Below are 57,671 nucleotides of genomic sequence, written 5' to 3'. Positions count from 1 at the left end.
TCGATCAGCGGAGGGCAGCATGACGCTCGACGAAATCGTAGCGAAGCTGCGTGCGGGCCGCGGCGTCGCGCACAAGGCCGATATCGCGCCGATGCTGGCCGCACTGGATGCAGACAACGCGGTGATGGCGGCGGGCGACGACTGTGCCGCCATACCCGATGGCGACGGGTATCTGCTTTTCGCCGCCGAAGGCATGGTAACCGACCTGATCGAGGCGATGCCGTGGTTCGCGGGCTACTGCTCGGTGCTCGTGAACGTCAGCGACGTGTGCGCGATGGGGGGGCGGCCGATTGCCGTCGTCGATGTGATCTGGAGCGATGGCGTCGAACCCGCCGCGCCGGTGCTCGAAGGTATGGCGGCGGCGGCGCGGCAACTGGGCGTGCCGATCGTGGGCGGCCATAGCAATGCGCGCAGCGAGCGCACGCAACTCGCCGTGGCAATACTGGGTCGAGCGAAAAATCTGCTCTCGAGCTTTGCGGCCCGGGCTGGCGAGAAGCTGCTCATGGCCGTGGACCTGCGCGGCGCATTCGTGGAGCCGTATCCATACTGGAACGCCGCGACCGAGGCGCCCGCGCAACGTCTGCGCGGCGACCTGGCGGTGCTCGCGGAACTTGCCGAAAGCGGGCTCTGCGCGGCTGCAAAAGACATCAGCATGGCGGGCATCGCAGGAACCGCGATGATGCTCGCCGAGTGCTCGCGCGTGGGCGTGCGCATCGATCTCGATCGATTACCCAGGCCCGCGGACGTGCCGCTCGCGCGCTGGCTGGAGATTTTCCCGAGCTTTGGCTATTTGCTGAGCGTGCGGGACGAGCACGTCGATGCGGTCATTGCGCGTTTTCAGGCGCGGAACATCGCGTGTGCGCAGATCGGCGAGATTCACGGCGAGCCCTCCATCGACCTGCAACTCGGCGACGAAACGCGCAGCGTCTGGCGTCTCGATGCGCAACCGTTCATCGTGCCTGCCGACCGGCGCGCGACGCGCGCGTTCGAGCAGTTGGCAGTTTGATCATCTATCCGAGTGTCCCTCGCGGAGAGGAACCATGCCTGTTACCCATTTCGTGGTGCGCTGGCCCGACGGCCACGAAGAGCGCTGTTATTCCCCCTCGACCATCGTGCGCGAGCATCTGCGCCCCGGCGTTTACCCGCTCGAACTTTTTCTCGTCAAGGCGCACGACGCGCTGGACGCGGCCTCCGAGCGCGTGCGCGAAAAATTCGGCTACGCGTGTTCGTCGGCGCAAGACCAGTGGGCAGCGATCGAACTTGCCGCACAGCCATACCGTTCGCAACCGGCGGCCCACGTGACCGTCGTGAGCGTCGACTGAACCTATCAAGGAGATTTGCATGTCCACCCAGACTCTCGCGGCCAACCTGCCGGTTCCCGAGGAGCATTTCAGCGTGGCGGTCGTCGGCGGAGGCCAGGCCGGGCTGTCGATGAGCTACTACCTCAAGCAACGCGGAATCGATCACGTCGTGCTCGAAAAACGCACCGTCACGCATACGTGGCGAGAGCAGCGCTGGGACGCGTTCTCGCTCGTCACGCCGAACTGGCAATGCGCGCTGCCGGGCTATCCGTATCGCGGCGACGAACCGCACGGCTTCATGAAGAAAGACGAAATCATCGCGTGGCTCGACGGATTCATACGCCATGTCGATGCCCCCGTGCGCGAAGGCGTTGCCGTCACGCGCGTGTCGAAGCGGCCCAACGGCGGCTTTCTCGTGCTGACCAGCCAGGGGTCATTGAGCGCCGATCAGGTCGTGATCGCCTCGGGCGGCTATCACACGCCGATCGTGCCGCGCATGGCCGAGCGGCTTCCCGCTTCGATCGTGCAGATGCAATCGTCGGAGTATCGCAATCCGGCGGCGTTGCCCGAGGGCGCGGTGCTCGTCGTCGGTTCGGGACAGTCGGGCGCACAGATCGCCGAAGACCTGCATCTCGCCGGGCGCAAGGTCGTGCTCGCCGTCGGTGAAGCGCCGCGCTGCGCGCGCTTCTATCGCGGCCGCGACGTGGTCGACTGGCTCGCCGATATGAAGTACTACGACATGCCGGTCGAAGCACATCCGCTGCGCGAAGGCGTACGTGACAACACGAATCACTACGTCACGGGCCGCGACGGCGGGCGCGATATCGACCTGCGCAAGTTCGCGAGCGAGGGCATGGAACTGTACGGCGTGCTCGAGGATTTTGCCGATGGCGCGTTGCGCTTCAAGGGGAATCTGCGCGCCAATCTCGATAGCGCCGACGAAACGTATAACCGCATCAACGCTTCGATCGATCGCTTCATCGCGCAGAACGGCATCGATGCGCCGCCGGGCGAGCCGTATCGTCCGGTCTGGACACCGCAGCAGGAGCGCACGTCGCTCGATCTCGCCGCGAGCGGCATCGGCAGCATCGTCTGGTGCATCGGGTTTCAACCAGACTTCAGCTGGATCGATCTGCCTGTCTTCAACGGGCGCGGCTATCCGGGCCACGCGCGCGGCGTAACGGCGCAGAAAGGGCTCTATTTTCTGGGCCTGCCGTGGCTGCACACGTGGGGCTCGGGGCGCTTCTCGGGCATCGCGCGCGACGCCGCCTGGCTGGCCGACCAGATTTCAGCGCCTGCGAGGCTCGATGCGCGCGCGGCGTGACAGCGAGCGCGTGTCCGCGCAAACCCGCACGCATTACATCGCGGGCATGCCGGAGCTGGCTTTCGCGGGACTGTCCGAGCAGTGGCTCTTGCGCACATGCGGGCAGCTGCACTGGAATGCGCTTGCAGCACAGGCGCAGCTGAACACGCCTGACTTCTACGACGACGAAGGCCGCAAATCGTATGCGGCCTTCACGGCGATTCGCGTGCGCGAAGCGCGGCTCGAAGACGTGAGCGAGAACCAGCGCTTCGCGATCGAAGCGGACGTGAGGCGGATCGCGGGCGCGCGCCACTTCGGCCAGTTTCGCGTCTTCACCACTGAGAGCGTGGTTGCGAACGTCGAGATGATGTCCACGTTCGTACGGCGTGAGCAGGCCGGCGACAACCGCTCGGTGTGCAAGGCGATGTTCGCCGGTGCGCCCGCGCCTGCGACGCCCGCCGCTGCGCAGGAGCTGATCGCGCAAGCGAAGCGGCTGCGCGCGGGCGACTGGACGCAGCATGGCCGTCTCGATCGCGCGGCGCATGCGGTCGAGCATGGGGTCGACTATCTGCCTTGTCCCTCGCTCGATTTCAACGGCGCGCACCTGCTGTATTTCGCGAGCTTCCAGTCGATGGTCGAGCGCGCCGAGTGGCATTGGCGGTCCGCGCAGCATTCCGCGCCGCCTACGCTGATCGGGCGCGACATGGTGTTCTATGGCAACGCGAATGTCGGCGATCGGCTCACGCTGTCGTTTGGCGCGCGCCATGCGGGCCACGACGGGCTCTCGCACTGGTGCACCATTTCGCGCGCGGCGGACGGTGTGCGCATCGCCGACGTCGTCACGCATAAACGGTGGTCGCATGAATGAACGGACTATGGCGCCGCGCAAGGCGCTCTATACACAGACCGACCTCGCCGACGTGCCGTGGCTCGATGCGCGTCCGGGCGAATATCCGTTCCAGCGCGGCATTCACGCGACGATGTACACGCAGCGCCCATGGACCATTCGCCAGTATACGGGCTACGCCGACGCCGCCGCTTCGAATCTCGCGTACCGGGACGCGCTCGAACGCGGCGCGAAGGGGTTGTCGGTCGCGTTCGATTTGCCCACGCATCGCGGCTACGATTCCGACCACGATCATGCGGCCGCCGATGTGGGCATGGCGGGCGTCGCGATCGACTCTGTCGAGGACATGAAGCGGCTCTTCGACGGTGTGGCGCTCGACGAAGTCTCCGTGTCGATGACGATGAGCGGTGCGGTGTTGCCCGTGCTCGCCGCTTTCATCGTTGCGGCCGAGGAGTCGGGCTTCGACGCGGCGCAACTGCGCGGCACGATCCAGAACGACATCCTCAAGGAGTTCATGGCGCGCAACGCGTATATCTTCGCGCCTGATCCTTCGTTACGGATCGCGACCGACGTAGTGCATTACCTGCTCGCGCATTTGCCTCGTTTCAACGCGATGTCGGTTTCCGGTTATCACCTGCACGAAGCCGGTGCGGATGGCGCACTCGAACTCGCGCTCACGCTTGCCAACGCGCGCGAATACGTCCGGCGGCTAGTCGAACAAGGGGCCGATGCAGATCGCGTATGCGCGCAGCTGAGCTTCTTTTTCGCTGTGGGACGCGACTTTTACGGCGAGATCGCCAAGCTGCGCGCCGCACGGGTGATGTGGGCCGAGTTCGCGCAGGCGCTCGGCGTTCGCTCGGCGCGCGCGATGCAGTTGCGAATGCATTGCCAGACGGCGGGGTCAAGCCTGCATGCGCAGCGTGCGCAAAACAACGTCGTGCGCACGACAGTGGAGGCCATGGCAGCGGTGTTCGGCGGCACGCAGTCGCTGCACACGAACGCGTGGGACGAAGCGCTTTCGCTGCCGGGCGCCGCGGCCGCTACGCTCGCGCGCGACACACAACTGATCCTGCAGCACGAGATGGGCCTCTGCGACGTGGTGGACCCGTGGGGCGGGTCGTATCTGATCGAAGCACTCACGGCGCGCATGGTGGAAGGCGTGAAAGCGCTGCTCGCCGAAATCGATCATCAAGGCGGCGTAATTGCCGCCATCGAATCGGGTTGGGTACAGGCGCGTTTGCATCGCGGCGCGGCGCGCACTCAGGCGCAGATGGACTCGGGTGAGCGCGTGGTAGTGGGTGTGAATCATTACCGCGAGGCACATTCCACCGAGAGCGAGCGGCTCGAAGTCGACGGACGCATGGTGCGTGCGATGCAGGTCGAGCGCTTGCGGCATATAAAATCGACCCGCAATGCGCCACGCGTGGATACCGCACTCGATGCGCTTGCACAATGCGCCCGCGCGGGTAAGGGCAATTTGCTCGCCGCGACGATTGATGCGATTCGCGCGCGAGCCACAGTTGGAGAATGCACCGCGGCGCTCGAGCGTGTGTGGCCGCGCTGGCACGCCGCGCTCACAAGCGAGGCGTCCGCCTGGTCGGAGGCGGGCGAGGGCGACGCCGCATGGAGGGCGGCGCAGGACGCTGTTTCTCACTGGTGCGCAGCATATGGACGCAAACCGCGGATGGCGCTCGTGAAGCTAGGTCAGGACGGCCACGATCGCGGCGCACGTGTTGTAGCGGCTGCGCTTGGCGACGCAGGTTTCGAAGTCAGCCTGGGACCGCTCTTCGCAACGCCGCACGAGGCGGCTGCCTGGGCGTACTCGCGCGAGCCCGATATCGTCGGGGTTTCGACGCTCGCGGGCGCGCACGCGACGCTGGTGCCCGCGCTACTCGGCGCGTTGCGCGAGCGCGGCTGCGGCGCGCCGGTGGTGCTCGGCGGCATCGTGCCAACAGCGCATCACGAATCGCTGTTCACCTGCGGTGTGCTCAAGATATTCGGGCCGGACACGCCGCTCGGCCAGATTGCGCAAGATGTTGTTGGCATCCTGAATGAGGTGGAATGGTCTCTACGAGATTGCTGTACGTCATGAGGCGTTGTTCAAGCTCCCTTGCCTTGTGAGGGGGTAAAGTTTTACCTGTCTTCGTCGATATCTCGACCGCGGGTGTCTGCCTGATCCCATACAATTCAGCGGGTCTGCAGAGACCGAGTCCGTGAAGTGCCCGGGCCTTTTGCTTACACTTCGCTTTCCCCTCGGGCTTTCTCGACGATCATGATTCGATTTCCCACCTCTCTTTTTACCAGGCCGGCGCTGTTCATCTACGCCGGAATTGGAATCACGCTCGCGACCACGGGGGTCACGGTCGCCTCGCTCTATGAAATGAGGCTCGACGCGATGGCGCAGGCACGCGTTGCGGCCCAGAATCTCGTGATTTCACTGCAAAAGGAGATCGAGCGTAATCTGGACATCTACCAGCTCGCCATGCGCGACGTTGCGACAAGTGCCGAGACTCCCAGCATCATACGGCTCCCCCCGGAGGTCCGGCAGCTCGTCGCGTTCAGTTCGGCCGCCAATGCGGCGGAACTGGGTGCCCTCTTTGCGACGGATGCAACAGGCAAGCTGATACTCGACTCGCGCTCGATTCCGCCGCGCAAGCTCAGCGTCAGCGGTCGCGACTATTTCCAGATTCAGCGGCTGCAGTCAAATGCGGGCCTCTACATCAGTGCCCCTTTTCTGCCGTACGCTGAGGAACCCGAAATACCGCAGATCGCGCTAAGCCGGCGGCTCGAGGACAAGGACGGCCAATTCGCCGGCATAGTCGCTGGCACGCTGCGGCTCAGCTATTTCCGGCACCTTTTCGAAGACTCCATACTCGGTCGACACGACACGATTACGTTACTGCGCATGGACGGAACCGTTCTCATGCGCCAACCGTTTCACGTGGGCGACATCGGAAAGTCGCTCGCGGGCGGTCATTCGTTCGAGCCGCTCGTGCGATCCGGTCAAGGCACCTATATCGATATCGCCGTGCTCGACCACGTCGAGCGCCTGTATACGTTCCGGCGTATCGGCAGCTATCCGCTCGTCGTCGTCGTGGGCTTTGCGACGGACGACATTTTTGCAGGTTGGCGCAAGCGAGCGATCACGATCGGGATTGTCAGCGTCATTCTTGATGCGCTCCTCATCCTGTTGCTACTGATGTTCAGCCGACAGTTGCGCAAGAGGTTGGCCATGGAGCGCCGCTTGCAGCGACTTGCGTGGTTCGATTCGCTGACGGGCCTGCCCAACCGCGTGCAGCTTCAAAGAGAAGCGCTCCGGATGCTGACGGAGGCCAAACGGACCGGGACGACGCTCGCAGTACTATTCATCGATCTCGACCGTTTCAAGCGTGTGAACGACACCCAGGGTCACTCCGCCGGCGATGAGGTCCTGCGCGAAATCGCACGGCGCCTCCAGGATCAGATCCATACGGGTGACGTGATTGGCCGCCTTGGGGGCGACGAGTTTCTCGCTGTTCTGCGGGAATGCGATGTACTGAAAGCCAAACACGTCGCCGGGCGCATTCTGCAGGCCGTATTCCAACCCATCCTCATCAACTCGAAGCAAGACACCCGCATCACGATCAGCGCCAGCATCGGCATCGCACTTTCGCCGCTCGACGGGGAAGAGACCGACATTCTGCTACGCAACGCAGATCTGGCGATGTACCGGGCGAAGAGCGCCGGGCGCAACCAGATGCAGTTCTACGCTCCCGAGTATGAGCGTCAGGCGAAAGAACAACTCGAACTGGAGATCGCGCTGCAGCGGGCATTGCGCGCGAACGCCCTGAGTGTTGCCTATCAGCCCAAGGTCGACGCCACAGGCGTGCTGTGTGGCGTCGAGGCGCTCGTGCGCTGGGACGACGACCGGCAGGGCAGCATTGCGCCGGACCGTTTCATTGCCATTGCTGAGGAAAGCGGTCTGATCGCGGAGATGGATGCATGGGTGATGGGTGAGGCCTGCAGGCAACTTGCGCAGTGGCGTGCCGAAGGCCTCGACGTGCCGAACGTATCGGTGAATGTTTGCGCTGCCGACTTCAAGCGTCCGGACTACCCAGACTTCGTTATTGCTACGCTCCAGTTCCATGGCCTCGCTGCTGCGGACCTGACGCTCGAAATGACCGAACGGGTCCTGTTCGATGAATCGGTTGCCGACATCCGCAAATCGCTCGATGCCATCCATGCTTTAGGCGTCGCACTGTCGATTGACGATTTCGGCACGGGTTACTCGTCCCTGAGCTATCTTCACCGGTTCGCCGTCAAGGAACTGAAAATCGACAAGAGCTTCGTGCAAGGCATCGGAAGGGATGCAATGGCGGAGTCGTTGACGCAAACGCTGGTCCGCCTCGGCAAGATCCTGAAACTTACGGTGACCGCCGAAGGCGTGGAAACGCATGCCCAACGCGACTTTCTGCGCACGCACGGCTGCCATCTATATCAAGGGTTTCTGTTTTCGCCGCCACTAGCCCCCCATGACTTCGCGCGCTGGGTGCGGGCGCTGCCTGCAGCATGTCCGACGTCATTCTCCCCGTCACGCCCGTCACCCCAGGCGAACCCAGCGAAAGGCGTCCGGTTCGCGACAAATTGCGCCGAAAAAGCCGTTGATCCATAAGGGATTGCTACGGGTTTACACTCCATGTAATCGCAATACGATTATTTGTATTCCATTGCAATTTTGGCAACCCTATCCTTCGCAACATGATCTGGCCGGCTGCAGCAGCCGTCGGTGCAACCTGACGAGGAATGGGACATGGAAGTTGAGGTCGGATTAATCGCAGCACTTCAAGCGGAACTGGGCGCCGATGCGGTGCTGACGGCCGAAACCGACATGGCGGGCTTCGTCGAGGATTTTAGAGGACGTTACAAGAGCCGCGCGCTGTGCGTCGCGCATCCTTCGTCGACAGAGCAGGTCGCCTTCATCGTCAAACAGTGCGCCGCGCACGGCGTGCCCGTCCTGCCGCAAGGCGGCAACACGAGTCTGTGCGGTGGCGCGGTGCCGCGCAGCGCGGGTCCGGCGCCGGTGATCGTCAGCCTTGCGCGCATGCGGCGCGTCCGTGCGCTCGATGCCGCCAATCGCTCGATGGAAGTCGAAGCCGGTTGCATTCTGAAGACTGTGCAGGACGAAGCAGCGTCGGTTAATTGCCTGTATCCCGTGAGCCTGGGCGCGGAAGGTTCCTGCCAGATCGGCGGCACACTCTCGACCAACGCGGGCGGCACGAGCGTGCTGCGCTACGGCAATACGCGCGAGAACGTGCTCGGCCTGGAAGTCGTGCTCGCCGACGGCAGCATCTGGAACGGGCTGCGCGGCCTGCGCAAGGACAATACCGGCATCGATCTGAAACAGGTATTCATTGGCGCGGAAGGCACGCTCGGCATCGTCACTGCGGCGACGCTCAAGCTGCATCCGTTGCCCACGCACCATGCGCTCGCGTGGTTCGCGCCGGTCAGCCCCGAGGCGGCGCTGCGCGTGTTCGACATATTCCAGGCGAACTGCGGATCGCGTCTTTCCGCTTATGAATTGATGAACGCGCGGCAATTGCAGCTCGTGGTCGAGCGCGTGCCGGACCGGCGCAACCCGCTGGCGGACGCGCACGCGTGGCATGTGCTCGTCGAATTGTCGGACACGCGCGATGGCGCGGAGATGGAAGCCGTCCTGCAACGCACGCTCGAGGAAGCCGCCGAAGCGGATCTGATCGAAGACGCCATCATCGCCATGAGCGACACGCAGCGCGCGAATCTCTGGGAAGTGCGCCACAGCGTGACCGAGGCGAACAAGGGCGCGGGCGTGGGCTTGACGACCGATTGCTCGGTGCCGATCTCGGCCGTGCCGGCGTTCATCGACGGCGCCACGCGCGCCGTGCGCGCGATCGTGCCGGATCTGGACGTGGTGATCGTCGGGCACATGGGCGACGGCAATATTCACTTTATCCCGATGTTTTCCTTCTCCGCGTGGCAAGCGCTGGCCGACGCGCCGTCGATGGGCAGCGCGCTGCGCCGCGCCGTCAACGACGTGGCGCATCGGCTCGGCGGTTCGTTCAGCGCGGAGCACGGCATCGGCGAAACGGGTCTCGCGGAAATGGCGCACTACAAGTCGCCGGTCGAGCTGGCCGCGATGCGCGCCATCAAGCAGGCGCTGGACCCGAACAATCTCATGAATCCGGGGCGTCTCATTCCCTGAGCGCGGCGGCCGCGATCGGAACGCAGGCCAGCTCGCCATCGGTCGATCGCTGCGTTGAACGATTAATACGTAGTACAAAACTTTGGAGTTCACGATGAAGTCGAAGAAATCCGGGCACTGCACGATCGAAAATCCGGCCCGCCGAAGCGCGATGAAACTGGCGGCCGCCGGTGCGGCGTCGGTGGCGTTTCCGTTTGTCTGGACTCCGGCGCGGGCGGCGAACAAACGCATCGTTATTCGCGACGACGGCGGCATCTATACGAAGGCGTACAGCGCCGTCTATTACCAGCCGTTCACAAAGGCCACCGGCATCGAGGTGATCGGCGTGCAGGCGAACGCGGAACCGACCGCGCAGATCAAGAGCATGGTGGACGCCGGCAGCTACACATGGGACATGGCGAAGATCAGCCAGCCGGCCGTGCTGATGCTCACGTCGGGCGGCAGGGAGTATCTGGAGCGCCACGGCCTCGAAGCCGATCCGGCCGTATCGAAAGTCCCCAGTCAATATATGTCGCCGTTCGCGGTGGGCACGAACGTGTATTCGACGGTGCTCGCCTATCGCACCGACGCGTTCAAGGGCCGCAAGGCGCCGTCGTCGTGGGCCGATCTCTGGAATGTGAGCGAGTTTCCGGGCCGCCGCGCGATGCGCAAATATCCGTTCGACACCATTGAGGAAGCGCTGATGGCGTCGGGCGTGCAGCCTGTCCAGGTCTATCCGTGCAATCTCGACCGCGCCTTCGCGAGCCTCGACAAGATCTCGAAGCACGTCGATGTCTGGTGGACGACGGGCGCGCAGGTCGAGCAGATGCTCGGCTCCGGCGAAGTCGCGATGGTCGCGACCTGGGCGTCGCGCGCGCAATCGGCGATGGCCAACGGCGCGCCGGTTTCCATCGTCTGGAACCAGAACATCTGGGGCTGCGACAGCTGGTCGATCTTGAAGGGCACGCCGAACGCAAATGCTTGCCGCGAATTCATCAAGTTCGCGACCGATCCGAAGCGCCAGGCGCAACTGGTCGATTACTTCCCGGCGGGTCTCACGCTACCCGAGGCGTTCGATTATGTGAAGCCGCAAGCCGCGAAGAACTGCCCGACGTTTCCGGACAACATGAAGAGCGGTGTCCATATCGACGCGAAATACTGGCTGCAAAACCAGAGTACGGCGCTGGAACGATTCAACAGCTGGATTCTCTCCTGAACTTTCGGCACTTCCCGGATTTCGACGCCAATGTCAGCTACCAATCTCACTGTCAAAGGGCTCAGCAAGCGCTACGGCGATTTCGTCGCGCTCGCCCCGACGGATCTCGACGTCGCCCAGGGCGAATTCCTGACCCTGCTCGGGCCGAGCGGCTCGGGCAAGACCACCTTGCTCAGCCTGATCGCGGGGCTGTCGCATCCCGATAGCGGCAGCATTCACATCAACGGGACCGACGTGACCTACGGCGCGCCGTACGAACGCGACATCGGCATGGTGTTTCAGAACTATGCGCTGTTCCCGCACATGACGGTGGCCGAGAACATCGCGTTCCCGTTGCAGATGCGCAAGGTCGACGCTGCCGCCACACGCAGGCGCGTCACCGAAGCGCTCGAGATGGTGCATCTTCCGCACGTGGCAGGCCGCTATCCGCGCGAGCTCTCCGGCGGCCAGCAGCAGCGCATCGCGCTGGCGCGCTGCATGGTGTATCGCCCGTCGATCATCCTGATGGACGAGCCGCTGGGCGCGCTCGACAAGAAGCTGCGCGATCACATGCAGCTCGAAATCAAGCGCATTCACCGCGACCTCGGCACCACGATTGTCTACGTGACGCACGATCAGGAAGAGGCGATGACGATGTCGGACCGCATCTGCCTGATGAACGCCGGCTCGATCGCGCAACTGGGCACGCCCGCCGATCTGTATTTCCGGCCGAAGAGCGTATTCGTGGCCGACTTCCTCGGCGAATCGAATCTGCTCGACGCCACGGTGTCGTCGCGCGACGACGAACGCGTGGGCATCGCCATCGGCGGGCGTCACTGCGGTCACGCGATGGCGTACGACGGCAGCCTGCGCCCCGGCAGCAAGGCACGGATCATGATCCGTCCGCAGAACCTGCATGTGGAAAGCGGCAACATCGGCGCGGACCAGGCAAATCAGCCCGAGTCGATGCAGGCGCGGCTCACCGACATCATGGTGACCGGCGGCATGACGAAGCTCTATTTGCAGGCCATCGAGCCCGTGAACGGCGGCACGGAAGTGATCGCCGCGTTCCCGACCAACCGCCTCGGCGAGCAGTACGAAGTCGGCCAGGCGCTGCGCCTGCGCTGGTCGGCGTCCGATGCCGTCGCGATCGCGGAGTAAGTCATGAATCCTTCCGCGCTCACTGTTCCCGCCGAAGCGGACCGCACCGGCCTGCAACGGCAGCGCTGGCGCCGCGCGTTGCGTATCGCCGCGATGGCCGCGCCGATCGTCGTGCTGCTGGCGGTGTTTCTGATCTATCCGGTCGGGCAACTGCTGCTGCTGAGCGTTCGCGACGACAGCGGCTTCTCGCTCGCCGAATACCGGCGGCTGTTCGCGTCGCCCGTCTATGTCGAAGTGCTGTGGGTGACGATGAAAATCTCGCTGCTCACGACGTTCTTTTCAGTGCTGACCGCGTATCCCGTTGCGCTGTTCATTTCGACGCTCACGCGCGACCGCAAGAGCAAGGTGCTGTACTGGGTGCTGCTGTCGTTCTGGACCAGCTTTCTCGTGCGTACGTTCGCATGGGTGGTGCTGCTCGGGCGCAACGGCGTCATCAACTGGACGCTGATGCATCTCGGCATCATCGACCAGCCGCTCAGCCTGCTTTACAACCTGCCCGCCGTGATCGTCGGTATGGTACATGCGCTGATGCCGCTCGCGATCCTCACGATGCTTTCGGTGATGGAGAACATCGACGGCCGCCTGCCGACCGCCGCGGCGACGCTCGGCGCGCGTCCGGGCACGGTGTTCTGGAAGGTTTATTTCCCGCTTTCGCTGCCTGGCGTGGCGTCGTCGGCGCTGATGGTGTTCGTCACCGCAATCGGCTTCTTCATCACACCGACGCTGCTCGGCGGCCGCCGCCAGACCATGATCACGCAGCTCATCATCGATCAGGTGATGCAGGCGCTGAACTGGCGTTTCGCGGGCGCGATCTCGGTGCTGCTGCTCGTGGTGGTGCTGGCGGTGTTCGTCGTCTACGACCGCATGGTCGGCCTCTCGACGATGGCGGGCGGCAGTTCCGCGTCGGGCGCGCCGCACAACGGCCGCAACTGGAGCCGCAAGGCGGGCGACGTGGTGCTGACCGCGCTCGGCAATCTGACCGACGCCGTGCTTCGCCTCGTACCCGCGCCGCGCCGCCGCGCAAGCGCCGGCAAGCGACGTTCGCTGCGCGCGGCCGTCTGGCTGATCCTGATCTTCCTGAGCGCACCCGCGTTCCTCATGATCCCGCTGTCGTTCGACTCGCTCTCGGGTCTCGCGTGGCCGCCGCACGGCTTCTCGTTGCAGTGGTATCAGCAGGTCGCAGATTCGCCGCTCTGGATGCAGGCCGTCGCGCGCTCGCTCGTGGTCGGCGTCGGCACCGGCGTGCTGTCGATGGCGATCGGGACGCCGGCTGCGTTCCTGCTCGTGCGCGGCGGTCTCAAGTGGAACGCGGCGATGCTGGCCTTCGTGCTCGCGCCGATCGTCGTGCCGCGCATGATTCTCGCAGTCGGGGTGTTCTACTTCTTCGCCCACATCGGCCTCGTCGGCTCGTCGTTCGGGCTGATGCTCGCGCATACGGTCGTGGCCGTGCCCTACGTCGTCATCACGATGATGGCGGTGCTGCGCAACTACGACGTGCGTCTCGATCTCGCTGCGCAGAGCATGGGCGCGCGCCGCTTCACGACGCTGCGCCGCGTGACGTTCCCGATTCTCGGCGCGGGGCTGATGTCGTCGTTCCTGTTCGCGTTTGCCACCTCGTTCGACGAACTGACGATCGCGCTGTTCGCCTCGGGCGGTCTGAACACGACGCTGCCCAAGCAGTTCTGGGACGAAACGACCATGCAGATCTCGCCCGTGATCGCCGCGGTCTCGACGTGCCTGTTCGTCTTCATTTCGGTGCTGATCGCGGTCGCGGACCGCCTGCGCCGCCGCAGTCTGGCTTCCTGACTGGTTTTACCTGAGAGATTTATTGAATGATCACTTCGCAAAATCTGCGCGGCATCCTGCCCGCGATCCCGACGCCCGTCCACGCGGATGACACGATCGACGTCGCCGCTGCGCGCAACTTGCTGCGCTACCTGCTCAAGCAGGGCATCGACGGCCTGGTGCCGCTTGGCGGCACGGGCGAATACGGCGCGCTCTCGCGTGCGGAGCGCGTCCGCATGGCGGAACTGTCGGTCAAGGAAATCAACGGCGACGTGCCGGTGATCGCGGGCGTGCTCGACCCGGGCTATCACGACGCGTTGCAGGCCGGCAAGGACTTCGCCGCCGCGGGCGTGGACGGGTTGCTGGTGCTGACGCCGTACTACACGAACCCGACGCAGCAGGGCATTCGCGACTACTTCCTGCGCTATGCGGACGAGTCGCCGGTGCCGATCCTGATCTACGAAATTCCGTACCGCACGCGCATTGCGATCGCGCCGGAAGTGCTGCACGAACTGTCGCGCCACGAACGCATCATCGGCATGAAGGCGTGCAACACGGACATGTGGCATTTCCTGCGCACAGTGGCGGGCGTGGACGAATCGTTCTCCGTGCTGAGCGGCGAGGACACGCTGTTCCCAATGCACCTCGCGGCAGGCGCGCGCGGCGGCATCGTGGTGACCGCGACGCTGTTGCCGACCGCCTGGCGCAAGATCCAGGAGCACGTAGCGAACGGCCGCATCGAGGAAGCGCTCGAACTGCATCGCTCGCTGATTCCGCTCATGAACCTCGCGTTCGCCGAGACGAACCCGGGGCCCATGAAGGCGGTGATGGATCTGATCGGCGTCGACGCACCGCATATGCTCGCGCCGCTCGTGAAGCCCGACGCCGCGCTGGCGGCGAAACTGCGTTCGGAACTCGCGAAGCAGCTCGCCGTGTTCGAGCCGGGCATCGCCGCCTGAGCGGCGTTGTTGGCGTCAGCGGCGGAACGTGGACAGCCGCGACTTCGAAATCGAAGTCGCGGCGACCTGAATGTGCTTGGCGAGTTCGGCTTCCGCGCGCTCGACCGACCAGCGCGAAGTGGGCACGGCGATGTTGATGGCGGCGACCGCGGTGCCTCCGTGATCGGTGATCGGCGCGGCCACTGAGATGTCGCCCAGCACGGTTTCGTTCTCGACGATGGCGTAGCCGCGCCGCGAAGCAAGCCGGATGCGTTCGAGCAGTTTCTCGGGATTGATTTCGGTGTAGGGCGTCATCGGTTCGAGACGCGTCTGGGCGAGGATGCGTTTGACTTGCGGCTCGGGCAAGCGCGACAGGATCGCGATGCCGGACGCGGTGAACATGGCCGGCAGGCGAGCGCCCACGACGATATCGACATTGACGAGGTGACGGCCCGGAAAGCGCGCGACGAACACGATTTCGCTACCGTCGAGTTCCTGGAGATTGGTGGTCTCGCCGACTTGCCGGCTGATTTCGAGCAGATACGGCGAGGCCTTGTCGACCAGCTCATTGGCGCGGATGTAGTTGTACGAAAACTGCAGGACCTTCGAGGTGAGGCCGTAATTGCGCGTTTCGGGCACGCGATAGAGATAGCCGAGTTCCTCCAGCGTATGCACGACGCGCTGCGTGGCGCTGCGATCGAGATCGGCCACGCGCGCGATGTCGCCGAGCGTGAGATGGCGGCTCGGCCCGTCGAAGGCATGCAGTACGCGAAACGTCTTTTCGGTCGAGCCGATGAACAGCGACGAGCGCTCGGTTTTTCGCGAGGCTTCGGCTTTGCGCGGGGACTCAGGGGTGGCTTTCGGCATGGACAGTCGAGAATGACGCGTCGTTTTTCAATTGACATAATTGTAATGCAATTATTTTGCACGCGTATTTTGCGGGGACCGACATGCTTGCTTGCGTTGACGATTACCGACGCGCCGCTCGGGCGCGCCTTGCCCGGATCGCGTGGGACTACCTCGAAGGCGCTGCCGAGGACGGCGATTCCATGCGCGCGGCGCGCAGCAGTTATGGGCGATGGCAGTTCCTGCCGCGCGTACTTGCGGACGTGTCGGACTGCTCGCTGTCCGCTTCGATATGGGACCGCGAATCTGCCGCGCCGATGATCGTCGGACCGACCGGACTCAACGGTCTGTTCTGGCCGAAGGCCGACGAGGTGCTTGCGGCGGCCGCGGCTGAGGCGCGTTTGCCGTTCGTCGTGTCCACGGCGGCGACGTCGTTGCTGGAGGACGTGCGCGCCGCTGCTCCAGACGCGGATTTGTGGCTTCAGTTGTACGTGCAGCGCGATCGCGCGATCGCCGAAGACATGATGCGGCGTGCGAGCGAGGCGATGTTCAGCACGCTGGTGCTGACGGTCGATACGCCCGTCCACGGCAATCGCGACCACGATGTGCGTAATGGCTTTCGCTTGCCGCTGAGGCCGTCGGCGAAGTTGTTGCTGGATTGCGTGCGGCATCCGGGCTGGTCGTGCCAGATGCTGAGGCACGGCGTGCCGCAACTGCGCAACATCGCGAAGAGCGTGGGCGAAGCCGCGAACCTGGACCGGCAGGCGGCGTTGCTGAGTCGTCAGATGGACCTGGCATTGCAATGGTCCGATCTTGCGTGGATACGGCGCCATTGGCGCGGACGTGTGGTCGTCAAAGGCATTCTGAATGCCGATGACGCGATTCTGGCCCGCGACGCCGGCGCGGATGGCATCGTGCTGTCGAACCACGGCGGCAGGCAGCTTGCGAGCGCGCCCGCACCGCTCGACGTGCTGCCGGAGATTCACCGCCTGGTGGGCCGCGATTTGCGCATTTTCGTCGATGGCGGCGCGCGGCGCGGTTCGGACGTCGTCAAGGCGGTCTCGCTCGGCGCGACTGCGGTGCTGCTCGGACGCGCGCCGCTCTACGGGTTGGCCGCGCGAGGTAAGGGCGGTGTCGCGCATGTGCTCGCCCTGATGAAAGCGGAGATGAACACGACGATGATGCTGCTTGGACGAACCCGCGTCGACAATTTGAATCGCGAGTGCGTGCAGCCTTCCGGCGCGTCATTGGCGGAAATGGATTAAGCAAATAGCCGAAGTCTTTAACGTCGTCAGCGCGCCGATCGCGCTGCGTCGAAATCGACGAACACCTGATCCAGATAGCGAGTTACACATGAAGATTGCATTTATCGGCGCAGGAAATATGGCGAGCGCACTTATCGGCGGATTGATCGGCCGTGGCGCCGCTCCGGGCGATATTACGGCGGTCGACCCCGGCGCGCAGGCGCGCGCGAAATGCAGCGCGACATTCGGCATAGAGGCGCGCGAAAGCGTCGACGCGGGGCTGCCGGAAAGCGAGGTGATCGTTCTTGCCGTCAAGCCTCAGCAGATGAAGTCGACCTGTGCGTCGATCTCGCCGCTGCTGCGCGGACAACTCGTCATCAGCGTCGCTGCGGGCGTTCGGGTGCAGGAACTGTCGAACTGGCTGGGCGGGCACGCGCGCGTGGTGCGTGCCATGCCCAACACGCCCGCGTTGATCGGTTTGGGCGCTACGGGTCTTTTCGCATCTCCGGAAGTCGGCGGCGACGATCGCGAAAACGCATCGACGATTCTGGGTGCTGTGGGCATTGTTAGCTGGCTCGATGCTGAAGACGATCTGGACTCGGTGACGGCGATTTCGGGTAGCGGTCCCGCTTACGTTTTCTACTTCATCGAAGCGATGCAGGCAGCCGCCGAGGAGTTCGGATTCTCGTCGGCGCAGGCGCGCACGCTGACGCTCGCGACATTCAAGGGCGCTGTGCAACTCGCGTCCGAATCGGCCGACCCGGTGAGCGTGCTGCGCGAATGCGTGACCTCGAAGGGCGGCACGACGGCCGCCGCGCTGGCCACATTCGCGCAGGCCGATGTCGCCGCGAGTATCAAGCGCGGCGCGCTCGCGGCGAAAGTTCGCTCGAAGCAGCTCGGCGACGAATTGGCGTCTGCATGAAGACGCGATTCGTCGCCAGATTCGAAAGGTTTCTGTGTGGAGTCCTGCAAAGAGCCTTCAATGACTGCCGTGGTGATTCACTGCACTGCTAAAGCCCAGCCATCCGATGCCGATACGCAGAGCCCAGCGGTTTCGCGGCCGCGGCGGGGGCACGAGCGGGAAAGCGGACACTCGCTGGCGGCATGCCTGAGCCTGGGAGCAGGATGCGTTCAGTGACGTTCTGCGTTCGCGGAACCGCCCTCCGCGGGCAGAAGGAACAAGCGTTCATCCCATACGACAGGCTGGGTTTCGGATATGACGATCTTCGCAGCGTCCGGATGCGCGGGATTCACCAGGGCATTGGATTCGGCGCGCGCAACGACCGAAGGCACGATCAGGATCGCAGAGCGGCATTCCTCCAGCCAGCGGTTGCCGAACCCACGTGCGATCTCAGGGGACGGTCCGTCCCATCCTCCCGGGAGCGTGGCCGTTGTCTGCCTTTCGACCCGTACACCATCGGGAACCTGTGCCTCGACCCAGACGTGCGTCTTTGGCACCTTGCCGATTCTTGCGTGAACCAGGACCTCCAGCATGGCGCCCGCGAAGGTGAGCGCGCCGTAGATGACAGGACGGCCGGGGCTGTTGAACCGGCCGCCGACCAGCATGGCGCCGGTGCCGCTCCAGACCGGATGGCGTCTGTCGGCTATGCGGAAAATCCTCATCAGGCCGGCAGTCCGTAGAAGAGCTTCCAGAGCAGCTCCTCAACACGGCGCGCGCCCAGCTCGGTCAGCGCGACCTCGAGCGGCGCGCGCCCCTCCAGCAGGGGATGTGGCGTCGCCAGGAAGGTTCGCGCATCCGCCGGGTCGTCCCAGACGTACGCCGCGCTCGCATAGACCCGCGCGAGTCGCTCGGTTTTTTCCGATTCGTCAGGTGTAAGCCTGTCGCGCCGGCGTTTGTAGGTCGCCTCGGGGACGATGCGTGCCTGCAGCGCACGCCTTGACTCCGCGGTCAGGGCGATCTGCTCGACGCCGTGTCGTAAGGCGGATTTGGGCAGGCCTTCCGCAACCTGGGCCTCGAGTTCGGCAATCGAATGCGGAACCGGGCTGAGACCCATGACTGCAGCGATTTTCTCGGGGGAAACGAGTTGCATGGTACGTACCCGCCGTTGGTCAATTGAGCCAACATTATAGATCAATTGATCCTGTTCGGCGTGGGATTTTCGCGAGCCACCCCGGCGCCGGGAAGCACAATGCCGTGGCGTTCGCGCGCAGCTTCGCGTGTCGTGTCAATTTCCCGCTGCGCGCGAACGGCATCCCAACCCAATACTTGCGCAGCAATGGCAGAAGTTTCCAGCAACACGGCGTTCGTCAGATGTCCCGAGATGGCAATGGCCGTACGGCGGAAAATCAGGTCGGTGAGGCGCGTCACCATCTCGTGTTCGCACAGGTATTGAATCTCGCGCACGGTGTAGCCCGGCTCGCTCGTGAGCGCATGATCCGCGGGGCCGTCCGGGGCTTGCGCGCAGAACGCGGCAACCGCGGCCGCCGCCGTGCCGTACCGGGCGAGAAGCGTTTCGGCCCGCGCAGCCGGAATAGCGTTGCGTTGCGCTATCTCGCCGATCCATGCGGTCCTGGCCTTCGCATCGCGTGGATAGTCACGACCGCCGCCGATCGGCTCGTGACGCGTGCTGAAGTTGCGCGGACGCCCGAGGCGTCTGAGCGCATCGTCGGCGACGGATTCCGCCAATCCGCGAAAGGTCGTCCATTTGCCGCCTACGAGCGACAGCACGGGGATTTGCGTACCGGGCAGACGATCGACATGTATCACGTGATCGCGGCTCACGTCGCCCGGATTCGTGGCGTCGGACCAGGGAAGGGGGCGCACGCCGCTGTACCGGAAGACAATATCGGACGCCTTGATATCGGCACCAGGAAAGACTTCACGCAATACGCCCAGCATGTAGGCCACCTCATCGTCCTCACAGCGCACGGCGTCCGGATCGTCGACCCGGATATCGGTGGAGCCGATCAGCAACTTGTCCATGAACGGATAGACGAGCGAGATGCGCCCGTCCTTCGAGCCGTAATACACCATGCGGCCACGCAGTTGCGCGTGCAGTGCGGGATGACCGACGATCAAATGCGATCCCTTTGTTGCGCCGATGTACTTCCGCTCGATCCCGAGTGCGCCATTTACGCGGTCGATCCAGGCGCCGCCCGCATTGACGACGATATCCGGCTCCGCGGCAATGCGTTCTTGCGTTACGAGATCGCGCAGCCATACGACACCGTTCTCCGAGCGTTCGACGCTCGCGTAATTGATTGCGCAGGAGCGTTCGCAGGCAGCGAGGCCGTCGTCGACGAGTTCGAAATTCAGCCGCTCGGCCTGGGTCACCCGGGCGTCGTAATACGTGGCCGTTGCCTTGATTGCCGGATCGAGCAGCGGCAAGCTCCGCAGCGATTTGCTCCGGAATGCGAAACGATGCCGTGGCATCGTGCGGTCATGGCGGCCGAGAAAGTCATACATCGCGAGGCCAAGCTTCGAAATGACCGCGCCGCGATCGCTAAGCTTTGCCTTCATGCCGAAGAAGCGGCGCGCGGACGCGATCGTTCCGCCAAAGTACGAATGAATCGGCAATACGGTCTCGAGCGGCTGCACATAATGCGGCGCGTTTTTCAGCAACAGGTTGCGCTCCAGCGTGGATTCGGCCACAAGGCGAAATTCGCCGGTTTCGAGGTACTTGACGCCGCCATGGATCAGGCGCGACGGGGCGCTGCTCGCACCGGAAGCGAAATCCCCCTTGTCGATCAGCAGACAGTCGACGCCTTGCAGGCAGAGGTCGCGAAAGAGGCCCGCGCCGTTGATGCCGCCGCCGATAATCAACACGCTGACCTTTGGGTGCTGCTTCAGCCGGTCGAGAAAGAAGTCACGGTTTCGTTCCGTCATCGATGTTCTCCGCCTTCAGTGCGCGCTGGCCGCATGGTCGAGCGCGGGCCACAGCGGTGTCATGGCTGCGGCGAGCTGTGACCAGAGCGCATACGTCTCGTCGAGTTGTGCATGTCGTTCGGTGTCCGGGGTATAGGTGCGCGCGACCCGGCACGCACGCGCGCACGCATCGGCAAGAGAGGCGAATACACCCACGCTGACTCCGGCGCAGAGCGCCGCGCCAAGCGCACTGGCCTCCTGGCTCTCCGGAATATCGATCGCAATGCCGAGGACATCGGCGAATCGCTGCGCGAGCAGGGGACTCGACGATCCTCCGCCGGTCAGCCCGGCCCTGCGCGCAGGAAAAGCACTCGTCAATGCTTCGATATGCCAACGGTGGTTGAACACCATCCCTTCGATCACGGCACGCGCCAGATGCGCGCGGCGATGCCACGAGCGTATGCCGAAGAACGACGCACTCGCCGGCTGCCCGAACGGCGAACCGAACAGGAAGGGATGAAACATGACCGAACTCGGCCCCGCGAAGGCCGCTTGCACTTCGTCGCCGATCAGGTCGAACAATGAGCAGCCGAGCCGCGCGGCTTCCTGCGTTTCGTGCTGAAAGAGTTCGCGCAAGGCCCAGTCGACGTTGCTGGACGACGCGGGCGAAATGGACATGTTCATCCATTGAGCCGCGCGCGTGCCGTTGCGGCACGACCAGCGCGGATCGAGTTGCGGACGATCGGACAGGATCTCGTTGATGCTGAACGTGCCCGCCGTAATCGAAAGCACGCCCGGCTCGGTGTTGCCCATGCCCAGGGCGCTCGACGTCACATCGTGCAGTCCGCAGGCAACAGGCGTGCCTTGCTTCAGACCCGTCTGCGCAGCCGCATGCGCCGTGATGCAGCCGGCCGTTGCCGCCGGCGCAATGATTCCCGGCAGCGCATGACCGATCGACGTCAGGCCGTAGAGCGCCAGGACGTCGTCGCTATACGTCTGCGTGTTGACACAGGTGAACGACGAACTCGCTTCCGTCGGATCGGTGGCCGGTATGCCGGTCAGGCAGAAACGAAGCCAGTCCTTGCAAAAAAGGACATGCCCGATCTTTGCGTAGCGCTGCGGCTCGTTGATCTGAATCCACTTGAGCAGGCTCACGGCAGCGAAGGGATAGGGCTGCTGTCCCGTGAGCGTCAGCGCCTTTTCAAGGACGCCTGCTTTACGCCAGCGATCGGTTACGTCGAAGGCGCGGCTGTCGAGCGACAGAATGCCCGCGCCAAGCGGCGCGCCATCGTGATCGAGGAGATAAAGCCCGTCGCCGTGTCCGGTTACGCCGACTGCGGCAATCGCGTCCGCGGGAATCTTGCCCAACGCATCGCGAATGGCGCCGCAGGCCGCGGCCCAGGTCTGCTGCATATCTCGCTCGACGTGTCGTGCGTGCGGTTGGCGCTGCTCCACGCGTCGGCTCCCCACCGCGACGGTGCGCCCCGATGCGTCAAAAATCACGGCCTTTGTGGCAGTCGAACCGCTGTCGACGCCGAGCAGATAGCTCTCCATCGTGTCTCCATACTATTTTTTGCACTGCAACAAGCCGCTTCGAACCCCGCTTCGAACCCATTGGGTCAACAAGGCCTATCCAGGGTTACAGCGGATGGTCATCGCCGAACGGGATGCTTATCTTGACGTCATTGAAAAAAATTTCAACACAAGAAAAAAATATCACTTTTCTTGTGGGCGTGGAGGCAACATGACGAAAATCGCCGGAAAGCGTGATGCCGAGGACAGCCTTGCGATCCGCGCGGCGTGGCTGCACTACGCAGCCGGGCAGACCCAGGCCGACGTCGCGTCGCGTCTGGGCGTGAGCAGCGTCAAGGCGCATCGGCTGATCACGCGCGCCAATCAGAGCGGCGCGATCAAGTTCACGATCGACGGCGATGTCGCCGAGTGCGTCGTGCTCGAAGCCGAACTGGCGCAGCGCTATGGCCTGAGCTATTGCGAAGTGGTGCCGGATCTGCACGAAGGCGACTTGCCGTTGCGTGCGCTTGGCGTTGCGGGCGCGTATTTCCTGCAACGCGAGATCGCGGTGCGGCAGGACGGTGTGATCGGCATCGGACACGGGCGCACGCTCGCCGCCGTGGTGGCGAACATTCCGCGCATGGACGCGGGCACGGTGCGTTTCGTCTCGCTGCTGGGCGGCGTGACGCGCAAGTACACCGCGAATCCCTATGACGTCATCCACAAGCTCGCCGATCAGACAGGCGCCGTGTCGTACGTGCTGCCGCTGCCGTTTTTCGCCAATACCGCCGAAGATCGTGAAGTGCTGCTTTCGCAGCGCGGCGTGCGCGAGGTGTTCGATCTCGCGGCGCATGCCGATCTGATGGTCGTCGGCATCGGATCCGTGGATGAGGACGCGCAGCTCGTCGCGTCGCAGATGATCGAGCCGGCGGAAATCGAAGAAGTGCGCAGCCAGGGCGGCAAGGGCGAATTGCTGGGGCATTTTTTCAGCGACGCCGGCGAGTCCGTCGAGACGTCGTTGGCGGCGCGCACGGTGGCCCCTGCGCTGGCCGATCTGACGAGCCGGCGCATCGTGGCCATTGCCGGAGGCGCTTCGAAGATCGCGGCAATCCGCGCCGTGCTCAAGAGCGGTCTCCTAAGCGGCTTGATCACCGACGAGGCTACGGCGCTCGCGCTCAAGCAGGATCCTGGCGTGACGGAGGCATCGTGACGGGCAACGCGGCGCGAGATCTCCTGATCGGCATCGATGCCGGCACTTCGGTCATCAAGGCCGTGGCTTTCAATTTGTCAGGACAACAGATTGCTGTGGCCTCGTTGCCTAACCGTTACTGCACGCGCGCCGATGGCGCCGCGACCCAGTCGCTCGATCAGACCTGGGCGGATTGCGCGCAGACTTTGCGCGATCTCGGCGCGAAAGTCGAAGGCCTGGCACGACGCGCGCTCGCGCTGGCGGTCACAGGCCAGGGCGACGGGACGTGGCTCGTGGGCGCGGGCAACAAGCCCGCGAGCGATGCCTGGCTGTGGCTCGACGCGCGTGCCGCGAATACGGTGCGTGCGCTGCAGGAAGCGCCAGCGAGCCGCGCGCGCTTCGAGGCAACGGGCACGGGCCTCGCCGCATGCAACCAGAGCGCGCAGATCGCCCACATGGCTGCGACGGCGCCGGACGTCCTGGCGCGCGCCGAAGTCGCGCTGCATTGCAAGGACTGGCTGTATCTCAATCTGACCGGCGTGCGCGCGACCGACCCGTCGGAGGCCAGCTTCACCTACGGCAACTTCCGCACGCGCCGCTACGACGACGCGGTCATCGAAGCGCTCGGCCTGAGCGCGTGGCGCGGCCTGTTGCCCGACATCATCGACGGGACCGAGGTTACACATGCTCTGACTGCCGAGGCCGCGGCAGCGACGGGCCTGCTGGCCGGTACGCCCGTGTGTCTCGGTTTCGTCGATATCGTGCTGACGGCGCTGGGCGCAGGCATTCACACCGAAGGCGCGGCGGGCGCGAGTTGCTCGATCGTCGGCTCGACGGGCATGCACATGCGGGCCATGCGCAACGAAAACGTGCATCTCAACGCGCAAGGCACGGGCTATGTCATCGCGTTGCCGTTGCCGGGCATGTCGGCGCAGGTGCAGTCGAACATGGCGGCGACGCTGAACGTCGACTGGGTGCTCAATCTCGCCTGCGATCTGCTCACGCAGTTCGGTACGAGCCTGTCGCACAGCGACCGGATTCAATGCATCGACGGATGGCTGCAAACGGGCCGGCCGGGTTCGCTACTGTACCACCCGTATATCTCGGACGCGGGAGAGCGCGGGCCGTTCGTCGAGCCCGACGCACGCGCCGACTTCATCGGCTTGACGAGCGAAAGCCGTTATCCGGATCTGTTCCGCGCCGTGGTCGAAGGGCTCGGGATGGCCGCGCGCGACTGCTATACGTCGATGGGCATTCCAATGCCGGACGAGCTGCGCCTGACCGGCGGCGCGACCCGTTCGCGCGCGCTGCGCGGCGTGCTCGGCGCCGTGGTCGGCGCGCCGACGCGGATTTCCACACGCGAGGAAGCGGGGGCGGCCGGTGCGGCCATGATGGCCGCGGTCGCGCTCGGCGTGTATCCGGACATGAATGCGTGCATCGGCGAATGGGTGACGCCGCTGCTCGGGCAACCGGAACCGCCCGACCCGGAACTGACACAGTTGTATGCGCAACTTTTTCCGGCGTATCGCAGGGCGCGCGAGGCGCTGGTGCCGACGTGGGCTGAAACGGCCCGACTGCTGAAATCGCGTCACCGGCCGGACGCGCTTTGCGCGAGCCTCAACTAACGTCGAACAGGGAACGCTGAGATGAGCGGGAAGGACATGGTGGACCTGTGTGTCATCGGCGGCGGCATCAACGGCGCCGGTATCGCGCGCGATGCGGCGGGACGCGGGCTGTCGGTGGTGTTGTGCGAGAAGGACGATCTGGCGCAGGGCACGTCGTCGCGCTCCGGCAAGCTGGTTCATGGCGGGCTGCGTTATCTGGAGTACTACGAATTCCGGCTCGTGCGTGAGGCGCTGATCGAGCGAGAAGTGCTGCTCAACGCCGCGCCGCACATCATCTGGCCGCTGCGTTTCGTGCTGCCGCACAGTCCCGGCGATCGTCCCGCGTGGCTCGTGCGCACGGGTCTCTTTCTGTACGACCATCTCGGCGGCCGCAAGAAGCTGCCGGGCACGCGCTCGCTCGACTTGTGGCGCAATCCCGAAGGCGCGCCGATCAGGGACGAGTACCGCAAGGGCTTCGAGTATTCCGATTGCTGGGTCGACGACGCGCGCCTCGTGGCGCTCAACGCCATGGATGCCGCGCGGCGCGGCGCCGAAGTGCTCACACGCACCGCGTTCGTGGCGGCGCGGCGCGAAGGCGGTGCGTGGCGCGTCGAACTGCGCGATGCGCGCAACGGCGCGACGCGCGTGGTGCATGCCCGGGCGCTGGTCAACGCGGCCGGACCGTGGGTGTCGGAGGTGATCGGGCGCGCGGGCGCGACATCGGCGCGCAAGGTGCGGCTCGTCAAGGGCAGTCACCTTGTTACGCCGAAGTTCTGGGAAGGTCCGCATTCGTACCTCGTTCAGAACCACGACAAGCGCGTGATTTTCATCAACGCATACGAAGGCGACAAGGCACTGATCGGCACGACCGACGTTCCCTGGGACGGCGCGCCGGAAACCGTGGCGATCACGAATGACGAAATCGACTATCTGCTCTCCGCGGTGAATCGCTATTTCAAGCATCCGTTGCGCAAGCAGGACATCGTGGAGACGTTCTCGGGCGTGCGCCCGCTGTACGACGACGGCAAGGGCAACCCGTCGGCAGTGACGCGCGACTACGTGTTCGACCTCGACGAGAGTGGCGGCGCGCCGCTATTGAACGTCTTCGGCGGCAAGATCACGACCTTTCGCAAGCTCGCCGAGCACGCGCTGCAAAAGCTGCAACCGGCTTTCCCGAAGATGGGCGCCAACTGGACCGCATCCGCGACGCTGCCGGGTGGCGACATCGAAGGCGCCGACGTGCCGCGTTTCATGGCGAGCCTGCAAAAGCAGTATGAATGGCTGCCGCGCAATCTGTTGCGTTACTACACGCAGACGCACGGCACGCTAACGTCGACGGTGCTCGACGGCGCGACTTCGCTCGCTGGTCTGGGCCAGCAATTCGGGCCGAACTTCTACGAGGCGGAGGCACGTTATTTGATGGCTAACGAATGGGCTGAGTCGGCGGACGACATGCTCACGCGGCGTACCAAGCATGGCTTGCACATGAGCGCCGTACAAAAGGCCGCTTTCGAAGCGTGGCTGAACGGCCTCGTCAGAAAGTCCGCATAGGCGGGACGGGCCGCGCCGCAACCCATACGACACGAGACGAACATGGCATTCACGCTTGCACTCAACACGAATCCGCTGGTGAACCGCTTTGCCGAGCCGGCCGATCTCATCGATGCCATTGCACACGACATGAAAATTCGTGACGTGCAACTGACGCACGAGTTCATCAATCCGTCGTGGCCGGCGGCGACCACGCGCAGGCTCACGCGCGAGATGCGCGCGGCAATGGCGCGGACCGGCGTGCGCATCACGTCGGGCATGACCGGGCCCTATGGGCGGCTGAATCACTTCGGGCATCCGGATGCCGATGTTCGCCGCTATTACGTCGACTGGTTCAAGACCTTCGCGGATATCACTGCCGATCTGGGCGGCGATTCCATCGGCACGCAGTTCGCCATCTTCACTTATAAGGACTTCGACGACCTTGCACGTCGCGACGCGCTGATTCGAACCGCGATCGATTGCTGGGCCGAGGTCGCCCGGCATGCGAAGGCGGCGGGGCTGAAATACGTGTTCTGGGAGCCCATGTCGATCGGGCGCGAGTTCGGCGAGACCATTGCCGCCTGCATGGCGCTGCAGGACAAGCTGAGCGCCGCGAACATGGCAATTCCCATGTGGATGATGGCCGATATCGACCACGGCGACGTGACGAGCCCGAATCCGGACGACTTCGATCCCTATGCGTGGGCGCGCGCCGTGCCACGGGTGTCGCCGATCATTCACATCAAGCAGTCGCTGATGGACAAAGGCGGTCATCGTCCTTTCACCGCCGAGTTCAACGCGCGTGGCCGCATTCAGCCCGAGCCGCTGATCCAGGCGCTGCACGAAGGCGGCGGACGCGACAACGAGATCTGCCTGGAGCTGTCGTTCAAGGAGCGCGAGCCGACCGACCGGCAAGTCGTCGAACAGATCGCCGAATCCGTGGCGTTCTGGGCGCCGTATTTCGATACCGGTGTTGCCGATCTGAATATCTGAGGAGATCAGACGATGCACGGCACGAGGACACAGAAGCTGATCAACGACGGCGACGCCGCCGTCGACGAGATGCTGGAAGGCATCATGGCCGCCCACGGCGATCTGCTCACGCGCAACGACAGCGCGCCGCGCGCAATCATCGCGCGCAACGGGCCGCGTGCCGGCAAGGTGGCTCTCGTGATCGGTGGCGGGTCGGGGCACGAGCCCACGTTTCTGGGCTTCGTCGGCAAGGGGCTGGCCGATGCGGCCGTGATCGGCAACGTCTTCGCTTCGCCGCCGCCGCAACCGGCCGTCGATGCCGCGCTCGCCGTACATGGCGGCGCGGGCGTGCTGTTCATGTACGGCAACTACGCCGGCGACGTGATGAACTTCGATATGGCGACCGAGCTGCTCGAACTCGAAGGCATCGAGGCGCGCACGGTGCTGACGACCGACGATATCGCCTCGGCGCCGCGCGAGAAGCGCGCAACGCGGCGCGGCGTGGCGGGCAACGTATTCATCTTCAAGGCGGCTGGCGCCGCCGCCGATCTGATGATGCCGCTCGACGAAGTGGAGCGCATAGCGCGTCATGCCAACGCGCGCACCCGCACGCTGGGAGTCGCTCTCGCGCCGTGCTCGCTGCCGCAAACGCGCCGTCCCAACTTCGAGATCGCGCCGGGCGAGATGGAAATCGGCATGGGCATTCACGGCGAGCCGGGAATGCGCCGCGAGACGCTGCGCAGCGCCGACGCCATTACCGACGAAATCATGGACGCGATTTTCGCCGAGATGGATGCAGCAAAAGGCGATCGCGTCGCCGTGCTCGTGAACTCGCTCGGTTCCACGCCGCTGATGGAACTGTACATCCTCAACCGCCGTGTTTCGCAGCGGCTGAGGGAAGCGGGGCTCGTGGTGCATCGCACGCTGGTCGGACCGCTTTGCACATCGCTCGAAATGGCGGGTGCGTCGATCACCGTGATGCATCTGGACGATGAACTCGAGCGCCTCATCGATCACCCGTGCGAATGCGCGATGTTTCAGCAGAGGGCCGCATGACGGCAGCGCTGACGACCGCCGACGTGGCATGCCTGTTCCGCGAACTCGCAAACGCTGTCGCGCAGGCGCGAGACGAGCTTTGCCGGCTCGATGGCGTAATCGGCGACGCCGATCACGGTATCGCGATGGAGCAGGGCTTCGCTGCCGCTTCGCAAGCGATCGAGGCGCTGCCTGCGCAAGCCACGCTCGCAGACCAGTTGAATGCGGCCGCAAAGGGTTTCCTGAACGCGGTTGGCGCGTCGTCAGGGCCGCTTTATGCCACCGCATTCATGCGCGCGGCCAAGGTTGCCGGTGCGCGCCACGAACTGCTGTTGAATGAGGCCCCGGGGCTGATCGTGGCGATGGCTGAAGGCATCCGCTCGCGTGGACGGGCCGAAATCGGCGAGAAGACGATGGTCGATGCCTGGGCGCCCGCCGCCGCAGCCATTGAACAAGGCATGGCGGACGGCTTGCCGGTGCGCGAGATCATGACGCGCGCGGGCGAGGCTGCAACAGCGGGCGCCGAGTCCACGATCGCGATGGTCGCAACCAAGGGGCGATCGTCGCGGCTCGGAGAACGAAGCATTGGACACGTCGATCCGGGTGCGGCGTCGGCCGCGATGGTGCTCAACGTGATCGCAGAAAACTGGAGGAGACATGATACAGATTGAATGGGCAGACGACCTGCAACGCTTTCGTTCCGACGCAAGTGAGGTGAGCCAATGAGTGCGGTTGCTCCATCGATGAGGGGTCACGCCCGGCGCAGCGTTCGCATGGCGATCGAGATCGTGCTGCTGGTGATCTTGCTGGTTGCGATGGCGATGAGCACGAAGCTCGTCAAGATCGGCTCCGACGCAGACTCGCAGACCCGCGAATTCGAGCCTGCCGCCTACGGGAAGAAGCAATTCCCGAAGACACAGGCGGCGATCGAAAAGCGTGCAGTCGATGCCGCCACGCTGGCCGCGGCCATCGCGAAGGACCCGGACGCGGCGGGCAAGCAGTACGGCGTGGCGGGCGGCGGCGTCGGTCCCGAGATGTCGGTGAAGTTCACTGGCGTCGCCGGCAAGGAAGACTCGGGCGTGTATGAAGTGAAAGTGCCCGGCTTGCCCGATTCGCTCGTCGTCCGCGTGCAAACGGGGCCGGCGATCAACGGCACCGATCTGCGCGATGACACTGGCGATATCAGCTTCGGTCAGTTCACTAACCAGATCGACTATCAGAACGCCGGCTACGCGATCAATGCGGAAATGAAGAAAGAGGTCTTGTCGAAAATCGATACGACCAAACTGACTGGCAAGACCATCTCGGTCGTCGGCGTGTTCCAGCTGGTCAATCCGGACGGCTGGCTCGTCACTCCTGTGAAGCTGGACGTCAAATGAGCACCGCACCTGCAATCACGGCACCGGCTGCGGCGCAGGACGCCGTCCTGCTGTCCGCGCGCAACATCGTGAAGTCGTACGGCGGTGTGCATGCCCTGAAGGGCGTGAACTTCGAGATCCATCGCGGCAAGGTCACGACGCTGTTTGGCGAAAACGGCGCGGGCAAGTCGACGTTGATGAAGATCCTCTCCGGCGTGGAAAAGCCGACGTCCGGCGAGATCGAACTCGACGGCGAGCCGGTCGCCTTTACCTCGTCGAGCGACGCGCGCGATCACGGCATTTCGATCATTCACCAGGAGTTGAGCCTCGCGCCCAATCTGAGCGTGCGCGACAACATCTTCATGGGCCGGGAGTTGCGTACGCCGACCGGCGTGGATTTTGCCGAAGAGGCGCGCCAGACGCGGGCACTGATGGCCGATCTCGAAGAAGAGATCGACCCGGCGACGCTGATCCACGATCTGCGCCTCGGCCAGCAGCAGGTGGTCGAGATCGCGCGTGCGCTCTCGGTCGATTCGCGCATCCTCATCATGGACGAGCCTACTTCCGCGCTGAGCGCTTCCGAGGTCGAGGTGCTCTTCAAGGTGATTCGCGACCTGACGAGCCGCGGCGTTTCGATCGTGTACATCTCGCATCACCTCGAAGAGGCGCTGCAGGTCACGGACTACGCCGTGGTGCTGCGCGACGGCAGGATCACGGCGACGGCGCAGAGGAAGGACATCGACCTCGGCTGGATCGTGCGCAACATGGTCGGCGAGAATTTCGATCTCGGCTCGCCGCCGACGGGTTACGCGTTCGGCGAAATCGCGCTCGACATCGACGACCTCAGCGTTGCCGACGAATCCGGCACGGGCGCGGGCGCCTCGGCGGTCGATCATCTGTCGCTCAAGGTGCGTGCGGGCGAGATCGTCTGCATCTACGGATTGATGGGCGCAGGCCGCACGGAACTGCTCGAAGCGGTAGCCGGCCGCACGCATCTGCCCGTCACGGGCGGCAGGGTGCTGCTCGAAGGCGAGGACATGGCGTCGCTGAGTATCGCCGAACGCATCGCAAAGGGCCTCGTGCTGGTGCCGGAGGACCGTCAGCGCGACGGTCTCGTGCCAACCATGAGCGTGGGTTCGAACATGTCGCTCGCGAGTATCCGCTCCTTCGTGAAGGGCCTGCTGATGTCGCCTGCCGCCGAGCGCGATCTAGTCGGCGAATCGATCCGCAACGTGCACGTCAAGACCGCGGGAGCGGGAGCGTCGATCCGCTCGCTCTCCGGCGGCAATCAGCAAAAGGTTGTGATCGGGAAGATGCTCGCAACCGGGCCGAAAGTCATTCTGCTCGACGAACCCAGCCGGGGCATCGACATCGGCGCGAAAGCGGAGGTGTTCCGCCTGCTCGCGGAGAACGCGAAGAAAGGTTTAGCCGTCGTGTATTCGACTTCGGAAGTCGGCGAGTGTCTGAGCGTCGCGCATCGCATCATCGTGATGCGGCGCGGCAAGATATCCGCCGAATTCGGCCCGGATGCCAACAAGGACGACATCATGGCCGCCTCGGGCGAAGCCGTTGTCGTCTGATCGCAGGAACGCCAGGAGAGTTTCAACATGAGCCAAGCCGCCAAAACACAGAGAGCCCATCGCTTCGGCGGAGAAGGGTTCGACCTCGGCAAGATCCTGCTCGAAGGACGTGCGTTTTTCGCGCTGATCGCCATCGTCATCATCTTTTCCTTTCTTTCCCCCAATTATTTCGCACTGGAAAATTTCCTGACAATGGCCTCACACGTGGCCATTTACGGAATCCTTGCAATTGGCATGCTGCTCGTGATCGTCAATGGAGGGATCGACTTGTCGGTCGGCTCCACGCTCGGGCTCTCCGGTGTCGTCGCGGGTTTCTTCATGCAGGGCGTGACCCTGAACATGTTCGGGGTCGTGCTGTATCCGTCGGTGTGGGTGGTCGTGGTGCTGTGCTGTGCGCTCGGCGCTTTCATCGGCCTTGTCAACGGGATTCTCATTGCGCGCTTCAGGGTGCCTGCCTTCGTCGCCACACTCGGCGTGATGTACGTCGTGCGCGGATTCGCCCTGCTGATGACCAATGGCCTGACCTATAACAACCTGGGTGGACAAGCCGACCTGGGCAATACGGGTTTTGACTGGCTGGGCTTCGACCGGCTTTTCAACGTGCCGGTAGGCGTGCTGATTCTCGCTGTGATCGCGGCGCTGTGCAGCATTACGCTCAATCGCTCGGCATTCGGCCGCTGGCTTTACGCCTCGGGCGGCAATGCTCGCGCGGCGGAACTCTCCGGTGTGCCGGTAAAACATGTGCAAATCAGCGTGTACATGATCTCCGGCGTGTGCGCGGCCATTGCCGGTCTGATTCTCTCTTCGCAACTCACATCCGCCGGTCCGACGGCGGGCACGAGCTACGAGCTGACGGCTATCGCGGCCGTGGTGATCGGTGGCGCGTCGCTGATGGGCGGTACCGGCAATATCCGCGGCACGCTGCTCGGCGCATTCGTGATCGGATTTCTGTCCGACGGTCTCGTGATCATCGGCATCTCGTCTTATTGGCAAACCGTATTCACCGGCGCGGTCATCGTCCTCGCGGTGCTGCTGAACGCCATTCAATATCGCCGCCGCGTCAAGCGTCCCGCACCGACCGGCGGACAACTGGCTTCTCCGCAAAGCGGCGGCAAGGCATAAGCAGTACGACCGGCAAGCGGGAAGTGTATTGAAATCGCACGTCATTACCCATTCAGGAAGAGACATCTCATGAACATGAAGACAAAGACCATTATCCTTGCAGCCTTCGCACTGGCCGCGCCCTTGTTCGCAGGACAGGCCCACGCGGCAGGCGGCCTCATCAGCATCATCGTCAACGATCCCGCGAACCCGTACTGGCTTGCCGAAGGCAATATCGCCTCGGCCGAGGCCAAAAAGCTCGGCTACACGGCCAATGTCTCCGCGTCGAAAGGCGACACCAATACGGAAAGTCAGCAGATCGACACCGCCATCACCAACAAGTCGGTGGCGATCATTCTCGACCCGGCCAACGCCAGCGGTTCCATTGGCGCCGTGAAGAAGGCGGTCGCAGCGCATATTCCGGTGTTCCTCGTCAATGCGGAAATTAATCAGCCGGGCCTCGCCAAGGCACAACTGGTTTCGAACAACGCGCAAGGCGCCGCGCTCGGCGCTCAGCAATGGGTCAAGGACGTCGGCTCGAAGGGTAACTATGTCGAACTGCTCGGCGCGCCGTCCGACAACAACGCCGCGACGCGCTCGAACGGCTACAAGTCCGTGCTGAGTCAGTATCCGGATCTGAAGATGGTGGGCTCGCAAGTGGCGAACTGGGACCGCACGCAGGGCTTCAACGCAACGCAGAGCCTGATGCAGGCGCATCCGGATGTGATCGGCGTCATTAGCGGCAACGACGAGATGGCGCTCGGCGCAATCGCAGCGCTCAAGCAGGCAGGCAAGCTCAAGAGCGTGAAGGTCGGCGGCTTCGACGGTTCGCCCGCAGCGGTCGACGCAGTCAAGGCCGGCGAATTGCAGTACACGGTGCTGCAACCGGTTGCCGAGTTTTCCGCCAAGGCGGTGCAGGAGGCCGATCAGTTCCTGAAAACCGGCAAGACGGGGGCATCGAGTGAGAAGCAGCTTTTCGACTGCGTACTGATCACCAAGGCGAATGCTTCGAAGTACACCGCACCGTTCGTGCTGTCGAAGTGACTTGACGGGCGTATGCCTTCGTGCGCTGCGCTGACGGCTTGCGTGACTTCCGTCGGTTCCAGCGCGACATGCGCCTCGAAACGTAAGCTCATTTGCGCAACAACTTAACCATGACTGATTCCCTGTTCTGGGTCGGTACCAGCTGGAAGATGAACAAGACGCTGGCGGACGCCATGGCGTTTGCCGAGCGCATGCTAACCAGCCCGGACGATCCACGCATTCAGTGCTTCGTGATTCCGCCTTTTACCGCGATTCGGGAAGTCAAATCCATTCTTGCGGAAACCGACGTCAAGGTTGGCGCGCAAAACATGCACTGGGCGGAGCATGGCGCGTGGACCGGCGAAATTTCTCCGTCCATGCTGGTCGATTGCGGAATGGACCTCGTCGAACTCGGCCATTCCGAACGGCGCGTGCATTTCGGCGAGACCGACGACACCGTGGGCCTCAAGGTCGAGGCAGCCGTGCGCCACGGACTGACGCCGTTGATCTGTATCGGCGAGACGCTCGCCGACAAGCAAAGCGGCCGCGCCTCCGAAGTCCTCGCTGCCGAAGTGCGCGGCGCACTGGCAAGACTCGGCCCGCAACAGCGCGCTGCGCCGATTCTGCTCGCGTATGAGCCGGTGTGGGCCATCGGCGAACACGGCATGCCGGCGAGCCCCGATTACGCCGACGCGCGACAGGCGGAAATCAGTCAGGTCGCGCAGTCGATGCTCGGCCGCCGCATACCGTGCCTGTACGGAGGCTCGGTCAATCCGGACAACTGCGCGGAACTTGCCGCCTGCCCGAATATCGATGGGCTGTTTATTGGTCGTTCGGCATGGAATGTCAATGGGTATCTGGACATATTGAAGCGCGTCGGGGCAGTGCTCTGACCTCGATGCTGCGGGCTTGCAACCTCTTAGTTTCAAGGAGATCGTCATGAAAGTGGCCGTTGGCGGCGATAGCGCAGGAGTCGGGCTGGCTCGTGTGCTGGCCGATTATCTGAAGGATCGCTTTGAAGTTTTTGAAGTGTCGAGCAACGAAACGAATCCGAACGAGTTTTACGCGAATCTCTCAGACCGTGTCGCGTCCGGCGTGATCAGTGGAGAATACGACCGGGCGATTCTCGTTTGTGGCACCGGCATCGGTGTCAGCATATCGGCGAACAAGGTGCCGGGCATTCGGGCTGCGTTGTGCCACGACACCTACTCGGCGGAGCGCGCGGCGCTTTCGAACAATGCGCAGATCATCACAATGGGTTCGCGAGTGATCGGGCCCGAGGTGGCCAAAGCCATCGCCGATGCCTTTCTGGACAATACGTTCGATGAAAACGGACGAAGCGCGGGCAATGTCGCGGCGATCAACGAAGTGGATTCGAAATATCACCACCGGTAGCTTTGCGTGCGCCGATGCCGCCGCGCCGTGTGCTGCCAAAGCAGGAGGCGCGTCGGATGCCGCACCGCGTGGTCCGTTCTCGCTGAACAGGCGCCGTCGACGAAGCCGAAGCGATGTCGATCGAAGCGAATTTTCATCACGCATACCGCTGGCAATATATCCATTCCGGCATGCATCATCCCCATTTCGCGCAAGTGCTGGATCGTCTCATTTCAGAAGAACAGGGGGCGCGTATCCGGGCTGCACTCGCCACGCTGCATTGAGTGGGGCGCACGCGGCGACGACGGGAATCGTTGTCGTCGCGCCGCTTCTTCAAAGGAAGGTGATGCCATGGCGAAAACTGGAGGCTTGATGCCGTGTCGATCGCGATTGGGTGCGCGACGAAATCAACCGGTCATGACGGAATGTGCGCAAGGTAACGCACGATGTCTGAAAGCGAGATTACACTTCGGCAATTGCGCCGATGCGCCAAATTCATGAGCCGAAAGCAGAATTTCGTCAGAGGCGTATGTTCGACATTACGACGCGCTGGTCCGGCGAAGGCGGGCGGCTGGCGTTCGTGTACCCAGCGTGGAGCCGCCATGTGGCTGTCTAGAACTTCAAAAGAACGGGGACATTGCCGTGGTGAAAAAGGACCAGCTCATCGGGGATCTTTACGAGACCGCCCTGAAACAGGACGGCTTCCTGGAAACTATCCAGCGCGTGGCAGAATGGGTCGGTGCCGATATCTTCCATATGTACAGTATCGATGCGCACCGTAACGCCCCGCGTTTCTCGTATTACACGCCAACGGCGACCAGCTTCGGCGCAATGATAGCCAGTTATGTGGAGTACTACCGGGGCCTCGATCCACGTGTGGACCTTGTCAACGGCCATGAGCCAAACACCTGGTTTGCTTGTCAGGACCACTTCAACGATAGCTACGTTTCCCGAAGCGAATTCTTCCAGGATTTCCTGATTCCCAACGGTCTGCGTTACATGTTTGGAACACGCATCGCCTCCGAGGGCTGCGATGACGTGCTGGTGGCGCTCGTGCGGGCGACGGGGCGGCCCGCCTTCACGAAATGCAACCGCGACGAGTTGGCGTCGGTCAGCGGGCATATGCAACGTGCTATCAGGTGCTGGCAGGATGCCAGTGAATTGCACCACAGCGCGGCCGTCGGCACGGAAATGTCGGGGCAGTTAAATGTTGCCGCCATCGTACTGGACAGACAGATGCGATCCGTGTCATTGAATCCGGAAGCGGAAACGATGTTGCGGACGGGGGAGGGTTTGAAACTGCGAGACGGCCGGCTTGTCGCCACGTCGTCGCGCCAGAACGATGCACTTCAGGCTGCCTGCGTGCGCGTGGCCAGGACAGGGCACGGCGAGACGATCGTTCTTGATAACGAGTTCAAAAGCGGCCACCAGATTTTTATGAGCATCAATGCGTTGCCGAGCCAAACTGGCGCTGCCCGAACGGCGGGTCCGGGGCTACTGGTCATGACACGTTGTCGGGGTGGTGCACGCCTTGTCACTGCCAGCCAATTGCGCCAGGCATTCGATTTGAGCGGGGCCGAAGCCGCGGCTGCTGAAGCCCTGATCGACGGGAAATCGCCAGACGAGTACGCGAGCCAAAAAAATGTCAGCATTGCGACGGTAAGAACGCAGCTGCGCGCCGTGTTCGAGAAGACCGGGACCCGGTCTCAGGCTGAAGCCGTTGCACTCATGATGTGGGTGCTCACGCAACGCACTACGACAGACGCCGAGGTTCGCCGCAGCGCGTCGCCATCCGCATGAACGCGGAACCCGGCTCGTCAGACATCGTTCCGCGTATCGGCGAGGCCAACGCCGTGCCATGCTCGTATTTCGCCACCCTGTCGATCCGATCGAGGATATAACAGGACAGTCTCGCATTGCGTATGCGTGGTTTGCGCAGATGCAGATAAATTGAAGATCGATCCGCCGCGTCCTTCCTCCATTTGGATGATGCGAACACGATGGTCCCGGTGCTTTACTACCTGTACCCATGCTCCGCCAGCCGGTTCGCGGGCGGGGACAGGCTGTGAGAATCCAGCAGAACAAGCACGGGAGATATGAAATGGATCGTTCAATTCATCTGAATCCGACGATGGCCGTCGTCGCAGCGTGCGCGACTGCCATGCTAGCCGGCTGCGGCGGCAGCGGCTCGAGTGGTTCGCCATCGTCCTCGGCGTCGCAGATGCCGTCGTCCTTGAGCGGAACGGTTGCTGCTGGCAACGCCGTGGCTAATGCGAACATCCAGATCATCGATGCGAACGGAAAGGCGTTGAACGCGACGGCAGATTCGTCTGGAAACTACACCGCGCCCCTCAGCGGCCTGACCACGCCACTGCTGATTGTCGCCAACGATCCGGCCGGTATGCAGCCCGCGCTTTACTCCGTGCTCGCCGCGTTGCCGACCGGTTCAGCACCGGCCGTTGTCAACGTGACGACATTGACGAGCGCACTCTCCGCGCTGCTCACGGCGAGTGGCAACCCCGTTGACCTCGCACAAAGCGGGAGCCTGAGTTCGCACGTCACACCATCGGCGGTCGATTCCGCAGGCGCGACACTCAACGCCGCGCTGAAAGACATCCTGAGCCAGAACGGATTGAACGCCGCTTCGTTCAATGCAGTCGCCTCGCCATTCGGCGCCAACCATACCGGGCAGGACGCTGTCATCGACAGCGTTCAGATGATTCCCGCGCCGGCAGGCGGCTTCAAACTCGTTTCGGCGGGCGACCCGTCGGTCGCCATCGCGCTAAACAGCAGCGCAACGCCTGGCGCGCCGCTCGCCGCATTGCCGGTTCCTGCCAACTTTCTCGCCTCAGCCACGGCACTGCTTGGCCAATGCATTGGCGGCACGAGCGCTTCCTGTGCGCAGACGTTCGATTCGAGTTATCTCGAGAATGGCCATACCACGTTCCTCGGTGCGCATCCGGAAATGGCGGCGTCCGGAATCACGCTTGGGTACCCGACGACGCTGAAGTTCTTGTCTGCGAACGGCGCCCAGAAGGCGCTCGTTGCGTTCCCGTTCACGCGCTCCGATGGCACGGCCGGAGCGTTCGTGACGGTCGCACAGCAGACGGGCAGCGGCAGCTGGAATATCGTCGGCAATCAGCAGCCGTTCGACGTCAGGATCACGTCGATGCTCGAACGCCGTCAATTCGTCGATACTGACGACGCGCCTTATTCCCGCTATGACGCGGGTCTGCTCGTCGACATTCCGGTGGGCGGAGTAAATCCTGCCAACCTCGCTTCAGTCGCCGTGAGCGGACCGGGCATCAACGGCACGGCGTATCTCTTGCCGAGCGCCGCAACGGGAAGCGGCGAGTTCGCCTTTAGCAGCCATCCATTGACGGCACCCCCAACGGGCGGTCTCCTGTCGCAATCCAACACTGCGCTATATCGCTGGTCGTGGCAGTCACTTCCCGGCGCGACGGGAACGTATAGCCCGGGCGCCGATTCATTGGGGTTCAACACGCCCGCGCCAATCGACACCTCGTCAGTCCCGATGTATGCGACGTACAACGTGACATTTTATGACTCGACGGGTGCGCAGATCGGGCAGCCGATCAGCGTAACGAATCCGTCGCCGGTGATGGCGGCTGCAAACGGAGCGGGGGTCACGTGGCAAACGCTGTCCAGCGCCACGATCCAGTCGTTCCTGACACCGAGCGGCGCAGCGTCTGGTGCGGCGACGCAGGTGTCTGCGGCATGGTCGGCATCCTTCGGGCAGATTGCGGACGCAGCGCCACTCGTCACGTCGCTGGAGGCCTCGGCATTTCCCGGCACCGGCGCCGCCTCGACAACGATCGTCGACGGTTGGTGGACGGGCACAGCCGGGCGCGCTGCTTCCGGACAGTACTCGGCCACGGCGACGGCGGGCGTGAACAGCAGCGGAAACGCCGAATGCTCCGGCTGTCAGTTTCCGGCGTTGACACCTGGCGGGGCACGCATTGTTTCGTTGGACTGGACTACGATGACTCATGCGCACTACTACAACATCTGGAAGGTGTACGAGTGAGTGATCGGGAAGCGTGACTCAGCGCGGGGAAGCCGGGCTGGACGGTCGGCCCCCCCCAATGCCTCTCCATTGAGAAATCGGGGGGGGCGCCCGCACGGAGGATTCGAAGTGAAAAACCTGTTGGCAATAGGTTCAGCTTTTTTGCTTCTGCCATGGAACACGGCAGTGGCTCAGGAAGCCAGCGTGCTGACGAAAGATGAACTCCTTCGGATGTTGCCCGGTTCGACAGTCGTCAGCACCGATCAAAGCGGCGTAAATCGTCGTTGGACGAACGAACCGGACGGCAATTTTTTCGCTAGCGGTTCGATACTCGGTCGAGGAATCAGTTTCAACGCCCCGGGCGATTGGCATGTATCCAATGACGGAAAATATTGCGTTCACATCGAATGGAATCGCTTGTACGAAAACTGGTGCGCGCTTGTATGGAGAACGTCCGGCGGAAAATTTACTGTCGTTGAGAAGGGCAGTTCGGGCACTTTGCCACAATCAATCGAGATCACCGGCAAGTGATGTGTCTCGACGATCAATGCCACCCCGCGACTTTACGCTCTTGCTGCAACCGCAACGCCCCAGCATATTAGCAGCACTCCCTGCGCGGAAGGAAGCCACCGCACTTGCGGAAGCATTTTTTCGAGCATTACGTAGGTCGAGAGAGCGGCAATCCAAAGCACATTCATGACGCCGAATGCGAAGAGAAGTGTCATCAGTAGTCCGCAGCAGCCCACGCAATACACCCCATGACGCAATCCCATGATCCAGGCACCCAAGGTGCCGTCGCGCCACTCAGCCAGAAGAAAGCCGAGCGGGGACGTGCACCTGGCAAGGCACGCACGCTTTAAAGGTGTGAACTGGAAAAGTCCGGCAACGACGAGAAGGGCGCTTGCAAACAACGGCGTTGCGCTCGCCATCATCGGCGTGACGAGCCGTGCCTCGAGCAAGCCCCATTGCACGAGCGTGGCGAGCACGCTGAAGCCGGACCACACGGCGAGGTAACCGAGAACGAACACGCTGGTGGGCACGGATGGCAGTCGTTGCGCCCGCCGCCAGCTACTCATGGACGCGAAGCCCAGGACCGCCGGCATGATAGACGGGAGCATCATGGCGGCCATCATGATGACCCACATCGCGAATACCAGCAGCAGATCGATAGTGTTCCAATGCGTCATGCGCGGCATGATGGCCATGGCCGCGCCTGCGGCCATGTGTTCCATGCCCCAACTCATGTAGAGCATAGGCCCATGCGAGCGCTGCGGCAGCCGTGAGCCCGGACAGCGCAACAAGGCGGTCGCGCGCCGGCTGCCATCGGGGCGTGCGGCCGCCCAGTGAGCCAGGCTCAGCCATGGTAGAGGAACGGAGAATAAAATCCGTTCCGGTCCGAGATTTCTCTGGTAAAGCCGTGGTCTGTGAAGCGGAATTCCTTCGATTTTCCGATCACGGCTGCAAACCCAGGGGCCGGCGTAAACGGGTGATTGCTGATCGTGACTTCGCCACCATCCTGACCAGGCAAGGCCTCGATTTCCATGTCCGCCACATTGGGAATGTGTAGGCTGCGATGCTTGCCGTTCTGCTGATAATCGACAGCGGCTGGCCTGACGCCCATGACTTCGCCAATCATCGGACCAAGCGCCGCAAGCGGCCCGCCAGCATGGCCGGAAAAAATCTTGCCCAACGCTTCCTGCTGCTCCGAGGTGCCGCGCTCGTCCAGGTAGAGGGCAACTCTCCACTTGTTTTGCAACATGTGGCCTGGCGAATACGCAAAGAGGGCGATGTTGAGTCCGTCCAGCGTGACGGCGGCGAATTTCCCCTGATCGATGTGCCAACCGATCAGCACGGCACAGTCCCCATCCGACGGCGGGCCCAGGCAAACGCAACTGCACGGGGCGTAGCAATTGCAGCTCTCGAAATAGGTACCGGCAACCTTCCAGTTCTCGGCCATTGTGTTCACCTCCGCGTCGATCATGGGCAAATGTGTGCCCGCGTTCAGGCAAGGGCCGTTCGCGCGCGTCAATATCGACGCCGGGACACCAGCCAAAGCTTGCGAATCGCTTAAAGTCTAGGTCGAAATGGTCTGGGTGAATGCGCTTTATGCATCGAGCGCCGTGTCGCTGCCATAGATCGATGAATGTCCGCAAACAAGCTTGCCGGTACTCCACGCACGCGACGAGAGATCTGTAATATCAAATCGAGTGAAATTATGTTGCCGGCATGGTGAATTTCGCCGTGGCCATCGTGCTGGGTCGCGTTGAACTGCAGGATACCGTTCGCGAACCACCAGACTGCGCCAACCAATGGCGCCTACGTTGCGGCCATCAAAGCTGGCATCTCGGCAGAAACTGCGTGCAATCTTGCCTTGTGGGCCATTCCCGGGGCGTTGCTATTAATCGCAGGCGGTTCCGGCAAGCAGTTGGCATTATCTTCGGACCGGTCTCCTTGTTCCCAGTCCGCGGCGGGATGGCCGGTGGCCGTCGGGACCGTGACTCGACTTATCGCAAAGCGTGTGCTGAGCGAAGAACGCAGCAAACATCTTCAAGTATTTGCGAGCGGTGTGATTACAGGTGACGCAATCTTCACCTTTGCTTTCATCACGATCAAAAGTTTCCGCAAGTGAGTGACGGTAACCGCAAGGACGAACGCGTGAAAAGCATATTGGGGTATGCCGATGTTCGCGGCTGTCTATGGTGGCGCCATTCTGGGCGGCGTTATGATCAATGAGGGCGAGCATCTGGGGCGTCTCGCGCGGGAGGCCGGAACCCTGCAATTGTGGAGCGCCTCGAGCGCATAGTCGATGAACAGCTCTCCACCCGTTGGATGAGCCGTGTTGCGTCAATATACTCGCGGCCCGATGCGGTGGCAGGCGGGGCGCGGGACCGGCTCAGGCAGATTCTCATGCGTTCACGTTTTATTGAAAAATAGGTGCATTATGATAAGAAAGATTATCTATATAGCTATATCTGGCGTCCCGCCATTGCCCTGCGTTCTGGTCATCGTCCGTTGTCCAACGCTCCCCAGCCGTTGTCCGCTGGCTCGATCACTCTCGATTCGTCTCTGGGGCCCCTGTCACGTGAAATTCCGACCATCAGACGCGAAACGACTCCCGATAAAAATCTCGCGCCGTCTGCGGGCGTCGCCCGATCAGGCGCTCCAGGTCGCCCGTGACTTCGGAAAATTCCCCTGCCGCGATTGCCTTGAACCATGCAACGAAGAAATTCGCGACGAGCGCGGGAAAGCCTTCATCGATGCGCGCTTCGATGAATTCAGCGACCGATACTTCGCGATAGTCGATCTGTCGGCCGCTTGCTTCCGACATTGCTGCCGCGATGTCTGCCATGCCGACCGCTTCGCTGCCGCCGAGCGTATAGAGCTTGCCCGCATGGCCATTGCTGGATAGAACCGCGGCGGCGCCCTCGGCAAGATCGCGTCGGCTGGCGAAGGCACCCCGAGCGTTGCCTACGGGCACGAGGATGCCAACATCGTTCACGCGCTTGCCGAACGGAAGTGTGTCGAAGTACATCGTGTTGCGCAGGATCGTCACGTCAAGACCCGAGGCATGCAATAGCGCCTCTGTTTCCCGTTCCCATTGTGTAACGGGCGGAATGTCGACGGCACTGCCTTCGGCTTGCTGAAGCGAGACGTAATGCAGGTGGCGCACACCGGCTCGCTTGGCCGCTTCGACGACATTCCTGTGCTCCTTGACGACATCGCTGAAAGCCAGCGCCGAGACCAGCAGCAGTTTATCCACTCCGGCAAACGCGCTTTCAAGCGAAACGGGGTCGAGATAGTCGCCGCGCCGGACCTCGACGCCCTTCTCCGCCAATGCATTCAGCCTGGCGGGATCGCGCGCCAGGGCGACGATATTGCCGGCGGGAACGCGACGCTGCAGGAACTCGACGACCTGGCCGCCCAGTCCGCCGGTCGCACCGGTGACAAGAATTTTGCTCATCGTGTGCGGTCCTTTAGGCGATGGTTTCGGAAGGTGCATCGAATTGATCGGCTTTACCGCCTGTGTATAGCTGACGGGTATCCGGATCGTTGAGCATCGTGTACGGGAAGCCCGACGGGATCGAGCTGACCTCGTTGAGTCGTGCGATCTGCTCATGCGATAGCGTCACATTGGCCGCGCCGAGATTATTTTCGAGCTGGGACAGCGTGCGCGGTCCGATGATCGGTAACGCACCCTTTGCCGCTACCCAGGCGATGGCGATTTCACCCGGCGTAACACCCGCGTCGCGGGCCACCTCGATCAGGGTGTCGAGAATGGCGGTGCGCTGTACGGAGTTTTCCGCCTGAAACACTTTCCCGCCAAAACCTTCGGCGCGGCCTTTCTCCCCTTGGCGATATTTGCCGGTCAGCATGCCGCCGCCAAGCGGTGACCAGGCCACCACGCCAAGACCGAGCGCCTGACCAGCCGGCAGAAGCTCGTGCTCGGTGCTGCGCTGAACGAGGCTATGCTCGACCTGAAGCGCGGCAATCGGCACGGCGCCGCGCAGTTCCGCGATCGTCGCGGCGCGCGCCACGCGCCATGCGGGAAAATCGGACAAACCCGCATACAGAATCTTCCCGGCCCGCACCAGATCGTCGAAACCGCGCACGAGTTCTTCGACCGGCGTGACGCCATCGGACGCGTGTGCCCAGTACAGGTCGATATGATCGGTCTTGAGCCGCTTCAGGCTGGCTTCGACCGAAGCCACCATCGCTTTGCGGCTATTGCCGGTGACGAGGATGCCGGAGTTCATATCCGTTCTCATGGTGAATTTCGTGGCGAGCACAAAATCGTCGCGCCGGCCGGTCAGCAGATCGCCCAGTATTTCCTCGGACTCTCCGAACTGGTAACCGTTGGCCGTATCGATAAAGTTGCCGCCGGCATCCGCATAAGCGTCGAAAATACGACGCGCTTCGTCCGGCTCGGCGCCATGCCCCCAGCGTGTGCCGAAATTGCCCGCACCGAGCACCAGCTCCGAAACACGCAGGCCGGTATGCTTTCCAAACAATTGGTAACGCATGAATCGCACTCCTAATATTAAATATCGAATTCGGCTTGAATTCGAACCTGCCGCCGCGGCGGCATACGATCAGAAGTAGCGAAGTGCCATCGACAGCCTCGCTACCTGGATCTGACCGGACGGAACCGGATCTCTAACGCACCTCCCTGCGATCGAGCAGACTGCCGATCGCCATATCGAGTATCCGGTCGGAGAGCGCGGTGTCGGCAACAAGACGGGACAACACCAGCGCGCCCACCATCGTCGAGAGCATGACGGCAGGGTCTTGGGGGGGGCCGTGTGCGGGAGAGGTTTGCCCTGCACGCTCGAGTATCTCGAGGTAACCCCGGATACCCGCTTCGAAGCTGCGGATTAGCTCGGGACTGCCACGCGCTGCATCGGCGCCGAGCGAAGCAAAGATGCACCCAGCACCGGGCATATCGCGGTGCCGGCGCGAAAGATACTGGCTGACGATCTCGGCCAAGGGATCCTCCGTGCCGCTTTCGACGACTTGCGTCAGATGCGCCTTGCTGTCCGCCATCACGCGGTCGCACGCCTGGATGGCCAGATCGTCCTTCGACCGGAACTGCTTGTAAAAGCCGCCCTGGGTGAGGCCCGCCGCGCCCATCAGGTCATTCAGTCCGACGCCATCGAAACCGCGCTCGCGGAACAGCTGTCCGGCTTTTTCTATGACCACGCGGCGGTTCTCTTCCGCCTGAGCGCGACTGACTCTCATAAACCTCTCCACCAATACGATGCGTCGATTATATTGCGATCACAATCTATCCGCAACGACTCGCAGCTGACGATCGATTGGTGGACACTGGGACCCAGCTTTGCCAATACGGCACAAGTGGTAAGCCGAATGTCCCGAATCCGATAACTCTCGCTATGAGAGTTGAAAGACAGGCAAGCATGTTCGGTGTTTTCAGCAGGCTGGCGCAGTTTCTCTTCATGGCTAATCGCGTCTTGGTGGTGCCAACCGCACCCCAGAACGGTCCTTGGTTGCAATGGGGTTACACTCAAAACGCAGTGGAAATAGGAGACGGCCATGGCGAACTCTGACCCCCAAAGCACGTTTCGAGGGCTACCGCTTACGGCGGAGCAGGACGCGGAAGTGCGGCACTATATCAAGGTCCGCACGCAGCATGGTCTGCCCTGGGACACGCCAGAACTGGGCGCGATGCTCAGGGATATGCTGCAGCCGCCAGGTTACGACAACGGCGATGTCAGCGAGGATGCAGATGAAATGAAATCAGCCGTCGAACGCGCAACGGCATCAGTCGACGAAGCGATGGACCCCGTCGAGGCGGACGAAGAGCGCAATGCGGCGATGGAGGCGGAATGGATGAAAGGGCCCAAGCGATAGAGCCACGAGCACCACGGCTCGTTTCCCTGTAACGCAGCGTTACGATGCTCCACAGTCGCCCGCGTAACCGCTCCTCCGGTCACAAACTGGTTCCGCGACGTCCGCACCGTACTTCGTGCGCCGCGACAATGATCAATTCACGTTGAAATGGACTCGCACGTCCTGATGGCTGTCGACCGGACGACCGTCCTCCGTTGCCGGAAAGAAGCGCCATTGCCGCAGCGTTGCGAGCAGGATCTGGTTCAGTCGCGGATTCGGTGTCGGCTTGAGCAGATCCACGTCGAATGTACCGTCGGCATGGATGGCGAAACGCGCCACGGCGACCGCCTGATAGCCTTGCTCGCGAAGGTCATCGGGCAGTTCCGGCAGCGGCCGGGACAGCAGCCGGGCTTCCTTGCTCACTGGGCCGGAGGGGGCGAGGGCCCCGTCTCCGGTCGGCCGGGAGTCGCTAGCCGGTATTGGAGCATCACCGTGAGCCTGCATAGACGGCGGCAGCGTATCGCGTTGCACGGCAGGCTGTTGCACCGATGTCTGCGCGGACGCGACGTGTGCCAGTGCAACGTGCGACGGTTGCGTGGGGCGAGGCAATCGTGGCTCGCGATGGATCGAGGGTCGCGCCGCCTCACGTCGAACTGGAACCTGAGCGGTCTCGCTTGTGTGCGGCTCTACCGGTGACACCGGTGGCAGCACAATCACGCGCATGTCGACCGGTTCTCGCCACGTTGTGTCCTGCTGCGCGCCAACGAGCCACTGCGTACGCGCAAGAAACAGCCCCCACGTGGCGGCAGCCAGAATCGTGGCGATCACATACCGTCGCGTGCCCCGGTCGCAATGGGCAGTTCGTGACCCCGAGGCGCTACTCACGATGCACGGCTACGAGAAAATGCTCGGCCCCGGCCTTGCGTGCTTCGAGAATGGCCTGGACGACGACGCCGTGCGATGCGCCGTCATCGGCGGCGACGACGATATTTCCATCACGTCGAATACCCTTCGCCACGGCGCGGCTTACCTCATCGAGCCGCACCGGCTGCCGGTTCACGAAGATCTGGTTGGAGCGATTCACGGACAGTGTCAACGGCCGGTCCAGCGGTACGGACTGCGCCTGACCGCTGGGCAGGTCGATGTGCACGGCGTCGAGCCGCTGCATCGACAGCGAAGTCAGCATGAACGTCGCCAGCAGAAAAAACATCACGTCGATCATCGGGATGATCTCGATGCGGCCACGCCGCGACGTACGCGAGCGCCGCAGCTTCATGACGCCGCCCCGCCATTTTCGCGCGCAAGCCGCAGGTCGCCCAGGCGTTTATTCGCGAACATTTCCAGTTCGTCCATGAGCCGCTCCACACGCCGCGAAAAATAATTGAACGCAAAGAGCGTGACAAGCGCGATCACCAGCCCGATCGCCGTTGCAACCAGCGCCTGTGCAACGCCGCCTGACACGCCCGAAGGATTGACGAGGCCATCGCCGCCAATGAGCCGGAACGAATGCATCATGCCGACGATCGTGCCGAGCAGGCCGAGCAGCGGCGCCGCGGTCACGATCGTTTCGAGCAGCCAGAGGCCGCGGCTCATGTCACGTTCGATTTGCGACGCGGCCGCCTCGATCTGTGCTTCGATGCGCCAGATGGGCAGGTTGCCGTCGCCCATCTGGGCATCGAGCCGCCGCAGGACATGTCTGCCGGGCAGCGCGCTGGCGTCGCCGTCGCGCGGCGTGCGGGCGTAGCGCCACCAGACGTACGCCCGGTCGAATGTGATCGTGAGGGCAGCGATGGCGAGCAGGCTCAACGGGTAGATGACCCAGCCGCCGAGCATGAAGGCCTCGGCTACACCGCTCCAGTCGTTCATGATGGAATCCTTCTCGCGTAAATGATTAGAAGTGCTTGGTGAGTCCGGCATAGATCGCGCGCTGCGGTCCGTACTGCGGCGCACTCACCCCAATGCCGGAACCATCGCGAAGCTCGTAGACGCGATCGAACGCGTTGACGAGCACGAGCCGCGCGTCGAACTTGCCTACCAGAGGCTCATTGAAGTGCTGGATGACGCCCAGATTGATCTGTGCGTACCACGGCAGACGGTCGGTGTTGGCAAAGCCGCTGCGCAGCCCGCTGCCCACGATCGCGTCCGCCGTGAACGTCGTCATGCCCAGGGTGTATGTGCCGCCGAACGACGCCGTGATGCGCTGATCGTGGTCGAGAGAGACCCAGTGGTTTGCGATGTAGGCCAGCTCCGCAGGGTCGAAGTTGAACTGCGCCGATACGATGTTCTTTCCCTGCGCGCGGCTGAACGCGACGTTCACGTAGGCGCTCACGTTGTCCTGGTGGTAGCTCGACGTGAATTCCACGCCATAGACGCGGCCATACTGGTAGTTGAACGGCGTGAAGATGAGCGCCGAACCGAACTGTCCTTCATCGAGCAGGTCCGTCGCGCGCTTGTAGTACGCGTCGAGCCCGACGGTGAGCGCGGGCGTCAGGCGCTGCGTGATGCCGATGTCGAAGTAATCGGCACGCTCGGGCTTCACCGGATCGTTCTGCGAAGAAGGGCTCTGGTTGGTCGTGCCATTGAACTTGCTGATCGTGGCGTCGGAGACGAGCTCGAAGGCCGGCGGCGTGAAATAGCGTGCGTAGCCCGCGTGCAGCGTCGTTGCGTTGGTCGGCTGGTACACGAGGCCGATGCGCGGACTCAGTTGTCCGGCCTGCACGTATTCGTCCATGCGGTCGTAGCGCAGCCCGTAGTTCAGCGTCAGCTTTGGCGCGAGCTTCCACTCGTCCTGGACGTAGAGGCTGTAGAGATATCCTGTCTGGCTGTGCGAGTCCTGAATGGTGAGCGGCTGGTCGGAAGTCTGGTTGCCGTTCGCGTCGACGGGGAACACGGAGACGCTGTCGTCGAACACGGCATGCTCCTGCTGGAACATGAGGCCCGCGCGCACGGTGTGGCTGTCGTTCAGGCGCCAGGTGAAGTCGGACTGCACGCCGTTCGCCTGGTTGCTGTGGAAGTCCTCGGAGGCCACGCCGTTGAAGATGAGGTCGCCTACCGGGTCGGGATTGAACTTCGTGCGCGTGTAGCGCGTGAAGAACGCCACCTGGTAGTCGAGCGCACCGCCGTTGGTGCCCTGGAGCGCCACGGCCGCAAAGTTGTTCAGCTCCGACTGCGTTTCGTTCAGGTCGGCCGAGTTGAAGCTCGACTGCCCGTTCAGCGTGTAAACCGGGGTGAGTCCCGGCGTATTCGGGATTTGGAACTGGTTGCTCGCGGTGCCGAACATGACGCTCACGCGCGTGAGCGGGTTGAGCAGGTACGACATATAGCCGAAGCCATTGCCCTGGCGCGTGTGGTCGTGCAGGGGGCTTCCGTCCGAAGTGGGCGCCTCGATACCCAGATTGTTCTGGCCGAGCGAACCCGAGAAGTAATAGCTGAACGGACCGCTCGAGCCGAAGACGTCGGCACTCGTCTGAATCGTCTGGTGGCTGCCGCCGTAGACGTCGATGGTGCCGCCATTGCCGGTGTCGCCCGTTTTGGTGCGAATGTCGACGATGCCCGCCGTGCGATAGCCGTACTGGGCCGGCAGCGCGCCGGTCACGAGGTTCAGCTGGTCGATGATGCGTGCGTCGAGCGACTGGCCGAAACCGCTGATCGGCTCAGGAATGAGGATGCCGTTGAGTCGATATTGCAGGTCTGCGTGGTCGCCGCGAACGTGCAGCTGGCCATACGAGTCGTTGGCGACGCCGGGCGCCTGCAGCAGGACCTGGTTTAGCGGCGTGTTCGCGCCTTGCGGCGAAGCGTCGATGTCGGCCTGCGTGATCCGGTAGACGCTCGCGCCGACTTCCGGCAGCAGACCGTTGCGCGCGCGGTCGAGGCGCTGCGCATTGACGGTGACGTCGAGGGTGCTGTCTTTGCGCATCACGATGGCCAGCGAGTCGGGCATCTGCCCTTGAGTCACCGTAGCAATGCGCGCGACGGCGCCATAGCCCTGTGCCTCAACGGTTGCCGCATAGGTTCCGGGCGCGACATGGTCGAGTTGGAAGCGACCGTCGGGGCCTGCTGTCGTTTGGGCGACAACGTGGCCGCTTGCATCCTGAAGCGAGATCTGGGCGTTGATGGCGTGTCCCTGAGCGTCGGCCACTGTGCCGCCAAGCACGGCGGCGTCGCCGGCCGCGAGCGCGCGGGTACCCAGTGTACAGGTGAACAACAGCATGCTGACCTGCGATATCAGCGAGCGATTCATTGGTTTCGTTCTGGTTTTGGGGTTGGGATACCCCTGTCCTGCGAGGACGCGCCGGGTATGGCTGAGGGGATCGTTTTCGAAATGTTATAACATAACAACAAGAACGCGCAATGGGCCGCGCGGGAGTGCGGTGGCTCGGCAAGGGTTTCGCTCGTCGCAAACCATTGCATTTGCAGGGGTAACCCGGGTCGCACAACGTTTTCAGGCCGAGTTGACGACTTTCCTGGCGATGTGGTGACGACTTTATTTTGTTCTACGGACGATGATCATGGACTGCTTGGGAAACGGTTCAACCGCACTCAGGCCCGGTCCAGGGTTTTAATCGCCAGCGCAGCGGCGGCGGCGCGCGTTTCGACGTGCAGCTTGCGGAACAGATGTTCGAGGTGCTTGTTAACCGTGCGTGGCGCCATACCCAGAATGTCGCCGATGTCGCGATTCGTTTTGCCGCGCGAAACCCAGAGCAGCACCTCGGCTTCGCGCGCCGTCAGGCCGAAGCGCGCGCCGAGCGCATTACGATGGACTGTATCGTCTATTTCCTTGAGGATAACGATCCATTCACCCGGCTCAGGCGCCGGCGTCGCACTCGCCGAGCGGCGAACCTGCCCCGCCGCGAACTCGTGGACGGCGTCGGGAGGGCATCCGCGCGCGAGCCACTCCTCGAACCAGGCGCGCAGCACCGGCGGCAAGGTGAGGCGCGCGCCGGCTTGCTTCGCCTGATTCGCGTGATCGGCATCGGCCATGGAGTAAGCGGCGATCTGGCGCGCGGCCTGCGGACTTTGCCAGCGGATCGCGCCATCGGCGCCCACGATCAAAGCCGCGCGTGTATCGAGCGACAGCGCGGCGTGCGCGTAGAGCTGCGCGCGCGAGCGCCGCACATGCGCATCAATGCGCGCGCTCACTTCCTCTGGCCGTACGGGTTTCGTCACATAGTCGATGCCGCCCACGCGAAAGCCGCGCACCACGTGCTCGCTTTCCGTCAACGCGGTCATGAAGATCACGGGAAGATGCTCGTGGCGCACGTCCTGTTTCATGCGGCTACAGGTTTCAAAGCCGTCCATGCCCGGCATCATCGCGTCGAGCAGCACGACGTCGGGTGTCACGCGCGCGAGGCACTTGAGCGCGTCCTCGCCCGATAGCGCGACCAGCACGGCGTAACCGTGCGCCTGGAGCGTGTCGGAAAGAAACGCGAGGTTGTCCGGTGTATCGTCGACGATCAGTACGACAGGCCGGTCGTCAAGCCAGCCAGGCGTCGCGTTGGCGCCGCCCATGGCCTGTGCGTCACGTGTTGGCGGCGCGTGGCAGTCGGTCGAGTTCATGCTCGAGTTCCCTTAGCTGAAAGCGTTCCGCCAATGCGCGCAGCACCTCGATGTGCTCCTGTAGCGCGGGCCATGTTGCGCGGGCCGTGTCGAGCTGCTCGATGACGCCTTGCACGTAGCCGACTTCGAGGTGCGCCCGCAGGCGCTCGAGTACCGCTGGCGGCCAGGCGGCGTCGAGCGAGGCCGCACCGGCCTGCGCGGGCGCGGGCAATGACGTATCGGATGCAATCCAGTCGAGCGCGAGCAGTTGCGCGAGCTTGTCGAGCAGCACGTTCACCTGGAGCGGTTTCACGAGATAACCGGCGCAACCGGTCGCGCTCGCGCGTTCGCGGTCGTCGGCGAACGCGTTGGCCGAAAGCAGCACGATGGGCGCGTTCGACAACTGGTTTTCGCGGATCAAACGGCTTGTTTCGTAGCCGTCCATGAGCGGCATGGAAATGTCCATGATGATCGCGTCGGCGCCGTGCGTGGCGAGCCAGCGGAGCGCCTCGGGGCCGCTCGCCGCCTCGGCGACGTCGAAGCCGAGCGGCGTCAGCAATTGCACGACGATGCCGCGCTGATCCGCGAGATCGTCGACAACGAGAATCGCGCGGCGCCCGCCGGTATAGCCGCGTATGGCCGCGAGCTCGGTGCGCGCTTCGTCGGCGCTGTCGACGGCGGGCGCAAAGAGCCGCACCACGAAGCGCGTGCCGCGCCCCACCTCGCTTTCGACTTCGAGACTGCCGCCGAGCGCCTGCGTAAGCAGCCGGCAGATCGTCAGGCCAAGACCCGCGCCGTGATCATGCGCGTGCGCGGCGTCGCCTCGCTCGAACGGCAGGAACAGGCGTTCCATCTCGGGCGCGGGAATGCCGGGGCCGGTGTCGATCACTTCGAATTTGAGCGTGTCGAGCGCATGACTCACACGCAGCGTCACGGTGCCGGCGGAGGTAAAGCGGATGGCGTTGCCAATCAGGTTAGTGAGGATCTGGCCCATGCACTTCTGATCGGAGCGCACCGTGGCGGGCAGGCGGCCGACGGTTTGCACGTCGAAGGCCAGCGCCTTTTCGAGTGCCTGAGGACGCAGCATCGACGTGACGTGCGCGACGAAATCGGCAAGCGGCACACGCGCAATGTTCAGTTGCAGCTTGCCCGCTTCGATACGCGCGACGTCGAGCAGCCCGTCGACGAGCGCGAGCAGATGCTCGCCGCTGCGGTGGATCGTGCGCACCGCGTTGTAGCGTGTTGCCGAGAGTTCGTCTTTCGCCTGCAGCAACAATTGCGCGTAGCCGAGAATGCTATTGAGCGGCGTGCGCAATTCGTGGCTCAAGCCGGAAACGTAACGGCTCTTCGCTTGATTCGCCGATTCGGCGGCGGCCGTCGCGCGTTTGAGCGCGGCGTCGGTTTTCTGGTGCGCGTCGATTTCGAGCATCAGCAGTTCGTTTTGCCGCTGCGATTCTTCCTGCGTAACGCGCCGGCTTTCGCGCTCGAGCACGAACCACCACGCCGCGATGCAGCCCACCAGAGAGAGCGAGAAAAATATCTTCAGGAAGCTGCCCGCCATGGCGCCGTCGAACGACGCACCGTCGGCGGCGAATGACGTCACGCTCTGCGACCAGATCAGATACAGCACGCTCGCGAGCACCGCCAGCATCGCGACGACGAGGCTCGCGTAGTGCGTGAGACGCAGCGCGGCCGGGCCGAGCCGGGCGCGCGGAAACACGCGGTGCAGTGCGCGGTCGGCCTGCGAGGCGAAGCGCGCGTGCGGCTTGCAGCGGTCGTGGCAGCGCGAGTCGAGCGAGCAGCACAGCGAGCAGATGGTGCCCCCGTAAGCGGGGCAGTACGCGGTGTCGTCGGGCTCGAAGGCGTTCTCGCAGATCGCGCAGCGCAGCGAGACGGCGTCGCCCGTGGGCTGCGCGTCTCGCGCGATGTAGTAGCGCCCACGCGTGACGATCGCAATCACCGGCGCACAGACGAACGCCACGCCGAACGCGATGAACGACGACATCGCTTGCGCGAGCACGCCGAGCATGCCGCTTTGCGCAAGCATCGCGACCGCTGCGGCGATCAGCATTGCGCCCACGCCCACGGGATTCACGTCGTACAGATGCGCGCGCTTGAACTCGATATAACGCGGACTGTAGCCGAGCGGCTTGTTGATGACGAGATCGGCGAACAGTGCGCCCACCCACGCAATCGCAATGTTCGCGTAGAGCGACAGCACCTTGGCGATCGCATCGAATACACCCATTTCAACGAGCAGCAAGGCAATCATCACGTTGAACACGAGCCAGACCACGCGGCCTGGATGACTGTGCGTGAGCCGTGCAAAGAAGTTCGACCACGCGAGCGAGCCCGCATAGGCGTTCGTCACGTTGATCTTCAACTGCGAGACGATCACGAACAGCGTCATCACGGGCAGCGCCCAGCTCGCGAGCCCGAGCGGATCGAGCAGCAGATGGTACGCGACGAGATACATCTGCGTGGGCTGCGCAGCATGAGAGGCATCGACCTCGTGCTGGATCGCGACGAAGGCGAGAAACGCGCCGCCGAGCATCTTGAGTGCGCCGGGCACGATCCAGCCAGGTCCCGCCGAAAGCAGCGCGAGCCACCAGCGCGTGCGGTTGCGCGCCGTGAGCGGCGGCAAAAATCGCAAGTAGTCCACCTGTTCGCCGACCTGCACGATCAGCGCGAACACGACGGTCGAGGCCTGCCCGAATGCAATCAAGCTGAAAGCGCGCCCCTGCGGCGCGAAGCCCGCAAACGTCGTCCATTCGCGGACCAGGCCCGGATGACGCCACAGCACTGCCGCGTAGGGCAGGGCGAACAGGACGAGCCAGAGCGGCTGCGTCCAGCTTTGCAGGCGGTTGATGAGCGTGATGCCGAACATCACGATAGGAATCACGACGAGCGAACTCAGTACGTACGCGATACCGAGCGAGATGTGGAAATAGAGTTGCAGCGCGAGCGACATGATGGCCGCTTCGAGCGCGAAAAAAATAAACGTGAAGACGGCATAGAGCAGCGAGGTGAGCGTGGAGCCGATATAGCCGAAGCCCGCGCCGCGCGTGAGCAGGTCCATGTCGACGCCATAGCGTGCCGCGTAATAGCTGATCGGCAGGCTCGTGAGCCAGATGAGTGCCGAAACGGCGGCGATCGCCCAGATCGCGTTCGTAAAGCCGTAGTTGACGACGAGACTGCCTCCTATTGCCTCGAGCACGAGAAACGATACTGCGCCAATTGCCGTATTGGCCACGCGCAGTTCCGACCAGCGGCGAAACGAGCGCGGCGTGAAGCGCAGCGCGTAGTCCTCGAGGGTCTCGTCGCCGACCCAGGCGTTGTAGTCGCGGCGCACCTTGACGATGCGTTGCGTGCTCGGCGCGCCCACGGAAGGGTGACTCTGGGACATGAAGATGATCCGGATTGGTGCGAAAGCGGCGCGAACGGTGCAAACGGCAGGGCCGCGCGGGATCGACGTCCAATGCAAGTTACATTCCAGTGCGATAGCGGGGAATACGTCAATCGACGTATTCCGGTTGCCAATTTGGCCTTCTACATTGCGTCCAACCTCGACCCAGCCCTGGCACAAAGCGCAGGGCGCCCGATAAGGAGAACGTGATGTCCGCAGACGACCGAATCGATGACGATGCCCGCATGCCGTCGCCGTTGCGCCGCAAACTGATCGGCGGCCTCGCCGCCGCGCCGCTGATGGCGCTCGGCATGCCGCGCACCTCGTTTGCGCAAACGCCGCCCACGGCGAAGGTCAACACCACGGGCCTCGCCGTGACCGACACGACGGTAACGGTGGGTCAACTGCATTCGGCTACGGGTACGATGGCGATCTCCGAGACCGGCTCGATTCAGGCCGAACACCTCGCGATCGAGCAGATCAACGCGATGGGCGGCGTGCTCGGCCGCAAGATCCAGATCATTCAGGAAGACGGCGCCTCCGACTGGCCGACTTTCGCGGAGAAGTCGAAGAAGCTGCTCGAAAACGACCACGTCGCCGCGGTGTTCGGCTGCTGGACCTCGGCTTCGCGCAAGGCGGTGCTGCCAGTGTTCGAGAAGGATAACGGCCTGCTTTACTACCCGACCTTCTACGAAGGCCTCGAGCAGTCGAAGAACGTGTTCTACACGGGCCAGGAAGCCACCCAGCAGATTCTTTGGGCGCTCGACTGGGCGTCGAATACGAAGAAAGCCAAGACGTTCTTCCTGATCGGCTCGGACTATATCTGGCCGCGCACCTCGAACAAGATCGCGCGCCGGCATATCGAACAGCATCTGCATGCGAAGGTCGTGGGCGAAGAGTATTACCCGCTCGGCACGACCGAATTCAATTCGCTGATGAACAAGATCAAGCTCGCGCGCCCCGACTGCATCTTCGCGACCGTGGTGGGCGGCTCGAACGTGGCGTTCTACAAGCAACTGAAAGCCGCTGGCATTACGCCGCAAAAGCAGTTCCTGCTGACGCTCTCGGTGACCGAAGACGAAGTGCTCGGCATTGGCGGCGACAACTTCGCGGGCTTCTATTCGTCGATGAAGTACTTCCAGTCGCTCGATAACGACAACAACAAGAAGTTCGTCGCGGCATTCAAGGCGCGCTACGGGCAGAAGGCCGTGATCGGCGACGTCACCCAGGCCGCGTATCTCGGCCCGTGGATCTGGAAGGCCGCGTGCGAGCGTGCGGGCAGCTTCGACGTGGACAAGGTCGTGGCGTCGTCGGCGGGCATCGAGGTCGGCAACGCGCCGCAGGGCTACGCCAAGGTCGACGCGAACCATCACCTGTGGAGCCGTTCTCTGATCGGCGAGGGCCAGGCGGACGGCCAGTTCAAGGTCGTCGCCCAGTCGGCGCAACCGATCCAGCCGAATCCGTTCCCGAAGGGCTACATGTAATCCGTCAACCGAAGCTGCGCGGCGATGCCATGCGCCGCCGCGCGAGGAGCGCTCGATGTCCGCTACCGACATTTTCAACATCACGCTGATGCAGGGCTTCGCCGGCTTGAGCCTGTTCAGCGTCCTGCTCCTGATGGGGCTCGGTCTGGCTGTGATCTTCGGCCAGATGGGCGTGATCAACATGGCGCACGGCGAATTCATGACGATCGGCGCCTACACCGTCTACATATTTTCGTGGTTCGCGCAGAACGTCTGGCACGCGTTCACGCCGGTCTACTTCTTCTTCGCGATCTTCGCGGCGTTCGGGCTGGCGTTTGCGGCGGGCTGGCTTGCCGAGTGGGCGCTCATCCGGCATCTCTACCGACGTCCGCTCGATACGCTGCTCGCCACCTGGGGCTTGAGCCTCGGCATGCAGCAGGTGTTTCGCTCGACCTTCGGGCCGAAGGAAGTGAGCCCCGCGCTGCCCGACTGGCTGATGGGTTCGTGGGAGCCGGCGCAGGGGCTCGACATTCCCGTAAGCGGCATGTTCGTGATGGGACTCGCGCTGCTCATGACGGGCGGCTTGCTGCTCGCGCTCTATCGCTCGCGCTGGGGGCTGCGTGTGCGCGCCACGGTCGCCAACCGGCCGATGGCGAACGCGGCGGGTATCAACACGCGCCGTACCGACCGCATGACCTTCGCCATCGGCTGCGGCATCGCGGGCGTGGCGGGCGCGGCGTTCACGGCGATCGGCTCTACCGGGCCGACGAGCGGCTCGCTCTATATCGTCGATTCGTTTCTCGTCGTCACGTTTGGCGGTGCAGCGAGCCTGCTCGGCACCGTGGCCTCGGCGTTCGGCATCGCGCAGATGCAGTCGATCAGCGAGTTCTTCCTCTCGGGCTCGATCGCGCGCGTGCTCACGCTGCTGACCGTTGTCGTGATCCTGATGCTGCGTCCGCAGGGTTTGTTCGCCTCGAAGGTGCGGCGCGTGTAAGGGCGTTGCCGGGCGCGCGGTCAGGCGCGCGGCTCATTCACTGTTTCACTTGTACGGAGAGATGGACATGGAACCCATCCAACCCGCGGCGGGCGGCGTCTCCCCGCGATCCGGTCCCGGCGCGGCGCCGGGCGGCTGGCGCGCGGTCGCGGCGCGGCTCGACGCGTCGGGCTATGCGGGCATCGCGATACTCGCGGTGCTGATCGTGATCGTGTTTCCGCTCGCGCTCGACACGTTTCGCCTGAACCTCATGGGCAAGTACCTGACCTATGCGTTCGTGGCAATGGGCCTCGTGATCGCGTGGGGCTACGGCGGCGTGCTGAGCCTGGGGCAGGGCGTGTTCTTCGGGCTCGGCGGCTATGCGATGGCGATGTTCCTCAAGCTCGAAGCGTCCGACCCGGCTGCGACGCACACGCAGACCACGCCCGGCATTCCCGACTTCATGGACTGGAACCAGCTCACGGCGCTGCCCGCGTGGTGGAAGCCCTTCCACTCGCTGCCGTTCTCGATTCTCGCGGTGCTCGTCGTGCCGACGGCGCTCGCGTTCGTGATCGGCTACGCCATGTTCAAGCGGCGCGTGGGCGGCGTGTACTTCGCGATCATCACACAGGCCGTCGCGCTGATTCTCTCGGTGCTGATCATCGGCCAGCAAGGCTATACGGGCGGTGTGAACGGCATCACCGACCTGCGCACGCTGCTCGGCTGGGACATTCGCACCGACCATGCGAAGCTCGTTCTCTATTTCGTCAACGCGGTGCTGCTGATCGGCGCGTTGCTCGCCTGCCGCTGGGTTCAGCGCAGCAAGGCAGGCACGCTGCTGCTCGCGATGCGCGACAAGGAGGACCGCGTGCGCTTTTCCGGCTACGACGTCGCCATGTTCAAGGTGTTCGCTTTCTGTCTCGCGGCGCTGCTCGCGGCCATCGGCGGCGCGATGTTCACACTGCAGGTCGGCTTCATGTCGCCGTCGTTCGTCGG

Annotated in this window: 51 protein-coding genes (2 of these 51 running past the window's edge); 35 read left to right on the top strand and 16 right to left on the bottom strand. The window is 63.3% G+C overall.

Annotated elements, in window-relative coordinates; all coding sequences use genetic code 11:
* The 12 genes from C7411_RS22965 to dapA form a co-directional block, all read left to right on the top strand.
* Nucleotides 1–23, top strand: the 3' portion of a protein-coding gene (locus tag C7411_RS22965) for an MSMEG_0567/Sll0786 family nitrogen starvation N-acetyltransferase (protein ID WP_243413297.1). It extends 523 nt beyond the left edge of the window; only the last 23 of its 546 coding nucleotides appear in the window; its start codon lies beyond the left edge, outside the window; the stop codon is at nt 21–23.
* Nucleotides 20–1,006, top strand: coding sequence for a sll0787 family AIR synthase-like protein (locus C7411_RS22960; RefSeq protein ID WP_110386343.1), 987 nt, complete (start codon nt 20–22; stop codon nt 1,004–1,006). The genes C7411_RS22965 and C7411_RS22960 overlap by 4 nt, the downstream gene beginning before the upstream one ends.
* A gap of 34 nt (nt 1,007–1,040) precedes the next feature.
* On the top strand, nt 1,041–1,322 hold the full coding sequence (locus C7411_RS22955; protein WP_110386342.1) for an MSMEG_0570 family nitrogen starvation response protein: 282 nt from the start codon (nt 1,041–1,043) through the stop codon (nt 1,320–1,322).
* A 19-nt stretch (nt 1,323–1,341) separates the two neighbouring features.
* Nucleotides 1,342–2,625 (top strand): MSMEG_0569 family flavin-dependent oxidoreductase, encoded by a 1,284-nt coding sequence (locus C7411_RS22950; protein ID WP_110386341.1) that lies wholly within the window; start codon nt 1,342–1,344, stop codon nt 2,623–2,625.
* On the top strand, nt 2,609–3,472 hold the full coding sequence (locus tag C7411_RS22945; protein WP_243413296.1) for a Pnap_2097 family protein: 864 nt from the start codon (nt 2,609–2,611) through the stop codon (nt 3,470–3,472). Before C7411_RS22950 ends, C7411_RS22945 begins: the two co-directional genes overlap by 17 nt.
* A complete protein-coding gene (scpA, locus tag C7411_RS22940; protein ID WP_110386340.1) occupies nt 3,465–5,543 on the top strand; it encodes a methylmalonyl-CoA mutase in 2,079 nt (692 codons plus the stop codon). The genes C7411_RS22945 and scpA overlap by 8 nt, the downstream gene beginning before the upstream one ends.
* A 180-nt stretch (nt 5,544–5,723) precedes the next feature.
* A complete protein-coding gene (locus C7411_RS22935) occupies nt 5,724–8,102 on the top strand; it encodes a putative bifunctional diguanylate cyclase/phosphodiesterase (protein WP_110386339.1) in 2,379 nt (792 codons plus the stop codon).
* A gap of 138 nt (nt 8,103–8,240) precedes the next feature.
* The gene (locus C7411_RS22930; RefSeq protein ID WP_110386338.1) at nt 8,241–9,668 is read left to right on the top strand and encodes an FAD-binding oxidoreductase; all 1,428 of its coding nucleotides are present in this window, start codon (nt 8,241–8,243) and stop codon (nt 9,666–9,668) included.
* A gap of 94 nt (nt 9,669–9,762) precedes the next feature.
* The gene (locus tag C7411_RS22925; RefSeq protein WP_110386337.1) at nt 9,763–10,863 is read left to right on the top strand and encodes an ABC transporter substrate-binding protein; all 1,101 of its coding nucleotides are present in this window, start codon (nt 9,763–9,765) and stop codon (nt 10,861–10,863) included.
* A gap of 30 nt (nt 10,864–10,893) precedes the next feature.
* Complete coding sequence (locus C7411_RS22920) at nt 10,894–12,003, top strand: ABC transporter ATP-binding protein (RefSeq protein WP_110386336.1); 1,110 nt, start codon at nt 10,894–10,896, stop codon at nt 12,001–12,003.
* Nucleotides 12,004–12,006: 3 nt separating this feature from the next.
* Nucleotides 12,007–13,809: an ABC transporter permease subunit gene (locus C7411_RS22915; protein WP_110386335.1), complete on the top strand. Its 1,803-nt coding sequence runs from the start codon at nt 12,007–12,009 to the stop codon at nt 13,807–13,809.
* A 26-nt stretch (nt 13,810–13,835) separates the two neighbouring features.
* Nucleotides 13,836–14,747: a 4-hydroxy-tetrahydrodipicolinate synthase gene (gene dapA, locus C7411_RS22910; protein WP_110386334.1), complete on the top strand. Its 912-nt coding sequence runs from the start codon at nt 13,836–13,838 to the stop codon at nt 14,745–14,747.
* A 15-nt stretch (nt 14,748–14,762) separates the two neighbouring features.
* Here dapA and C7411_RS22905 read toward each other — a convergent pair whose 3' ends face one another.
* Entirely contained in the window at nt 14,763–15,593 is an 831-nt protein-coding gene (locus C7411_RS22905) for an IclR family transcriptional regulator (protein WP_110386333.1), read from the bottom strand.
* 83 nt (nt 15,594–15,676) lie between these two features.
* Here C7411_RS22905 and C7411_RS22900 point away from each other — a divergent pair, with 83 nt between their 5' ends.
* Nucleotides 15,677–16,837 carry an alpha-hydroxy acid oxidase gene (locus tag C7411_RS22900; RefSeq protein ID WP_110386397.1) on the top strand — a complete coding sequence of 387 codons (1,161 nt, stop codon included), beginning with the start codon at nt 15,677–15,679 and terminating at the stop codon, nt 16,835–16,837.
* Nucleotides 16,838–16,925: 88 nt separating this feature from the next.
* Nucleotides 16,926–17,738: a pyrroline-5-carboxylate reductase gene (gene proC / locus C7411_RS22895; protein WP_110386332.1), complete on the top strand. Its 813-nt coding sequence runs from the start codon at nt 16,926–16,928 to the stop codon at nt 17,736–17,738.
* A gap of 209 nt (nt 17,739–17,947) precedes the next feature.
* Here the strand turns inward: proC and C7411_RS22890 are convergent, their stop codons facing one another.
* The 4 genes from C7411_RS22890 to C7411_RS22875 are packed head-to-tail and all read right to left on the bottom strand — an operon-like array spanning nt 17,948 to nt 22,196.
* Nucleotides 17,948–18,439 carry an RES family NAD+ phosphorylase gene (locus tag C7411_RS22890; RefSeq protein ID WP_110386331.1) on the bottom strand — a complete coding sequence of 164 codons (492 nt, stop codon included), beginning with the start codon at nt 18,437–18,439 and terminating at the stop codon, nt 17,948–17,950.
* Nucleotides 18,439–18,867 (bottom strand): antitoxin Xre/MbcA/ParS toxin-binding domain-containing protein, encoded by a 429-nt coding sequence (locus C7411_RS22885; RefSeq protein WP_042263316.1) that lies wholly within the window; start codon nt 18,865–18,867, stop codon nt 18,439–18,441. Before C7411_RS22885 ends, C7411_RS22890 begins: the two co-directional genes overlap by 1 nt.
* A 41-nt stretch (nt 18,868–18,908) precedes the next feature.
* Nucleotides 18,909–20,663, bottom strand: a complete 1,755-nt coding sequence (locus C7411_RS22880) for a glycerol-3-phosphate dehydrogenase/oxidase (RefSeq protein ID WP_110386330.1) — start codon at nt 20,661–20,663, stop codon at nt 18,909–18,911.
* Nucleotides 20,664–20,678: 15 nt separating this feature from the next.
* On the bottom strand, nt 20,679–22,196 hold the full coding sequence (locus C7411_RS22875) for an FGGY-family carbohydrate kinase (RefSeq protein ID WP_110386329.1): 1,518 nt from the start codon (nt 22,194–22,196) through the stop codon (nt 20,679–20,681).
* A 190-nt stretch (nt 22,197–22,386) separates the two neighbouring features.
* On the opposite strand from C7411_RS22875, the gene C7411_RS22870 reads away from it, so the two are divergent.
* The 16 genes from C7411_RS22870 to C7411_RS37105 all read left to right on the top strand — a co-directional run bounded on the left by C7411_RS22870 (nt 22,387) and on the right by C7411_RS37105 (nt 39,481).
* Complete coding sequence (locus C7411_RS22870; protein ID WP_110386328.1) at nt 22,387–23,364, top strand: sugar-binding transcriptional regulator; 978 nt, start codon at nt 22,387–22,389, stop codon at nt 23,362–23,364.
* The gene (locus C7411_RS22865) at nt 23,361–24,968 is read left to right on the top strand and encodes an FGGY-family carbohydrate kinase (protein WP_110386327.1); all 1,608 of its coding nucleotides are present in this window, start codon (nt 23,361–23,363) and stop codon (nt 24,966–24,968) included. The genes C7411_RS22870 and C7411_RS22865 overlap by 4 nt, the downstream gene beginning before the upstream one ends.
* A 21-nt stretch (nt 24,969–24,989) precedes the next feature.
* Nucleotides 24,990–26,498: a glycerol-3-phosphate dehydrogenase gene (locus C7411_RS22860; RefSeq protein ID WP_110386326.1), complete on the top strand. Its 1,509-nt coding sequence runs from the start codon at nt 24,990–24,992 to the stop codon at nt 26,496–26,498.
* Nucleotides 26,499–26,540: 42 nt separating this feature from the next.
* Nucleotides 26,541–27,473: a sugar phosphate isomerase/epimerase family protein gene (locus tag C7411_RS22855; protein ID WP_110386325.1), complete on the top strand. Its 933-nt coding sequence runs from the start codon at nt 26,541–26,543 to the stop codon at nt 27,471–27,473.
* A 12-nt stretch (nt 27,474–27,485) separates the two neighbouring features.
* Nucleotides 27,486–28,508 carry a dihydroxyacetone kinase subunit DhaK gene (locus C7411_RS22850; protein ID WP_110386324.1) on the top strand — a complete coding sequence of 341 codons (1,023 nt, stop codon included), beginning with the start codon at nt 27,486–27,488 and terminating at the stop codon, nt 28,506–28,508.
* Complete coding sequence (dhaL, locus tag C7411_RS22845) at nt 28,505–29,158, top strand: dihydroxyacetone kinase subunit DhaL (protein ID WP_110386323.1); 654 nt, start codon at nt 28,505–28,507, stop codon at nt 29,156–29,158. Before C7411_RS22850 ends, dhaL begins: the two co-directional genes overlap by 4 nt.
* Before the next feature lie 102 nt (nt 29,159–29,260).
* Entirely contained in the window at nt 29,261–29,866 is a 606-nt protein-coding gene (locus tag C7411_RS22840; protein WP_207786559.1) for a DUF2291 family protein, read from the top strand.
* On the top strand, nt 29,863–31,425 hold the full coding sequence (locus tag C7411_RS22835; RefSeq protein WP_110386321.1) for a sugar ABC transporter ATP-binding protein: 1,563 nt from the start codon (nt 29,863–29,865) through the stop codon (nt 31,423–31,425). The genes C7411_RS22840 and C7411_RS22835 overlap by 4 nt, the downstream gene beginning before the upstream one ends.
* A 27-nt stretch (nt 31,426–31,452) precedes the next feature.
* Nucleotides 31,453–32,547, top strand: coding sequence for an ABC transporter permease (locus tag C7411_RS22830; protein ID WP_110386320.1), 1,095 nt, complete (start codon nt 31,453–31,455; stop codon nt 32,545–32,547).
* Between the two features lie 69 nt (nt 32,548–32,616).
* Nucleotides 32,617–33,570, top strand: a complete 954-nt coding sequence (locus C7411_RS22825) for a D-ribose ABC transporter substrate-binding protein (RefSeq protein ID WP_110386319.1) — start codon at nt 32,617–32,619, stop codon at nt 33,568–33,570.
* Nucleotides 33,571–33,680: 110 nt separating this feature from the next.
* Nucleotides 33,681–34,442 carry a triose-phosphate isomerase gene (locus C7411_RS22820; RefSeq protein WP_110386318.1) on the top strand — a complete coding sequence of 254 codons (762 nt, stop codon included), beginning with the start codon at nt 33,681–33,683 and terminating at the stop codon, nt 34,440–34,442.
* A gap of 46 nt (nt 34,443–34,488) precedes the next feature.
* Nucleotides 34,489–34,944: a D-erythrulose-4-phosphate isomerase gene (derI, locus tag C7411_RS22815; protein WP_110386317.1), complete on the top strand. Its 456-nt coding sequence runs from the start codon at nt 34,489–34,491 to the stop codon at nt 34,942–34,944.
* A gap of 113 nt (nt 34,945–35,057) precedes the next feature.
* Nucleotides 35,058–35,207 carry a hypothetical protein gene (locus tag C7411_RS37615; RefSeq protein WP_165822866.1) on the top strand — a complete coding sequence of 50 codons (150 nt, stop codon included), beginning with the start codon at nt 35,058–35,060 and terminating at the stop codon, nt 35,205–35,207.
* Nucleotides 35,208–35,565: 358 nt separating this feature from the next.
* Nucleotides 35,566–36,723, top strand: a complete 1,158-nt coding sequence (locus C7411_RS22810; protein WP_243413295.1) for a helix-turn-helix transcriptional regulator — start codon at nt 35,566–35,568, stop codon at nt 36,721–36,723.
* Nucleotides 36,724–37,024: 301 nt separating this feature from the next.
* Nucleotides 37,025–38,971: a hypothetical protein gene (locus tag C7411_RS22805; RefSeq protein ID WP_110386316.1), complete on the top strand. Its 1,947-nt coding sequence runs from the start codon at nt 37,025–37,027 to the stop codon at nt 38,969–38,971.
* A 108-nt stretch (nt 38,972–39,079) separates the two neighbouring features.
* Nucleotides 39,080–39,481: a hypothetical protein gene (locus C7411_RS37105; protein WP_133253693.1), complete on the top strand. Its 402-nt coding sequence runs from the start codon at nt 39,080–39,082 to the stop codon at nt 39,479–39,481.
* Nucleotides 39,482–39,513: 32 nt separating this feature from the next.
* On the opposite strand, the gene C7411_RS22800 is transcribed toward C7411_RS37105, so the two are convergent.
* Both C7411_RS22800 and C7411_RS22795 read right to left on the bottom strand, forming a co-directional pair.
* The gene (locus C7411_RS22800; protein WP_207786558.1) at nt 39,514–40,182 is read right to left on the bottom strand and encodes a DUF2182 domain-containing protein; all 669 of its coding nucleotides are present in this window, start codon (nt 40,180–40,182) and stop codon (nt 39,514–39,516) included.
* A gap of 122 nt (nt 40,183–40,304) precedes the next feature.
* Complete coding sequence (locus tag C7411_RS22795) at nt 40,305–40,907, bottom strand: DUF1326 domain-containing protein (protein WP_110386394.1); 603 nt, start codon at nt 40,905–40,907, stop codon at nt 40,305–40,307.
* A 414-nt stretch (nt 40,908–41,321) separates the two neighbouring features.
* On the opposite strand from C7411_RS22795, the gene C7411_RS37100 reads away from it, so the two are divergent.
* The gene (locus C7411_RS37100) at nt 41,322–41,579 is read left to right on the top strand and encodes a hypothetical protein (protein ID WP_133253692.1); all 258 of its coding nucleotides are present in this window, start codon (nt 41,322–41,324) and stop codon (nt 41,577–41,579) included.
* Nucleotides 41,580–42,047: 468 nt separating this feature from the next.
* Here C7411_RS37100 and C7411_RS22790 read toward each other — a convergent pair whose 3' ends face one another.
* The 3 genes from C7411_RS22790 to C7411_RS22780 all read right to left on the bottom strand — a co-directional run bounded on the left by C7411_RS22790 (nt 42,048) and on the right by C7411_RS22780 (nt 44,686).
* Nucleotides 42,048–42,911, bottom strand: a complete 864-nt coding sequence (locus C7411_RS22790; protein WP_165822865.1) for an SDR family oxidoreductase — start codon at nt 42,909–42,911, stop codon at nt 42,048–42,050.
* Nucleotides 42,912–42,924: 13 nt separating this feature from the next.
* A complete protein-coding gene (locus C7411_RS22785) occupies nt 42,925–43,971 on the bottom strand; it encodes an aldo/keto reductase (protein WP_110386314.1) in 1,047 nt (348 codons plus the stop codon).
* Between the two features lie 133 nt (nt 43,972–44,104).
* On the bottom strand, nt 44,105–44,686 hold the full coding sequence (locus tag C7411_RS22780; RefSeq protein WP_110386313.1) for a TetR/AcrR family transcriptional regulator: 582 nt from the start codon (nt 44,684–44,686) through the stop codon (nt 44,105–44,107).
* 315 nt (nt 44,687–45,001) lie between these two features.
* Between C7411_RS22780 and C7411_RS22775 the strand changes: the two genes are divergently transcribed.
* On the top strand, nt 45,002–45,319 hold the full coding sequence (locus C7411_RS22775; protein WP_110386312.1) for a hypothetical protein: 318 nt from the start codon (nt 45,002–45,004) through the stop codon (nt 45,317–45,319).
* A 132-nt stretch (nt 45,320–45,451) separates the two neighbouring features.
* Here C7411_RS22775 and C7411_RS22770 read toward each other — a convergent pair whose 3' ends face one another.
* The 6 genes from C7411_RS22770 to C7411_RS22745 all read right to left on the bottom strand — a co-directional run bounded on the left by C7411_RS22770 (nt 45,452) and on the right by C7411_RS22745 (nt 54,239).
* The gene (locus tag C7411_RS22770; RefSeq protein ID WP_243413294.1) at nt 45,452–46,126 is read right to left on the bottom strand and encodes an energy transducer TonB; all 675 of its coding nucleotides are present in this window, start codon (nt 46,124–46,126) and stop codon (nt 45,452–45,454) included.
* A gap of 49 nt (nt 46,127–46,175) precedes the next feature.
* Nucleotides 46,176–46,574, bottom strand: coding sequence for an ExbD/TolR family protein (locus tag C7411_RS22765; protein ID WP_110386311.1), 399 nt, complete (start codon nt 46,572–46,574; stop codon nt 46,176–46,178).
* Complete coding sequence (locus C7411_RS22760; protein ID WP_110386310.1) at nt 46,571–47,164, bottom strand: MotA/TolQ/ExbB proton channel family protein; 594 nt, start codon at nt 47,162–47,164, stop codon at nt 46,571–46,573. Before C7411_RS22760 ends, C7411_RS22765 begins: the two co-directional genes overlap by 4 nt.
* Before the next feature lie 25 nt (nt 47,165–47,189).
* Nucleotides 47,190–49,538: a TonB-dependent receptor gene (locus tag C7411_RS22755; RefSeq protein WP_373682631.1), complete on the bottom strand. Its 2,349-nt coding sequence runs from the start codon at nt 49,536–49,538 to the stop codon at nt 47,190–47,192.
* A gap of 299 nt (nt 49,539–49,837) precedes the next feature.
* On the bottom strand, nt 49,838–50,806 hold the full coding sequence (locus C7411_RS22750; RefSeq protein WP_133253697.1) for a response regulator transcription factor: 969 nt from the start codon (nt 50,804–50,806) through the stop codon (nt 49,838–49,840).
* A 10-nt stretch (nt 50,807–50,816) separates the two neighbouring features.
* Entirely contained in the window at nt 50,817–54,239 is a 3,423-nt protein-coding gene (locus C7411_RS22745; RefSeq protein ID WP_110386308.1) for a hybrid sensor histidine kinase/response regulator, read from the bottom strand.
* A gap of 209 nt (nt 54,240–54,448) precedes the next feature.
* Here C7411_RS22745 and urtA point away from each other — a divergent pair, with 209 nt between their 5' ends.
* The 3 genes from urtA to urtC form a co-directional block, all read left to right on the top strand.
* On the top strand, nt 54,449–55,723 hold the full coding sequence (urtA, locus tag C7411_RS22740; protein ID WP_110386307.1) for an urea ABC transporter substrate-binding protein: 1,275 nt from the start codon (nt 54,449–54,451) through the stop codon (nt 55,721–55,723).
* 55 nt (nt 55,724–55,778) lie between these two features.
* A complete protein-coding gene (urtB, locus tag C7411_RS22735; RefSeq protein WP_110386306.1) occupies nt 55,779–56,696 on the top strand; it encodes an urea ABC transporter permease subunit UrtB in 918 nt (305 codons plus the stop codon).
* Between the two features lie 67 nt (nt 56,697–56,763).
* Nucleotides 56,764–57,671 carry the 5' portion of an urea ABC transporter permease subunit UrtC gene (gene urtC / locus C7411_RS22730; protein ID WP_110386305.1) on the top strand. 262 nt of this gene lie beyond the right edge of the window, so only the first 908 of its 1,170 coding nucleotides appear in the window; it begins with the start codon at nt 56,764–56,766; its stop codon lies beyond the right edge, outside the window.

The sequence above is a fragment of the Paraburkholderia silvatlantica genome, from assembly GCF_003096715.1.
GTDB classification, from domain to species: Bacteria; Pseudomonadota; Gammaproteobacteria; order Burkholderiales; family Burkholderiaceae; genus Paraburkholderia; species Paraburkholderia silvatlantica.
This window is presented reverse-complemented; position numbering and strand designations above follow the sequence as displayed.

Coding starts and splice junctions, on each gene's coding strand:
- C7411_RS22745 (WP_110386308.1), bottom strand. CDS start 54,239: ATGTCCCAGAGTCACCCTTCCGTGGGCGCGCCGAGCACGCAACGCATC.
- C7411_RS22885 (WP_042263316.1), bottom strand. CDS start 18,867: ATGCAACTCGTTTCCCCCGAGAAAATCGCTGCAGTCATGGGTCTCAGC.
- C7411_RS22765 (WP_110386311.1), bottom strand. CDS start 46,574: ATGAAGCTGCGGCGCTCGCGTACGTCGCGGCGTGGCCGCATCGAGATC.
- C7411_RS22870 (WP_110386328.1), top strand. CDS start 22,387: ATGACGAAAATCGCCGGAAAGCGTGATGCCGAGGACAGCCTTGCGATC.
- urtB (WP_110386306.1), top strand. CDS start 55,779: ATGTCCGCTACCGACATTTTCAACATCACGCTGATGCAGGGCTTCGCC.
- C7411_RS22950 (WP_110386341.1), top strand. CDS start 1,342: ATGTCCACCCAGACTCTCGCGGCCAACCTGCCGGTTCCCGAGGAGCAT.
- C7411_RS22920 (WP_110386336.1), top strand. CDS start 10,894: ATGTCAGCTACCAATCTCACTGTCAAAGGGCTCAGCAAGCGCTACGGC.
- C7411_RS22925 (WP_110386337.1), top strand. CDS start 9,763: ATGAAGTCGAAGAAATCCGGGCACTGCACGATCGAAAATCCGGCCCGC.
- C7411_RS22780 (WP_110386313.1), bottom strand. CDS start 44,686: ATGAGAGTCAGTCGCGCTCAGGCGGAAGAGAACCGCCGCGTGGTCATA.
- C7411_RS22915 (WP_110386335.1), top strand. CDS start 12,007: ATGAATCCTTCCGCGCTCACTGTTCCCGCCGAAGCGGACCGCACCGGC.
- C7411_RS22880 (WP_110386330.1), bottom strand. CDS start 20,663: ATGACGGAACGAAACCGTGACTTCTTTCTCGACCGGCTGAAGCAGCAC.
- C7411_RS22820 (WP_110386318.1), top strand. CDS start 33,681: ATGACTGATTCCCTGTTCTGGGTCGGTACCAGCTGGAAGATGAACAAG.
- C7411_RS22890 (WP_110386331.1), bottom strand. CDS start 18,439: ATGAGGATTTTCCGCATAGCCGACAGACGCCATCCGGTCTGGAGCGGC.
- C7411_RS22790 (WP_165822865.1), bottom strand. CDS start 42,911: ATGAGCAAAATTCTTGTCACCGGTGCGACCGGCGGACTGGGCGGCCAG.
- C7411_RS22840 (WP_207786559.1), top strand. CDS start 29,261: ATGGCGATCGAGATCGTGCTGCTGGTGATCTTGCTGGTTGCGATGGCG.
- C7411_RS22800 (WP_207786558.1), bottom strand. CDS start 40,182: ATGGAACACATGGCCGCAGGCGCGGCCATGGCCATCATGCCGCGCATG.
- C7411_RS22860 (WP_110386326.1), top strand. CDS start 24,990: ATGAGCGGGAAGGACATGGTGGACCTGTGTGTCATCGGCGGCGGCATC.
- C7411_RS22775 (WP_110386312.1), top strand. CDS start 45,002: ATGGCGAACTCTGACCCCCAAAGCACGTTTCGAGGGCTACCGCTTACG.
- C7411_RS22755 (WP_373682631.1), bottom strand. CDS start 49,538: ATGAATCGCTCGCTGATATCGCAGGTCAGCATGCTGTTGTTCACCTGT.
- C7411_RS22795 (WP_110386394.1), bottom strand. CDS start 40,907: ATGGCCGAGAACTGGAAGGTTGCCGGTACCTATTTCGAGAGCTGCAAT.
- C7411_RS22875 (WP_110386329.1), bottom strand. CDS start 22,196: ATGGAGAGCTATCTGCTCGGCGTCGACAGCGGTTCGACTGCCACAAAG.
- C7411_RS22900 (WP_110386397.1), top strand. CDS start 15,677: ATGCTTGCTTGCGTTGACGATTACCGACGCGCCGCTCGGGCGCGCCTT.
- C7411_RS22905 (WP_110386333.1), bottom strand. CDS start 15,593: ATGCCGAAAGCCACCCCTGAGTCCCCGCGCAAAGCCGAAGCCTCGCGA.
- C7411_RS22945 (WP_243413296.1), top strand. CDS start 2,609: ATGCGCGCGCGGCGTGACAGCGAGCGCGTGTCCGCGCAAACCCGCACG.
- C7411_RS22850 (WP_110386324.1), top strand. CDS start 27,486: ATGCACGGCACGAGGACACAGAAGCTGATCAACGACGGCGACGCCGCC.
- C7411_RS22750 (WP_133253697.1), bottom strand. CDS start 50,806: ATGGGCGGCGCCAACGCGACGCCTGGCTGGCTTGACGACCGGCCTGTC.
- C7411_RS22805 (WP_110386316.1), top strand. CDS start 37,025: ATGGATCGTTCAATTCATCTGAATCCGACGATGGCCGTCGTCGCAGCG.
- urtA (WP_110386307.1), top strand. CDS start 54,449: ATGTCCGCAGACGACCGAATCGATGACGATGCCCGCATGCCGTCGCCG.
- C7411_RS22760 (WP_110386310.1), bottom strand. CDS start 47,164: ATGAACGACTGGAGCGGTGTAGCCGAGGCCTTCATGCTCGGCGGCTGG.
- C7411_RS22835 (WP_110386321.1), top strand. CDS start 29,863: ATGAGCACCGCACCTGCAATCACGGCACCGGCTGCGGCGCAGGACGCC.
- C7411_RS22955 (WP_110386342.1), top strand. CDS start 1,041: ATGCCTGTTACCCATTTCGTGGTGCGCTGGCCCGACGGCCACGAAGAG.
- C7411_RS22935 (WP_110386339.1), top strand. CDS start 5,724: ATGATTCGATTTCCCACCTCTCTTTTTACCAGGCCGGCGCTGTTCATC.
- C7411_RS22960 (WP_110386343.1), top strand. CDS start 20: ATGACGCTCGACGAAATCGTAGCGAAGCTGCGTGCGGGCCGCGGCGTC.
- derI (WP_110386317.1), top strand. CDS start 34,489: ATGAAAGTGGCCGTTGGCGGCGATAGCGCAGGAGTCGGGCTGGCTCGT.
- scpA (WP_110386340.1), top strand. CDS start 3,465: ATGAATGAACGGACTATGGCGCCGCGCAAGGCGCTCTATACACAGACC.
- C7411_RS22785 (WP_110386314.1), bottom strand. CDS start 43,971: ATGCGTTACCAATTGTTTGGAAAGCATACCGGCCTGCGTGTTTCGGAG.
- C7411_RS22825 (WP_110386319.1), top strand. CDS start 32,617: ATGAACATGAAGACAAAGACCATTATCCTTGCAGCCTTCGCACTGGCC.
- C7411_RS22830 (WP_110386320.1), top strand. CDS start 31,453: ATGAGCCAAGCCGCCAAAACACAGAGAGCCCATCGCTTCGGCGGAGAA.
- dapA (WP_110386334.1), top strand. CDS start 13,836: ATGATCACTTCGCAAAATCTGCGCGGCATCCTGCCCGCGATCCCGACG.
- proC (WP_110386332.1), top strand. CDS start 16,926: ATGAAGATTGCATTTATCGGCGCAGGAAATATGGCGAGCGCACTTATC.
- C7411_RS22930 (WP_110386338.1), top strand. CDS start 8,241: ATGGAAGTTGAGGTCGGATTAATCGCAGCACTTCAAGCGGAACTGGGC.
- dhaL (WP_110386323.1), top strand. CDS start 28,505: ATGACGGCAGCGCTGACGACCGCCGACGTGGCATGCCTGTTCCGCGAA.
- C7411_RS37615 (WP_165822866.1), top strand. CDS start 35,058: ATGTCGATCGAAGCGAATTTTCATCACGCATACCGCTGGCAATATATC.
- C7411_RS22855 (WP_110386325.1), top strand. CDS start 26,541: ATGGCATTCACGCTTGCACTCAACACGAATCCGCTGGTGAACCGCTTT.